The organism is Leisingera thetidis (assembly GCF_025857195.1).
Classification (GTDB): Bacteria; Pseudomonadota; Alphaproteobacteria; order Rhodobacterales; family Rhodobacteraceae; genus Leisingera; species Leisingera thetidis.
In genome coordinates this window covers 1,355,743-1,411,039 of sequence record NZ_CP109787.1, presented here as the reverse complement: position 1 = coordinate 1,411,039, position 55,297 = coordinate 1,355,743, and the positions used below count along the sequence as shown (strand labels likewise).

The window sequence follows — 55,297 nt, the reverse complement described above, 5'->3', positions numbered from 1 at the left end:
AGCGACGGCACCTCAGGCGCGGCAAAGTTGCCCAGCGTGGACGGATCCAGAGTGGCAATCGGCGCATCGCGCGCCACCAGAACCGGCACATCCAGCGCCTGCGGGCGGTAAAGCCGGTCCAGCGCCTCGGCCGCCGGGTCCTGCGCAGCGCCGGCATCCGCCAGCACCGCACCGCTGAGCGGGTCGAGATCCGCCAGCACCGCGGGGGTCTGGTCCACCGGCGCAAACTGCACCTGCTGCACCTCTTTCAGCACCGCCCAGCCGCCATAGGTGATGCCGCCGATCAGCGCCGCCAGTACCATCAGCGAGGCAACCGCCCGCGGTTCGATCTGGCTGAGGAAGCTGCTGGGGGCAGGAATGAAGGGCGTGCCGGGCGACGCGAAGGCATCACCGCCAAGCCCCTTTGCGGAGGCCTTCGGAGCGGCGCCTGCCGGGCTGCGGCTGGAGGCTTCGGCCGACATGCCATGCGCCACGGTAAAGCCGCTTTCTCTGCAGAAATCCTGGAATGCCTCCTCGGCGTTCATATTCAGATAGCGCGCATAAGACCGCACGTACCCGGCAATGAAGCCGGGCGTGTCAAAGGCCGAAGGATCGGAGTTTTCGATGGCAGCGATGTAAGATGCCTTGATCCGGAGCTCGCGCTGGACGTCGAGCAGCGATTTGCCCATTGTCGCCCGCTCGCCGCGCATCACGTCGCCAAGCTTCAGTTCGAAATCGTCAAAACCTTTCGGCTCTGCCGGTTCTCCATGGTCTTCTTGCTTGCGCTGGGTGAAGCGCCCGATCATGCCTGCCGTCCCATCAATGCCTGCCGCAATCGTTCCTGAGCGGTGAAAGAATCACGGATGCGACTCAAATCCACTCATTGATTGACAGCAGCGTAACACACTCAGTGTTAATTTACACTGATCAGTATGTTAACCGGCAAGTTCGGCACGATTCAGCGCACAATGCGACCACAATGCGTCCATCGCCTTGACCAGCGCATCGATTTCCTTGGGCCCGTGCACCGGCGACGGCGTGAAGCGCAGCCGCTCGGTGCCGCGCGGCACGGTGGGGAAGTTGATCGGCTGCACGTAGATGCCGTAATCCTCCAGCAGGTGGTCCGACAGCACCTTGGTGTGCACCGGATTGCCGACGATCACCGGCACGATGTGGCTGCCGTGGTCGATGATCGGCAGGCCCAGGCCCTTCAGCCGCAGTTTCAGAACCTTGGCCTGGTCCTGATGCTTGCCGCGCAGATCCTGCGCCCCCTTGAGGTAGGCCACCGAGGCCGCCGCCCCTGCCGCCACCGCAGGCGCCAGCGAGGTGGTGAAGATGAAGCCCGGCGCATAGGAGCGGATCGCATCGCACATCTTGGCCGAGGCCGCGATATAGCCGCCCATCACGCCATAAGCCTTGGCCAGGGTGCCGTTGATGATGTCGATCCGGTGCGCCAGCCGGTCGCGCTCGGTGACGCCGCCGCCGCGCGGGCCGTACATGCCGACCGCGTGCACCTCGTCGATATAGGTGAGCGCGCCGAACTCGTCCGCCAGGTCGCAGATCTCCGCGATGGGGCCGAAATCGCCGTCCATCGAATAGACCGATTCAAAGGCGATCAGCTTGGGCGCCTTGGGATCGTCCGCTTCCAAGAGTTCGCGCAGATGCGCCACGTCATTGTGGCGGAAGATGCGCTTGGCGCCGCCGTTGCGGCGCACGCCTTCGATCATCGAGGCATGGTTCAGCGCATCGGAATAGATGATCAGCCCCGGAAACAGCTTGGGCAGGGTGCTGAGCGTCGCGTCATTGGCGATATAGGCCGAGGTGAACAGCAGCGCCGCTTCCTTGCCGTGCAGGTCGGCCAGCTCGGCCTCCAGCTGCTTGTGGTACACCGTGGTGCCGGAGATGTTGCGGGTGCCGCCGGAGCCTGCGCCGGTCGAGTCGATCGCGTCATGCATCGCCTCCAGAACGACGGCATGCTGCCCCATGCCCAGATAGTCATTGCCGCACCAGACGGTGATGTTCTTCTCCGTGCCGTCGGGCCGGGTCCAGACCGCATGCGGGAACTGGCCTTTCTTGCGCTCGATATCGATGAAGGTCCGGTAGCGGCCTTCGTCGTGCAGGCTGGCAATTGCTGCGTCCAGTTTCGCGGTATAGTCCACCGGCATCTCCATAGCTGAGTGCGCGCTCATGGCACGCGGGCTGTGTAAAGGGCACGGGTCTTCTGACGATAAGGCCTCATTCACGTAGCGGAATGGTTACCTCAGGCGCCCCTTTTGATCAACTGCATACGCGCCTTGCAGGGTGCGCAACATTGATGCAGGTCAAATAAAACTTAAACAATGGCCGGGCAAGGACAGCCGCGGCCAACCTTTGGCCGTTTGCGTCGTATCTGCCGTCAGGAAAAGCAGCTCATGCGCAGGATCGGAAATTCCCGCTCCGGCCAAGCGGCAGCTGCCCTGCTTTCCAGCCGGACACAAACCGCCCCGCTTGACCTAGACACATTTCCAAACCGGCGCGTGCATCTTCCCGTCCAAGTTAAATTCCATCGTCACGAAATAGTTGATGCCGTCGTCGGAAAATCCTGCAACAGCTTCAATTGCCTTTTTCCGGTTCTTGAATTTGAAGAAGGCCCGGACTTTTCCGTTAACCGGAATTCTGAGCATCTTTTGCGGTGCGGCGCCGCCAATATGACCACCATGGCGGCTTACATTCAGGACCCTACCGCCCTTTGCCAAATATGCCTTGACGTAAGAAGGGTTGTAGAGACCATAGAGTTCTTTCGGCGCCCGGGCCTGCTTGCCGTCTATGAAATATTCCAAGCCGACTGCACCTGCAAAATCACATGTGATCTGCCGCGCAAATGCCTGGTCGGTACAGGTGAAAACGAAAGCCGCGGCCAGTAAACTCTTCAGCATATGAAATCCCTTGAATTGAATACCTATTTCCGTAGGGATCATGTCCAGGGCTTCTTGTAAAGGCCGCGCGCCCCGTTTCAAAACCTGGACAAGGATCCAATCCGCTCCCGGTTCAGGCCCGGTTCAGGAGAGCGGGGCCGCCTGGCCGGCCAACCGCGCAAGTCCGCCTTGGCCGATGCCGGTTCGATGCAACGATCCGAATACCCTTAACGGGACTTCGCTAAGCTGCCCCCTCTGGCCCCTCCCTGACCGCACTGCTAGGCTCCGCGGCAAATTGACCTTTACCCGGGCCCGCCCCGGAGATGCAGGAGAGCAAGAGATGGCACTGAAAGATGTTCTGGACCGGATCGACGCAGAGCTGGACGCCGCAACCGAAAGGCTGATGGAGCTTCTGCGGATCCAGTCGATTTCCACAGACCCGGCCTACAAGGCGGACTGCGGCAAGGCCGCCGACTGGCTGGTCGCCGACCTGAGCAGCATCGGCATCAAGGCGCACAAGCGCGAGACCCCCGGCCATCCGATGGTGGTGGGCCATGTGGGCGAGGAAAACACCGAAGCCCCGCATGTGCTGTTCTACGGCCATTATGATGTGCAGCCGGTGGACCCGCTGGAGCTGTGGAACACCCCGCCGTTTGAACCGCAGCTGGAGGACACCCCGAACGGCACCGTGATCCGCGGCCGCGGATCGTCGGACGACAAGGGCCAGCTGATGACCTTTGTCGAGGCCTGCCGCGCCTGGAAAGCGGTGAACGGCTCCCTGCCCTGCCGCATCACCTTCTTTTTCGAGGGCGAAGAGGAGAGCGGCTCACCCTCGCTGATTCCCTTCATGGAGGCCAACGCGGAGGAGCTGAAAGCGGATCTGGCGCTGATCTGCGACACCTCGATGGTGTCGCGCGGGGTGCCGTCGATCTCCTCGCAGCTGCGCGGCATGCTGAAGGACGAGTTCACCATCACCGGCCCGCGCATCGACCTGCACTCCGGCCACTACGGCGGCCCCGGCCTGAACCCCCTGCGGGTGCTGTCGGAAGTGGTCGCCTCCTTTTATGACAATGAGACCGGCCGTGTCGCCGTCGAAGGCTTCTATGAAGGCGTGCATGAGGTGCCCGAAGACCAGCTGCGCCAGTGGCAGAGCTGCGGCTTTGACGAGGGTGAATACCTGACCTCGGTCGGCTACAGCCGCCCGCACGGCGAAAGGGCCTATTCCGCGCTGGAGCAGCAGTGGGCCCGCCCGACGCTGGAGGTGAACGGCCTCTGGGGCGGCTACAACGGGGCCGGCTCCAAGACCGTGATCCCGTCGCAGGCGCATTGCAAGTTCACCTGCCGCCTGGTCGGCGACATGGACCCGGACGCGCTGCGCGCGAAGATCCGCAAACATGTGGAAGACCGCCTGCCGGTGGACGCTTCGGTGCGCTGGGACAACGATCTGGAAGGCTCCCGCGCCGCGGTGATGAACACGTCGCGGCCCGAGTTCGAGGCCGCACGCGGCGCATTGTCGGACGAATGGGAACGCGAGGCGGTGTTCTGCGGCATGGGCGGCTCGATCCCGATTGCCGGTTTCTTCAAGTCGATCCTGGACATGGACGCGATGCTGATCGGCTTTGCCAATGATGATGACGCGATCCATTCGCCGAACGAAAAATACGACCTGAAAAGCTTTCACAAGGGCATCCGCTCCTGGGCCCGCGTCCTGGACGCCATGTCCCGCAGGTGACCTCTGGCCGGGCGGCAGCTCTTCCGGGCGCTGCCTGCGCCAGCAGGTCCTGCAGTGAAACCGCGCCGGGACGCACTCCCGCCCGTCATCAGGCCTCTGAAGAGGCCGTCTTCCCGTTGGGCTTGGCGCCGCTGACGCGGCGCGCGCCGTGCCTTGGCACGGCGCCGGGCCCAAGTCTGCGAGCTGCATCTTTGATGCTGCGCGGCGGCGCGGGAGCTCCCCGCCAGGGATCTGCCCGCCAGGGATCTGCCCGCTCCAGAGGCTGCCTGCACCGGCCTGCGGCCGTTCTGCCTGCCGGCCGCGGATGGCTGGACCCCGGCTGCCCCGCTCCCCATTTTTTACCAGCATTTTATTCCCCGGCCGCAACCGGTTAAGACTTGATTATCGCCCCCTGCCGCACTCTGGCCGCAGCCCCTTGCAGATGGAGACAGCACATGCCGCAAAGCAGGTTCAAGCGCCCGCCAGGCTTCGAAGGCAATCAGACCGATCCGGAAGAAAGCTACCGGGCCGGCTATCAGCACAGCGGCCGCGTCATACTGCGGTTTCTGGAATCCAGCCCCGAACCGGACCTCGAGCGTCTCAGGAAATGGGTGGATGCCGAATTGACCGGCTGGCGCCACGACACGGAGGCGCAACCAACCCCGCCGGAGCTGTGACCCCCCGCCCGCCGCTTGCCGGGACCACTGCGCCTTGCCAGAAGCACTTCTGCCCGTCAGGCTGGCGCCATGACCGGAACACCGAGACAGATTCTGACTGACGGGCCCCTGCTGGCCTCTATCCTCGCCCTGGAAACCAAGGTCTGGGAAGCACTGGCAGCCGGCGATCCGGAGGCCGACGGCCGGATGCTGTCGGAGGATTTTCTCGGCGTCTACCCCAGCGGGTTTTCCGGCAAGGCCGGCCATTGCAGCCAGCTGGCGGACGGGCCGGTGATGGCGGAGTACCGTCTCAGCCAGGCGCGGCTGCGGGTCATTGCGGAGGGCGCCGTGCTGCTGAGCTACCGTGCGGACTACCGGCCAGCGAACAGCCGCAGCTGGAACAGGATGCTGATTTCCTCTCTCTGGGAGAAAGGCGCGGAAGGCTGGCTCAACACTTTCAGCCAGGACACGCCGGAAACCGGTGCCTGAGACCGGCAGCCGGACACGCAGGCGGATACCATGGCGGCAGGGACGGCAGGACGGCTGAAGATATGCTCCGGGAGAAAATGGCGCGGTTGACGGGGCTCGAACCCGCGACCCCCGGCGTGACAGGCCGGTACTCTAACCAGCTGAGCTACAACCGCGCATGCGCCTTTCGGCTTTGGTCCCCGTCCGGGGCGGACCCTGGAACGCCAGGGCGGCGGGCGAAAGTGGCGCGGTTGACGGGGCTCGAACCCGCGACCCCCGGCGTGACAGGCCGGTACTCTAACCAACTGAGCTACAACCGCATTTTCGCCTTGCGGCGGACCGTCTCCAGTCCAAGTCCCCTCCGGGGCGGATCCCGTTTCAGCCCCGGGACAGGGGCGCAGCAGTGGCGCGGTTGACGGGGCTCGAACCCGCGACCCCCGGCGTGACAGGCCGGTACTCTAACCAACTGAGCTACAACCGCCCGCTGCGCATCCAGCATCGCTGCTGAATGTTGGGCTGTAATATTCTCCACCCCCTGTACCGTCAAGCGGAGTTTTGGCATTTTCTGCACCCAAGGCGAAAAAAATTCCCGCACCACCCTAACCATACGGAATTTAGGGATTTTTTGCGCATTGACCGGCGCGGCCGCAGCTGCCCTTCGCCCAACAGTGCACAGGCCGCAGCAAATGCGGCCCCAGCACCACCCTTGCCGCAGCCGCGGTGCGCGCTCTTGTTAAAGCGATATGCCCGCTTCAACTGGAGGAGACCGCATGTTTTTCGTCTATACCGGATCCCCCCTTCAAACCGGCAACCTCGGCCTGGAAGGCGCGCTGAAGGCAACCCCCGCGTCCTTGCAGGACGAGTTCAGTTTTGCGCTTGACCTGGTTTGGGTGCTGCTGCCGCTTGCCGAACAGTTTGCCGCCCTGCAGACAGGGGTCATCGACATTGTCGTCTCCGAAACGCCGCGGCCCGACCTGGAAGGCTTCTTACAGTATGTGGCCGAAGATGACGGCGATCTCTTCCTGTTCGAGGATGCGTTTCCGGCCGCCACATCCGGAGACGATACGGTGCAGCTTGGGACGGCCGGATTCGACATCGAAATTGACGGGCTGCGCGGCAACGACAGGATTGTTGCGGGCAGCGGTGCCGATGATCTGCGCGGCTCCGGCGGCAATGACACGCTCCGGGCAAATGACGGAAGGGATTACCTTGGCGGGGGCTCCGGACGCGACACGCTGTCCGGCGGCGCAGGTGCCGACACCCTGAAGGGCGGCAACGGCGCTGACCGGCTTGCCGGCAACAACGGGGCTGACATTCTGCGCGGCGGCGGCGGCGCCGATCTTTTGATTGGCGGAAAAGGAAAAGACACCCTGAAGGGCGGCGCGGGGAACGACACCCTTCTCGGCGGAGGCGGAGACGACGTTTTCGTGTTCTCCGGCCGCTTCGGCGACGATGTAATCAACGGATTCGCGGCCGGCGGAGCTGACGGGCAAATCGACCTGAGCGGTGTTGACGGCATCCGCGGCCTTCGCGACCTGCGCCAGAACCACCTGTCGCAGCAAGGTGATGACGCGGTCATCCACGACGGCAGCAACAGCATCACCCTGTCCGGAACCGACATGGGCGCGCTGACGGCGGATGACTTCATTTTCTGAGCTTCAGCCACCCCTAAACAACCGCCGCAGCCAGCCGGGAGGCAGGTTCAAAGGCTCTGTGCTCGGGAAGGGATGGTGGGTCGTGAGAGGCTCGAACTCCCGACATCTTCGGTGTAAACGAAGCGCTCTACCAACTGAGCTAACGACCCGGTGAGCGGGGATTTAGCCAATGGCGCCGGGCAGCGCAAGAGCAAAAAGAAAGATTTCCCGCCCTGCCCTCCGGGTTACTCCAGAACGGTTTCCGTTCCGTTTTCCAGCACGTAGACACAGCCCTGCCCGTTCGGCAGAACTGCCATCCGCTCACGGGGCAGCCCGCAAATGATACCGCGCATCACCTGCCCCAGCAAACCATGCGCCACCACCACCGAAGGACCGGCCAGAGACCGCAGGAAATCGAGGATCCGGGCATGAAAACCGGCATAGCCCTCGCCGCCCGGCGCTTCGCAGAACAGATCCAGGTTGCAGGGGTTGGCGCCATGGATCTGCGGATACTGCTGTGCGACCTCGTCCAGCGTCATGCCCTGAAAATCTCCGGCAAAGGCCTCCGCCAGGCGGGCATCGGTCACAAAAGGCGCCCCGCCCAAAGCGATATCCGCAGTCTGCTGCGCCCGACCCAGCGGCGACACGAAACAGGCCGGGTTCTGCGCCATCACCGGCGCCATCAGCTGCGCCTGCTTGCGGGCGTGGTCAAGCCCCAGCGGTGTCAGCGGCGATTCCAGCTGTCCCTGAATGCGCCGCTCGGCGTTCCATTCGGTCTGCCCGTGCCGCAGCAGCCAGATCTTCGGAAATTGCATCGCATGCCCCCTGCTCGGTTTTACCGGCAAAGTGGTAACGGCAAGCCGCCGGCAACGGAACCCCGGAAAGTGCGGAAAAGAAAAAGGCGCTCAACCTTTGCAGGGAGCGCCTTTCAGAAGAATGGTGGGTGATAAGAGATTTGAACTCCTGACATCTTCGATGTGAACGAAGCGCTCTACCACTGAGCTAATCACCCGTGAGGCAGGCTTTTACCCGTCCGATGCGGCCTCCGCAAGAGGGTCCTTGGAAGAATTTCGGTCTTCTTCCGCAATTTCTGATGCCGCCCCTTTGGCCGCTTCGGGCCGGCGCAGCTTGCAGACAAATACCTTGCCGTTGCTGCGCTCCTGGCTGCGGTTGATCTTCAGCTTGCCGAACGGCTTGAGATTCAGCTCGCGCCCCTCTGCAATCGCCTCGCCCAGCAGCCCCAGAACCGCTTCCACAACCGGCTTGGCATCCTTTTTCTTGATGCCCGAGCGTTCCACCGCCTGCTCGACCAGCTCCTTCTTGCCCAGCTCGGGCGCCGCGACAACCGGGGCAGCCGCGGCAACAACCACCGGCTCCGGCGCGGCAGAGCCCCCGGCCGCAGGCGCGGCCTGCGGCAGCTTGCCGGCCGCGGTGCCCGTGACCGGCGGCGGCGCGGCATCCGGCCCGGCGGCTGCAGAAGCCGCGGCGGATTTGCCCGCCGAGGCGGTCAGCGTGCCCGGCTTGCGGGAGGAGGTCTTGCGCGTGCTGGTGTTGCGGGCGGATGCGCCGCCCTTGCTTGTTGCTCTTGCCATGTCATGCTCCATTGAGCTGTTTTCTGCCCTCTCCGCGGCCGGGGCTTCGGTTGGCTGCCGGCTGGAAAAAGCCTGTCCTGTGCCGCCAGCCTAGCACAGCTGGACCGCAGGCGTGAACCAATTAGCAGTCCGGCAGGGCATCGCGCCGGATCATCGTGCGCAGGGTGAAGCTGGAGCGGGTGTTGCGGATACCGGGCACCCGCATCAGCCGGTCCTCCAGGAACCGGTCGAAATCCGGCAGGTCCTCGGCCACCACCCGCAGCAGGATATCCCGCGTTCCGGTCATCAGATAGCACTCCATCACCTGGTCGAACCGGCGCACCGCGTTTTCAAAGGCGCTCAGCGCCTCCGCGGATTGTTTCTCCAGCTCGACCGCGACAAATATGGTGACCGGAAGCCCCAGCTTGGCCTGATCGACGCGGGCCGAATAGCCGCAGATCACGCCCCGCTCCTCCAGCAGGGCGACCCGGCGGGCGCAGGGCGTCGGCGACAGGCCGACCATGGCGGACAGGTCTGAAATCTTCAGGCGGCCATTGCGCTGAAGCGCGGCGACAATCTTGCGGTCAATCGAATCCATGGAGGTTTCCCGTGCTTTTGGCGGCCTTGTTGGAGAATACCACCAAACTTCACAAGTCCGGCATGGATTTTTGGTGAAAACCCGCGCCGCCGCCCCAGTATTATCGGGGCGATTTGAGGAGGAGCGATCCAGATGACAGTGACTGCCGTCGCATCAGGCACCCATGAGGAAATCTACCGGGTCGAGGAGCCATCGGTTGGCCTCCTGGGCTTTATTGCCGTCCATTCCACCCGGCTGGGCCCGGCTGCCGGGGGGCTGCGGATGCGCCCTTACGCCAGCGAAGAGGACGCGCTGACCGACGTTCTGCGGCTGAGCGAAGGCATGACGTACAAAAATGCCGCCGCCGGGCTGGCACTGGGCGGCGGCAAGGCGGTGATCATCGGCGATCCGGCCACAAGCAAGACGCCTGAGCTGCTGCGCGCCTTCGGCCGCGCGATCGAAGGGCTGGACGGCCGCTACATCACCGCCGAGGACATGGGCATGAGCCCGGCGGACCTCGCCGTTCTGGCGGAGGAAACCCGGTTTGCGGCAGGCCTTCCCGACGGCGAATTCGCCAGCGGCGATCCCTCGCCCGTCACCGCACGCGGCATTTTCAACGCAATCCGGACCGCCCGCGCGCACAAGCATGGCAGCCGTGACCTCGGCGGCGTCACGATTGCCGTGCAGGGGCTGGGCCATGTCGGCTGGTATCTCTGCCAGTTCCTGAAAGAGGCCGGCGCCAAGCTGATCGTCACCGACATCGACGAGACCCGCGTGGAGCAGGCGATTGCCGCGTTCGGCGCCAGGGCGGTGCCGCTGGCCGGCATCTACGGCGCCGATGCAGACATCTTTGCGCCCTGCGCCATCGGCGGCATCCTGAACGCCCGCACCATCCCGCAGCTGAAGGCGGACATTGTCGCAGGCGGCGCCAACAACCAGCTGGCCACTGCAGCGGACGCCGCCGCGCTGCACGCACGCGGCATTCTCTACGCGCCGGACTTCGTCGCCAATGGCGGCGGCATCATCAACGTGGCGACCGAAATCCTGCGGATCAAGGACCGCGAAGGCTTTGTTGCCGAGAAGCTGAAGGCGCTCGACGAGACAATGGCGGCGATTCTGACCCAGGCCGAAGCTGCGGATGCCAGCCCGGCAGAAATGGCCATCGCCACGGTGCAAGCAAAAATGGCCCGGTCCAGCAAAGCCGCCTGACGCCGGCAGCCTGCTGATGCGGCCCCCGGGCCGCACCGCCCTGCGGCGCGCGCAGGCGGCGTCCGGTCCACGGAGCAGGCAGACTGCCCCGGCACGGGGCAGGCTGCGCGCCGGACCGGAAACCGGTCCGGCGCCACGCCCAACGGCCGCGGATGCGCCCCGGCGCATCCTGCGGCCGGCGGGAGCCCTGCCCGGCTCCGGAGCCGAAGCCCCCTGAACAGCATGCCCCGGCAAGAAGGGCCAGAACGGAAGAGACCACCTGAAAAGGGCGGCCCCGCGGGACCGCCCTTTCTTTTTTGCGGGATCTCCGGCCGGATCAGTGGGCTGTCGCCCCCGCCCCTTCGCCGGATCCCTTCAGGGCTGCCTTGGCCGCGGCTGCTTCCTCGGCCGCCTCATCCCATTCGATGGGTTCAGGCTTGGACACCAGCGCATGGTCCAGAACTTCCGACACATGCGAGACCGGGATGATTTCCAGCCCCTCTTTCACGTTGGCGGGAATGTCCGGCAGGTCCTTTTCATTCTCCTGCGGGATCAGCACCGTCTTGACGCCGCCGCGCAGCGCCGCCAGCAGTTTTTCCTTGAGCCCGCCGATTGCCAGCGCATTGCCGCGCAGGGTCACCTCGCCGGTCATGGCGATATCCTTGCGCACGGGGATGCCGGTCAGCACCGACACGATCGAGGTCACCATGGCAAGGCCGGCCGACGGCCCGTCCTTGGGCGTTGCCCCTTCCGGCACGTGCACGTGGATGTCCCAGTGGTCGAACTTCGGCGGCTTGATGCCCAGCTTCGGCGATACCGAACGGACATAGCTGGAGGCCGCCTCGATCGATTCCTTCATCACGTCGCCCAGCTTGCCGGTGGTCTTCATCCGGCCCTTGCCGGGCAGCCGCAGCGCCTCGATCGACAACAGTTCGCCGCCGACGGAGGTATAGGCAAGCCCGGTCACCACGCCGACCTGGTCTTCCTTCTCGGCCAGGCCGAAACGGAATTTCGGCACGCCCAGGAAATCATCGAGGTTCTCCGCCGTGACCGTCACGCTGTCGGCCTCTTTCTTGATGATCTTGGTCAGCGACTTGCGCGCCACCTTGGCGATCTCGCGCTCCAGGTTCCGCACGCCGGCCTCGCGGGTGTAGGTGCGGATCATCTCGGTCACCGCCTCCTCGGTCAGCTCGAACTCCTTGGCCTTCAGGCCGTGGTTCTTCACCTGCTTGGAAATCAGGTGCTGCTTGGCGATCTCGCGCTTTTCATCCTCGGTGTAGCCCGACAGCGGAATGATCTCCATCCGGTCCAAGAGCGGCCCCGGCATGTTGTAGCTGTTAGAGGTGGTCAGGAACATCACGTTCGACAGATCGTATTCCACCTCAAGGTAGTGGTCCATGAAGGTGTTGTTCTGTTCCGGATCCAGCACCTCCAGCATGGCGCTCGCCGGGTCGCCGCGGAAATCCTGGCCCATCTTGTCGATTTCATCGAGCAGGATCAGCGGGTTGGTGGTTTTCGCCTTCTTCAGCGCCTGGATGATCTTGCCCGGCATCGAACCGATGTAGGTGCGGCGGTGGCCGCGGATCTCGGACTCGTCGCGCACGCCGCCCAAGCTGATGCGGATGAACTCGCGCCCCGTCGCCTTGGCCACCGATTTGCCCAGCGAGGTCTTGCCCACGCCCGGCGGGCCGACGAGGCACAGGATCGGCCCCTTCAGCTTGACCGAACGCTGCTGCACCGCCAGGTACTCGACGATCCGCTCCTTGACCTTCTCAAGCCCGTAGTGATCCGCATCCAGGATCTCCTGCGCCTTGTTCAGGTCCTTCTTGACGCGCGACTTGGTGCCCCACGGGATCGACAGCATCCAGTCGAGATAGTTGCGCACCACGGTCGCCTCGGCCGACATCGGCGACATGTTCTTGAGCTTCTTCAGCTCGGCATCGGCCTTCTCGCGCGCCTCTTTCGACAGTTTGGTGGCGGCGATCTTCTCTTCCAGCTCGGCGATTTCGCCGGCGCCCTCTTCGCCGTCGCCCAGCTCCTTCTGAATGGCCTTCATCTGCTCATTCAGATAATATTCGCGCTGGGTCTTCTCCATCTGCGATTTGACGCGGGTCTTGATCTTCTTCTCGACCTGCAGCACCGACATCTCGCCCTGCATCAGGCCATAGACCTTCTCCAGCCGCTCGCTGACGCTCAGCGTCTCCAGCAGTTCCTGCTTGCGGTCGACCTCGATGCCCAGATGGCCGGCCACCAGGTCGGCCAGCTTGGCCGGCTCGGCGGTCTCGCCGACGGCAGACAGCGCCTCCTCGGGGATGTTCTTGCGCACCTTGGCATAGCGCTCGAACTCGTCGCCGACGGTGCGCACCAGCGCCTCGGTGGTGGTGACGTCGCCGGGCATCTCCGCCAGTTCTTCGGCTTTCGCCTCGAAGAAATTGTCGTTCTCCAGAAACTCGGTGATCTTCACCCGGCTCTGGCCCTCGACCAGCACCTTGACGGTGCCATCGGGCAGCTTCAGCAGCTGCAGCACATTGGCCAGCACGCCGACGGTATAGATGCTGTCGGTTTCAGGGTCGTCCTCGGAAGGGTCGATCTGGCTGGACAGCAGGATCTGCTTGTCATCCGCCATCACCTCTTCCAGGGCGCGCACCGATTTTTCCCGGCCCACGAACAGCGGCACGATCATGTGGGGAAACACCACGATGTCGCGCAGCGGCAGGACTGGGTAGGAGGAATTGAGTGGCTCTTGCATACTCGGTCCTTTGGTTTGGCAAGACGGCCCGCCCCGGTCTTCGGCAGCGTTGGCCCGTCTCCTCATTGGATGTCTTTATCTGGGGGGATGGTTAACAGTTTTCAACCAGCCCGCCGCAAGGTCGGGACCCACCTTGCCCGCTGCGGGCCCGGACCACAAGGGCGCAAATAGGGAAAGGGTGAGCAAAGAACTAACGTTTGCCCGGCGGTCCGCCGGGCGGCCGGGCAGGACGGCGGTCAGCGGCGCCACAGCGTCACCAGGCCGCGCTCCAGCCGGCCCGCTGCGCCGGTTTCGCGGTAGATCCCGCTGATCCGGGACTGGTCGATCAGATACAGACGGTATTCCTGCCGCAGCACGTCTCCGGTTCCGGTGTCCGGGCTGGCTTGCATGTTCAGCCGCAGCAGCTGCTCCGGGCCGCAGGGCAAGGGGCCCAGCGCGATCTCGTCCAGAAAAACCTCGGCGCTGTCCGGCAGATCGCCGCGGCCTACGCTTGCGGCCCTCAGCCCTGTGCCCGGCTCCGGCGGCGCCCGGTCCTGGACCGCCACCGGCAGGAATCCCAGAACCGGCGAATCCGCCACCAGCCGGCCGTTCCTGAAATCCAGCGAAACCACATCGCCGGTGCGCTGCGGCAGCGGCAGCATTTCAACACGCCCTGCGGCGGCGAGCCCCATTTCGCCCGGCCCCTTGCGCATGATCCAGCGCCCGCGCAGCGCGCTGGACTTGCCCTTGAGCAGCTCCTCCAGGGTGAGTGCACAGCCGTCCAGCCGCGGCGCCTTGAAAAAAGACGAGGCTTCAGCCAGCGATCCCGGCGCACCGCCGCTTTGCGCGGTCTGCGCCTGCACGGCCGAACAGCCGCCGAGCATGGCCGCAACAGCAGCCGCACGCATCCAGGTCATTGCCATCCCCTCCGCTTTTTCGCGCCAGCATAGCAGAGAGGATCTTCACAACTGATGAACGGAACAGGCGGCTACAGCGGCTCGATATCGCCCTGCGCGCGGGTGCTGTGGAAATCCTGCTGCCAGGCCTCAAACGTGCCCGCCGCAATCGCCTCCCGCATGCCGCCCATGATGTCCTGGAAATAATGCAGGTTGTGCCAGGTCAGCAGCATCCCCGAGATCATCTCGTTGGAGCGGAACACATGGTGCAGATAGGCGCGGGAGTAGTTCGCGCAGGCCGGGCAGCCGCAGGCCTCGTCCAGCGGCCGCGGGTCGTCCTGGTGGCGGGCGTTCTTGATGTTCACCACGCCGTGACGGGTGAACGCCTGGCCGGTGCGGCCCGAGCGCGACGGCAGCACGCAGTCCATCATGTCGATGCCGCGGGCAACGGCGCCGACGATGTCGTCGGGCTTGCCCACCCCCATCAGATAGCGCGGCTTGTCCTCGGGCAGGAAACCGGGAGCGTAGTCGAGGCAGCCGAACATCGCCTCCTGCCCCTCGCCCACCGCAAGGCCGCCGACGGCGTAGCCCTCGAACCCGATTGCCTTCAGCGCTTCCGCCGATTCCTCGCGCAGGTCCGGCTCGAGCCCGCCCTGCATGATGCCGAACAGCGCATGCCCCGGCCGGTCGCCGAAGGCCGCGCGCGACCGCTCCGCCCAGCGCATCGACAGCCGCATCGATTCAGCGATCCGGTCCCGGTCCGCAGGCAGCGCCGGGCATTCGTCAAAGCACATCACGATGTCCGAACCCAAAAGCCGCTGGATCTCCATCGAGCGTTCCGGCGTCAGCTCGTGCTTGGAGCCGTCGATGTGGCTCTTGAAGGTGACGCCCTTCTCGGTCAGCTTGCGCAGGCCCGCCAGCGACATCACCTGAAAGCCGCCGGAATCGGTCAGGATCGGGCGCTCCCAGTTCATGAACCTGTGCAAGCCCCCCAAACGGTCGATGCGCTCGGCGCTGGGGCGCAGCATCAGGTGGTAGGTATTGCCCAGCAGGATATCGGCCCCCGTGGCGCGCACGCTTTCCGGCATCATCGCCTTGACCGTTGCGGCAGTGCCAACCGGCATGAAGGCAGGCGTGCGGATCTCGCCGCGCGGCGTATTGATGACACCTGTGCGCGCTTTGCCGTCCGTTGCCTTCAGTTCAAAGTTGAAAAGCTCTGCCATCTCGTATTCCTGCCGTTACCATGACACCGGCACACCGGTGATTCCCCCTAATGCCAAGGAGCCCCGCGCATGTCCACACAAGACCAGGCGCCGAAACTGAAACTCGGGTGGGAGGAGTGGGTCAGCCTGCCTGACCTCGGCCTGCCCGCGCTGCGCGCCAAAGTGGACACCGGCGCCCGCACCTCCGCCCTGCATGCAACCGAGATCGAGACCTTCGGGCCGGCCAATGCGCCCAAGGTGCGGTTCATGGTGCACCCGATCCCCGGCCAGTACGATCTGGAAATCCCCTGCTCGGCGCTGATCACCGACCGGCGCGAGGTCACCTCCTCCAACGGCGAAAGCGAGCTGCGCTTCGTGATCCGCACGCCGCTGCAGGTGGACGGCCAGAGCTGGCCGGTGGAGATCACCCTCACCGACCGGCGCGGCATGGCCAAGCACATGCTGCTGGGCCGCCAGGCGCTGACCGAAAACGTCACCGTGGTGCCGGGCGAGCGCATGTGCCAGCCGGAACTGGACTATTCCGTCTACGCCTCTGCCGCCATCCGCAAGGCGGCGCCGAACCGCGCCCTGCGCATCGCCGTGCTCAGCCGCGAGGACAATTATTCCACCCGCCGCCTGGTCGAGGAGGGCGAGAAGCGCGGTCATACGGTGGAGGTGATCAACACCACCCGCTGCTACATGGCGATCAACGCGCTGGCGCCGGAAATCCACTATGACGGCAACCGCCTGCCCCGCTATGACGCGGTGATCCCCCGGATCGGCGCCTCGGTCACCCAGTACGGCACCGCGCTGCTGCGCCAGTTCGAGACCCTGGGCACCTATTGCGTCAACGGCAGCGCCGGCATCACCGCCAGCCGCGACAAGCTGCACGCGCACCAGATGCTGGCGCGGCAGAAGATCGGCATGCCGTCGACCGCCTTTGCCGCCTCGCCCAAGGATACCGCCAACCTGATCGGCATCGCCGGCGGCGCGCCGCTGATCGTCAAGCTGCTGGAAAGCACCCAGGGCAAGGGCGTGGTGCTGGCCGAAACCAAGAAGGCCGCCGAAAGCGTCATCACCGCCTTCCGCGGCCTGCAGGCCAACTTCCTGGTGCAGCAGTTCGTCAAGGAGGCCGCGGGCGAGGACATCCGCTGCTTCGTGGTCGGCGCGCGGGTGGTCGCGGCGATGAAGCGTTCCGGCGCCGAGGGCGATTTCCGCTCCAACCTGCATCTCGGCGGCAGCGCCGAGGCGGTGCGCATCACCAAGGAGGAGCGCAGCACCGCGGTGCGCGCCGCCAAGGCCTTCCACCTCAATGTCGCGGGCGTCGACCTGCTGCGCTCGGACACCGGCCCCAAGGTGCTCGAGGTCAACTCCTCGCCCGGGCTGGAGGGCATCGAGAAAACCTCCGACAAGAATATCGCGGCGCTGATCTATGCCGAGATCGAAAACCACGTGCGCCCGACCCCGCTGCGCCGCAAGCTTGCAAAAACCCGGTCTGCCGCGGACAGCGGCAGCGACACTTGACCTGCCGCTGCGCACCGCCGATCCTTTGGTCAGGGCTTTGATACAGAAAGAACATTCATGAACGAAGACGACATTCTCGATCTGCTGTCCGGCAACCTGCTCTACCTGCTCGGGGCGGTGCTGCTGATCATCGTGGCGCTCAAGGGCATCCGCATCGTGCCGCAATCGGAGAAATACGTGGTCGAACGCTTCGGCCGCCTGCACTCGGTGCTGGGCCCGGGCATCAATTTCATCGTGCCCTTCCTCGATGTTGCGCGCCACAAGATCTCGATCCTCGAGCGCCAGCTGCCCAACGCCAGCCAGGACGCGATCACCAAGGACAACGTGCTGGTGCAGATCGACACCTCGGTGTTCTACCGCATCCTGGAGCCGGAAAAGACCGTCTACCGGATCCGCGACGTCGATGGCGCCATCGCCACCACCGTGGCCGGCATCGTGCGCGCCGAGATCGGCAAGATGGACCTGGACGAGGTGCAGGCCAACCGGTCGCAGCTGATCGGCCAGATCCAGGCCAGCGTCGAGACCGCGGTGGATGACTGGGGCATCGAGGTGACCCGCGCCGAGATCCTCGACGTGAACCTGGACCAGGCCACCCGCGACGCGATGCTGCAGCAGTTGAACGCCGAACGCGCCCGCCGCGCCGAGGTGACCAAGGCCGAGGGCCAGAAACGCGCGGTCGAATTGCAGGCCGACGCAGAGCTGTATGCCGCCGAACAGGCCGCCAAGGCGCGCCGCGTCCAGGCCCAGGCCGAAGCCTATGCAACCGGGGTGGTGGCCAAGGCGATCCGTGAATACGGCATCGAGGCGGCGCAGTACCAGGTGGCGCTGAAACAGGTCGAGGCGCTGAATGCGCTTGGCAACGGCGACGGCAAGCAGACCATTGTGGTGCCCGCCCACGCGCTGGAGGCCTTTGGCGATGCTTTCAAGCTGCTGAAGGGGGGCAAGTGATGGCGGGCCAGTTCTGGACGCTCTGGTGGGTCTGGGGCGCCGCGGCGCTGGTGCTCGGCATCCTCGAGGTGCTGGCGCCCGGGTTTGTCTTCCTCGGCTTTGCCATCGGCGCCGCCACCGTGGGACTGCTGCTGGCGCTGACCGGCGCCAGCTGGGGCCTGCCGCTGCTGCTGCTGGTCTTCGCCGCCCTGTCGCTCGCCGCCTGGCTGATCCTGCGCCGCGTCTTTGCCATGCCCGAAGGCCAGGTGAAGACCTTCGATCACGACATCAACGACTGAGCCAGCCCCGCTGCCGGGGCGGCAGGATGGCAGGCGGCGGCGCGGCGGAGCCGCCGCAGGCTCAGAACCGGAACCCGACCCCGGCCAGCAGCCCGTGGGTCACCGCATCATGGCGGAAGAACCCGGCGGTGCCGGGGGCACCCTCGCGGTAGTCCACCCCCAGCCCGCGGTACATCACATAGACCGAGGCCCGCTGCCAGCGGTCATAGACCAGCCCTCCCATGGCCGACCAGCTCTGTTCCGAGCCCGCGCCGAACCCGCCGATATCCCCTTCCAGCAGAATGCTGAACTCGGGCGACAGGCGGCGCTGCCAGCGCAGGCCGGCAATCGGATCGGTCCAGCCGGCGCCGCGCCGCAGGGCACCGCCGGGCAGTCCGGCCGTCACATCCACGTCCCAGTGGCGCAGCCCGCCGAACAGCTCGAACCGGTCCTGCCCGCGGCCGAAGCTGTAGGTCACCACCGCCTCCGCCACGTTCTGGTCGAACCCCGCCGTCAGCGGCCCGGCCGAGCTGGTGGCGCTGCTGTCGGAATCCAGCACCGAATACCGCAGCCGGAAGCCCAGGCCGCCCGCGTGCCTGCCCTCGAACTGCAGCATCCCGCCGGCCTGCAGCTGGTTCCAGACATCGCCCGCGTCGATCGACACATCGCCCCCGGCCCGGCCCAGCTCGGTGGAGCTGTCCACCGACGGCGCCAGCACAAACGGCGTCAGCTGCCATTCCCATGCGCCTTCGGCACAGGCTCCCGCAGCCCCCGACAGACCCGCAGCCAGCGCCAGCAGGGCGCGTGCAGCTGCTTGATGGGGCACAGACGGATTTGGCATGGTTCCTCCCCGTTCCTGCAGCCCCCCGCGGCACGGGCGGTCATCCGCGCCGGCCCGCTGCGTCCTGCAGCCAAAACAAAAACTTCCTGGGGGACCACAATTTAGCGCGGGAATCCGCTCAAATCAAATACTCACGAAGAAGTGATTAACAGAAGATTTCCACCGCTGGCCCCGCCGCCTCTGGACGCCGGGCCGCATATTCCCTATATAAACCGTCGGATAATCACACCGGGATCCCCATGACAAACCCTTCCGAACCGCTTGAAGGCGCACCGCTGATCGCGCCCTCCTCCGTCAGCCACCCGCTGTACGAGGCCGTGACAGATGCCTGCCGCACCGTCTATGACCCGGAAATCCCGGTGAATATTTACGAGCTGGGGCTGATCTACACCATCGATATCAATGACGAAAACGACGTGAAGATCATCATGACCCTGACCGCGCCGGGCTGTCCGGTGGCGGGCGAGATGCCGGGCTGGCTGGTCGATGCCATCTCGCCGGTGCCGGGGGTGAAAAGCGTTGATGTGGAACTCACCTGGGAGCCGCCCTGGGGCATGGAGATGATGTCCGACGAAGCGCGGCTCGAGCTTGGCTTCATGTAAGCCGCCGCACCCGGGCGGCGCCTGCCGCCGCTTTTCCGTGCCGTCCCGCCCTTGAGGCTTGTGCCCTGCGCGCCTAGATTGAAGGCAACGCGCGAATATTGGAGATCCGGATGTTTGGAATTCCCGGCAAACAGGCTGTGACGATGACGCCCAAGGCGGCGGCGCAGATTGCCAGGCTGATGCAGAAGGACGGCCATGCCGGCCTGCGCATCGGCGTCAAGAAAGGCGGCTGCGCAGGCATGGAATACACCATGGAATACGTCGAAGACCCCTCGCCCAACGACGAGGTGGTGGAACAGGACGGCGCCCGCATCCTGATCGCGCCGATGGCGCAGATGTTCCTGTTCGGCACCGAAATCGACTATGAGGTGACGCTGCTGGAAAGCGGCTTCAAGTTCAACAACCCCAATGTCGCCGAGGCCTGCGGCTGCGGCGAGTCGATCAGCTTCAAGGAACAGCCCGGCTCCTGAGCGGGCCACGGCCAGGGCGTGCAGCGGGCGGGGTCTTCCCCGCCCCTTTTGCGTTTCCGGCGCGCGCCAAGCGAATTGCGCCGCCCGCGCGCCGGTGCTACCAGTCACGCCCAAACAAAGGATCGGAGGCACCCCCATGCGGCGGAAACTGGCAGCAGGCAACTGGAAGATGAACGGCACCGGCGAAAGCCTGGCGGAACTGGCAGCCCTTGCCGAACGCCATCCCGGCCCGGCCGCGGACATCCTGATCTGCCCGCCCGCCACCCTGCTGTGGCGCGCCGCCGCCGCCGTTCAGGGCAGCGCTGTCGCCATCGGCGGCCAGGACTGCCACGCAGCGGCCTCCGGCGCCCATACCGGCGACCTCAGCGCTGCGATGCTGAAAGAGGCCGGCGCCAGCGCGGTGATCCTCGGCCACTCCGAACGCCGCGCCGACCACGGCGAGACTGACGCGCAGGTCTGCGCCAAGGCCGAAGCCGCCATTGCCGGAGGACTGACTGCCGTGATCTGCATCGGCGAAACCCTGGCGCAGCGCGAAGCGGGCGACACGCTGGCGGTTGCCGGCGCCCAGCTGGCGGGATCCGTCCCGGCAGCGGCCACTGGCGCCAGCACGGTCATCGCCTATGAACCGGTCTGGGCCATCGGCACCGGCAAGGTGCCGACGCTGGACCAGATCGCCGAGGTGCACGATTTCCTGCGCGCCGAACTCACCGCCCGGTTCGGGGCCGAAACCGCCGGCAGCATCCGCCTGCTCTACGGCGGCTCGGTCAAGCCGTCCAACGCCGCGGAGATATTCGCCGTCTCCAACGTCGACGGCGCGCTTGTCGGCGGCGCCAGCCTCAAGGCCGCGGATTTCTCCCCGATCATCTCCGCGCTGGAAACCAGCTGAACGGCGCGCTGCGGCGCGGGCTTCGGATTTGAGTATTTTCAGGAAAGATGAAGCCAATCAGTTTTCTTCTTTGCCTAAGTACTCCGGGGTGAATTGGCCAAGGGCCAAGAGGGGCAGCGCCCCTTTCCGAACTCAAGCCTGCGGGGCAGCGCCCCTGCCCTGAAACGAAAAGCGCCCCGGTTTCCCGGGGCGTTAATTTTTTTTCCAAACCGCCTAGTTGGTTATGATCTCCGGCCCCATCACCGCGTTGGGCAGCACGGTGGACAGCCACGGCACATAGGTGATCAGGATCAGGAACACGAACAGCACCGCCAGGAACGGCAGCGCCGCCCGCACCACCCCCATCATCGGCATCCCCGCCACGCCCGAGGTCACAAACAGGTTCAGGCCAACCGGCGGGGTGATCATGCCGATCTCCATGTTCACCACCATGATGATGCCCAGATGGATCGGGTCGATGCCCAGCTCGATGGCAATCGGGAACACCAGCGGCGCGACGATCACCAGCAGGCCCGACGGTTCCATGAACTGGCCGCCGATCAGCAGGATCACGTTCACGATCACCAGGAACATCACCGGGCCGAAGCCTGCAGACAGCATTGCATTGGCAATCTGCTGCGGCACCTGCTCGTCGGTCAGAACATGCTTCAGGATCAGCGCATTGGCGATCACGAACAGCAGTGTCACCGTCAGCTTGCCCGCCTCGAACAGCGTGTGCTTGGTATCGCTGTGCAAGAAGGCCGTGATCAGCGCATAAGGCTTGCGCAGCAGCGGCGTCTTTGCCTCGCCTTCGCGGTTCGACAGCGGCCCCATGTCCTTGTAGACAAAGCAGGCGATGAAGAAGGCATAGACCGCCGCCACCGCTGCCGCTTCGGTCGGGGTGAAGATGCCGCCGTAGATGCCGCCCAGAATGATCACGATCAGGAACAGGCCCCAGCCGGCATCGCGGGCCGACTCGAAGATCTCGCCCCAGCCCTTCCACTCGCCCTTGGGCAGGTTCTTGACCTTGGCCATCACATAGATGGTGACCATCAGCATCAGCCCCGCCATCAGGCCCGGGATGACACCGGCCAGGAACATCCGCCCCACCGACACTTCGACCGCCGCCGCATAGACCACCATCACGATCGACGGCGGGATCAGGATGCCCAGGGTGCCCGCGTTGCAGATCACCCCGGCCGCAAACTCCTTGGTGTAGCCCACCTGCCGCATGCCAGCGATCACGATGGAGCCGATCGCCACCACGGTGGCCGGCGAGGAGCCGGACAGCGCGGCAAACAGCATGCAGGCAAACACGCCCGCAATCGCCAGACCGCCCGGCAGATGGCCGACACAGGCGATGGAAAACCGGATGATCCGCCGCGCCACGCCGCCCGTGGTCATGAAGCTGGAGGCGAGGATAAAGAACGGGATCGCCAGCAGCGTGAAATGCCCCTCGAAGGCTTCAAACAGCGTGCCTGCCACGCTCGCCAGCGAGCTGTCGGAATAGATCAGCAGGAAGATGGTGGAGCTCAGCCCCAGCGACACCGCAATCGGCACCCCGATCAGCAAGAGGCCGATCACCATCGCAAAGAGAATGACAACTTCCATCAGTCCTGCTCCCCGCGCTTGGCCTGCACTTCCGCAATTTCGTCTTCAACTTCATGGCTGGCGACCAGCCGGTCGGCCTCGCCGCGGGCAATCTGCACCGCCGCCTGGGCAAAGCGGAACACCAGCAGCAGCATCGACACCGGCAGCACCACATAAGGCACCACTTTCGGCAGTTTCTCGTAGGAGTCGCCGTAATTGATCAGGTCTTCCAGAAACTTGAAGGCCCCCACCATCGGCACGTCCTGCACCTCATAGAAGCTCTGCGAGCGCGCCTTGAAATCCAGCCCGGTCGGGAACCAGCGCCCCGAGGTGGGCGGCAGATCGGCAAACACCGCCCAGTAGTCATAGGCGCCTTTCAGCAAAAGCAGCGAAAACACCAGGCAGCAGGCCACGGCAAACAGGCCCACTGCCCGCCGTGCGCCGGGCGCCAGCATGTTGACGATGGCATCGACGCCCAGATGCGCATGGGCCTTGACCGCATAGGACGCGCCCAGCAGCACCAGCCAGGCAAACAGGAACACAGTCAGCTCCAGCGCCCATAGAATGTTGGAATTGAACACAAACCGCGCAATCACATTGGCGAATGTAATCGCCGTCATCAGCCCCAGCAGGAGCGCGATCAGGGTTTCTTCGAGTGCGTTGATAAGCCCGCTCGGGCCGGTTCTGGACCCCGCCATGGCTGCCTCCCAAATTTTGCGGAAAAAGGGTGCAGGCGGCGGATCCCCGCACCGCCTGCGCTCGGGCGGCCCCGTTGCGGGCCTCCCGGAAAGGGCCTGTGTTACAGGCCTGCGTTGATGGCTTGCGCCGCGTCGATCTTCTCCTGGCCGACGTCGCCTGCGAATTTCTCCCAGACCGGCTTCATCGCCTCGACCCAGGCCGCGCGCTGCTCGGGCGTCAGCTCGCGCACCACGCCGCCGGCATTGATGATCGCCTGCTTGGCCTCGCCGTTCACCTTGGTGGATTCGGCGTTGCGCACCGCGGTCACCTCATTGAGGATGGTCAGGAACTGGTCGCGCACCTCCGGCTCCAGGCTGTCCAGCCAGTCGACGGAGGTCACCACCAGGTAATCCAGCGCGCCGTGGTTGGTCTCGGTAACGCCGTCCTGCACCTCAAAGAACTTCTTGCCGTAGATGTTGGACCAGGTGTTCTCCTGGCCGTCCACAACCCCCTGCTGCAGCGCGCCGTAGACCTCCGAGAACGCCATCTTCTGCGGGCTGCCGCCGATCGCTTCCATCTGCGCCACCAGCACGTCCGAGGACTGCACCCGGAACTTCAGCCCGTTGGCGTCCGACGGTTCCAGCAGCGGCTTGTTGGCCGACATCTGCTTCATGCCGTTGTGCCAGTAGGCCAGCCCCTGCAGGCCGCGGCGCTGCATGCTGTCGAGCATCGCCTGGCCGGTTTCCGAGCCCTGGAACGCATCCACCGCCTCGATGTTCTTGAACATGAACGGCAGGTCGAACAGGCGGAACTGCTTGGTGAACTTCTCGAATTTCGACAAGGACGGCGCCGCCAGCTGCACGTCGCCCTGCAGCATCGCTTCCAGCACCTTGTTGTCATTGTACAGCGTGGAGTTCGGATAGACTTCCAGGCACATGGTGCCGTTCATCTCCTCGTTCACGCGCTTTTCCAAAAGTGCGGCCGCAATCCCCTTGGGGTGCTTGTCGGTGTTGGTGACGTGGCTGAACTTCACCACGATTTCGCCATCATCGCAGGCCGCGCTTGCGGCGCCTGCGGTGACAGCCAGTGCCAGTGCGGTGGCGGCAGTTGCCAGGAATTTCATGGTCTTTTCCTCCCAGAAAAATCATCCGTAAATCCGATGTTGCATTCAGCGCATGGCTGAAGCCTGCTCAAAGCATCCCAAGTTGCGGAAAACCGCTCAACAATTGATTCGGGACTCACCGGACACCTGAATTTTCCGCATTTTTGCATAGACTTACCGACCGTCCCAACCGCGTGCAGGCCGCGCGGTCCGGAATCTGTGCGAAATCCCGCACAGGGCGCTTCCGGCTTTGTGCGGAAATCCGCACAAATGTTAGCGCCCGACAGGCCCAACAGGGAATCGCCCCTTTCTTCTGGCTGGAAATTTCCCCGTCCCACCGCCCGTCAGGCGGCTATGCCGCCGAGAGGGGAGGCATCCGGCCTCTCCGCAAACGCCGTCCGCCGGGGTGTTGCGGTCCCGGCGCACGCCCCGCTTGCCGCTCCTTAACCCCGCCCTGCGATACTGCTTCCCGTCGCGACACCAGGTGCGGACTGACACCCCGCACCGCCAGGAGACCACAGGGCCCCCCAGACCACCTCCTCATCGGGTGCAGGGGCGTCCCGCACCGAAGGCTTCAGCGGACATGGGATTAAAACCCCGTCCTCCCTCCGCCCATGGCCCCCTCCGGGGTTCCCGGCGGCGCCGCCTCCTTTACTGCCCCGGCCGCAGCGCCGGACCAGACGAATTGCAATGCCCCCGGCCCGGCGCCCTCAGCGGCGGTAATCCTCGGGCCGGACGCCATAGCGGGCCAGCTTGTCATAAAACGTCTTGCGCGGCAGCTTCAGGGCTTCGGCGGCCGCAGCCGCGCGCCCGTTGGCGCGGCCCAGCGCCGCAATCAGCAGCGAGCGCTCCACCTGCGCCATCTGCTCGGCCAGCCCCAGCCCCGCCGCAGCGGCGGCTTCCTCCGGCATGCCCAGCACAAACCGCATCGCCGCCGACATCAGCGAGCGCGCATTGCCCGGCCAGTCCTGCGCCATCAGCGCCGCCAGATGCTCCTGGCCGATCTTTGGCGCCGCAATCCCTGCCTGCTCCGCGGCCTGCGCCACGTAATGGCGGAACAGCACCGGAATATCGCCGGGGCGCTCCGCCAGCGACGGGATCCGCACCCGCATCACGTCCAGCCGGTAGAACAGATCCGGGCTGAACCCGCCCGCCGCCACCTTCTCCGCCAGAGCAGCGCTTGACCCGGCGATGATCCGCACGCCGCTGCCCTGTTCCAGATGCGCCAGCAGCGCATATTGCGCCGCTTCCGGCAGCGCCTGCACCTCGTCCAGAAACAGCGACCCGCCCGCCGCCTCCTGGCACAGCTGCGCCACGGTCTCTGCCGCCAGCCCGGCCGCCGGGCGTTTCACAAACGGTCCCTGCCCTGCAGGCGACATCAGGTGGATGACCTCCGCCACCTTGGAAATGCCGCTGCCCGGCGCGCCGGTGACCAGCACCTCCGCCCCCGTCGGCGCCACCGCCCGCACCCGCTGCCGCATCTCCTCGGCCTGCGGCGAGGTGCCGAACAAGAGCCGCGAGGCCGGATCGCCGGTTTCCAGCTGCCGCTTCAGCCGCCGGTTCTCCAGCACCAGCGCGCGGGTTTTCAGCGCCCGCTCCAGCACCGGCAGGAAATCCCCCGCCGCGCAGGGTTTCTCCAGGAAATCGAACGCCCCCTGCGACATCGCCTTCACCGCCATCGGAATGTCGCCCTCGCCGGTCAGCAGCACCACCGGCAGTTCCTCGTCAACCCCGCGGGCATAGTCCAGCAGGTGGAACCCGTCGCGCCCCGGCATCCGGATGTCCGACACGATGATCCCGCCGAACGCCGGGGTGATGTGATCCTTGGCCGCCACAAACGACCCGCAGACCACCGCCTCCAGCTCGTTCAGCTCCAGCGTCTGCGCCAGCGCCTCGCGCACCGCCGCATCGTCATCCACCAACAGCACCTTGCGGGTCATGCGGCATCATCCTTCTGTCCGGTTTCACGCCACGGCTCCAGCTCGACGGTGAACACCGCGCCGCCGCCGGTATTGGTGCCGCGGATATTGCCGCCAAAGCTCTGCACCAGGCCATAGGAAATCGACAGCCCCAGCCCCATGCCCTCGGAGCTGCCCACCGCCTTGGTCGAATAGAACGGGTCGAACATCTTCTCCGGCTCCTTGATGCCGGGGCCGCTGTCCTGCACCCGCACCTGCAGCCGCGCGCCGGTCCCGATGGAGACCGCAATCCTCTTCTCCGCCTGCCCCTGCATCGCATCGGCGGCATTGTTGATCAGGTTCACGAACACCTGCGTCAGCCGCACCTCGCCGCCCCAGGCATAGACCGGGTCGCGGTAGGCCTGCGCGTCCCAGCCCAGCGCCACCTGGTCCGCCTTCAGCCGCGGCGCGGTCAGCTCGGCGGCGGCAGTGATCACCTGCACCAGATCGACCCGGCCCATCGGCTCGCTCTCGTTGCGGGCGAATGCGCGCAGGTTCTTGATGATCCGCGCCATCCGCGCCGCCATGTCGGCAATCCGCCCCAGGTTTTCGCCGGTGCGCTCCGCCTTGCCGCGCGCCAAAAAAGCGGCGCCGTTCTCGGCATACTGCTGGATTGCCATCAGCGGCTGGTTCAGCTCATGGCTGATGCCCGCCGACATCTGCCCCAGCGCCGACAGCTTGCCCGCCTGCACCAGCTCCTGCTGCGCCCGTTTGAGGGCCGCCTCGGCCTCCATCCGCTCCCCCACCTCGCGGCGCAGCTGCGTGTTGGCCGCCGACAGGTCGCGGGTACGCTGCGCCACCCGGCTTTCCAGCACCGCATTGGCCTCGGCCAGGGTGCGGCGGCGCTCCATCACAAAGAACAGAATGGCGCCGAACGCCAGGCACACCGCCGCAAGTGCTGCCGCCTGCAGCAGCGCAATCCGCCGGGCCGGCGCCACATCCACCAGGATCTCCCCGGTCATGCCGATCACCGGCAGCCCCACCGTCAGGTGCAAGGCCCGCTGCGGCAGATACGGGCTGCCCTGCAGCGACCAGATCTCATGCCCCGCATGCATCCGCCTGGCCGTGACCCGCGGCACACCATCCGCCTGCGGCTGCCGCCAGAACAGCAGCTCCGAGCGGTTGGCGATGAACACCTCGCCGGATTCATCGGTGAAGAACACCGCCGGCAGCGAGCCGCGCCAGGTCTGCTCCACATCGGCGACATCGGCCACCACCACCAATGCGCCGCGCACCCGCCCGTCGGCCGCAAAGGCCGGCGCCGCATAGAAATAGGCGCGTTTGCCGTCCGGCTGCAGCACCCCGTGGCCGGTGCCCAGCGCCCCCTGCATCGCCCGGATGAAATAGCCCTCCCGTGCCACGCTGGCGCCGGTCACCCCTCCGGCGGCGGCCACCACGCGGCCGCCGGGGCCGGCAAAGAACACATCCAGCGCCGCGGTCTTGTCCGCCACCGAGCGCAGCAGCTCAGCCGCCTGCGCCCGTGCCGCAGGGGCAGAGAGATCCGCCAGCGCCGGGTGCTCCACGGTCAGCACCGCCAGCTCCTGATAGACCTGCAGCTGGGTGCTGACCCGGTCCGACGCCAGCGCCAGATCCGCCGCGCTGCGCTCGGCCAGGCTGTCCAGCGCCTGGCGGTAGCCATAGGACCAGACCGCCAGCGCCAGCGCCGCCACCGCCAGCAGGAACCCGGCCGGCAGGCTCCAGCGAAGATAGTTTTGTGTTTTCATGACGGCACGTTATCAGCCGCCCCCTTGCATTGGCCAGCCATGCCGGCAAAATCCTGTGGATGAAAATCTTGACCCAATCCCCCACCGATCCGGCCTTTGTGCAGGATCCCTATCCGTTCTATGCCGCCGCCCGGGCGCAGGGCCAGCTGCACCATTGGCAGGACTTCGGCATGGCGGCCGCCTTCGGCCATTCCGCCGTGCACATGCTGCTGCGCGACCGCCGCTTCGGCCGCGAGGTGCCGGAAGAGCTGCGCAAACCCGGCCCCGCCCATCTCGCCCCGTTCCTGGCGGCGGAGGCGCATTCGATGCTGGAAGCCGAGCCGCCCCGCCACACCCGCCTGCGCCGGCTGGTGCTGCGCGCCTTCACCTCGCGCGCGATCGCGGCGCTGGAGCCGGGCCTCCGGGAGCTGTGCCACCAGCTGATCGATGCCTTCCCGCAGCAGCCCTTTGACCTGCTCGACGCCTATTGCACCCAGGTGCCGGTGATCACCATCTGCCGCCTGCTGGGGGTGCCCGAGGCGATGGCGCCGCAGCTTTTGGACTGGTCGCACAGGATGGTGGCGATGTACCAGGCGGCGCGCACCGAAGAGACCGAACATGCCGCGGCACAGGCCGCGCAGGCGTTCACGGATTTCCTGCGCGGTTACATCGACGAGCGCCGCAGCGATCCCCGCGACGACCTGATCACAAGGCTGATCGCGGCGGAGGAGGAAGGCGACACGCTCTCGACGGATGAGCTGGTCGGCACCTGCATCCTCTTGCTGAATGCCGGCCACGAGGCCACCGTGCATTCGCTCGGCAACGGGGTGAAGACGATGCTGCAGCAGGGCTGGCAGCCGGAATGGCTGGCCCCCGGCGGCATCGACCGGCTGGTGGAGGAAATCCTGCGCTATGATCCGCCGCTGCACATGTTCACCCGCTACGCCTACGAGGAGGCCGAGGTGTTCGGCCATACCTTCCAGCGCGGCGACCAGGTGGCCTTGCTGCTGGCAGCTGCCAACCGCGACCCGTCGGCGCTGGAGGACGCGGACAGGTTCGATCCCGCCCGCCCCGCAAAGGTGAACAAGAGCTTCGGCGGCGGCCTGCATTTCTGCGTCGGCGCGCCGCTGGCGCGGCTGGAGATGCAGATTGCCCTGCCCGTCCTGTTCGCGCGCTGCCCGGACCTGGCACTGGCGGCGGCGCCGGAGTATTCCAACACCTACCACTTCCATGGCCTGACCCGGCTGCTGGCGGCCCGCAACTGAAGCCGGGGGCGCTCCCGCCCGCGCGGCAGGGATCACAGATCCCCTGGCGCGGTTGGGCCCGGCGCCGCTGACGCGGCGCGGCGCTCCACCCTTTCTTCTTTGGCAAAATACTCCGGGGGTGAGGCGCATCAGCGCCGAGGGGGCAGCGCCCCCCGCCGCACTTTCCGGGAGGCTACGCCAGTGCTGCCGGGACCCCGGCCAGGCCGGGACTGTTCAGCAGCCACTCCCGGAAGGCGGCGACTTTGGGGTCATGCCATTTCTGCCGTTCGCCGATCAGCGCATAGGCGCCGTCCGGAGTTCCGCAGACCATGTCCGGGAACGGAAGCACCAGGTCGCCGCGGGCCAGTTCCTCCTGGCACAGCACCAGATCCGCCATCACCACGCCGGCCCCCATCACCGCCGCGCGGGTGGCCATGTCGAGGTTCGGGAAAGCCTCCCCGCCGGCAGGGTCCGCCTGCTCCACCCCGAAATGCTGCACCCAGGTTGCCCAGTCCTCGCGGCGCGGGCTTTCATGCAGCAGCCGCTGGCCCGCCAGCGCCGCCGGGCCCTCCGCCAAGGCCGGCAGCAGCGACGGGGCGCAGGCCGGGGACAGGATCATTTCGAACAGCGGCTGCACCTCGATGTCCGGCGGCCGCCCAGGACGGTTCTGAAGGGCAATGCCAAGATCGTATTCAGCCCTCTCGAAGCCCTTGCCGCCGTAGAAGCTGGTTGTCAGCCGCACCTTGATCTCCGGATGCGCGGCGCGGAACTGCTCCAGCTGCGGCAGCAACCAGCGGATCGACAGCGTCGGCGGGCAGATCACCCGCAGCTCCGAGGCGTCCGCCGCGATCTGCTCGACCTCGCGCAGCACCCTCGCAAAGGCATCCGTCAGCACCGGGCAGAGCCGCTGCCCCGCCGCCGTCAGCGCCACCCCGCGCGCGTGCCGGTGGAACAGCGGCACACCGATGTGGTCCTCCAGGATCTTCACCTGGCGGCTGACGGCGCCGCGCGTCACGAACAGCTCCTCCGCGGCAGCGATGAAGCCCTGATGGCGGGCAGCGGCCTCGAAGGCGCGCAGGGCATTGAGCGGCGGCAGGCGCATGGCATCTCCATGGGTCAGTTTTCCTGATCCATGGTGCAGATTAACTGGTTTGCGCGCAAGCCCCCGAAGGCCGTATCCCTTGGCCCTGGAATGGAGGAAAAGCTATGATGGCATACCTTGCCAAAGCGGACGCGCAACATCCTGTGCCACCCGCCCGCCGCGCCGCACGGTGGATCGCGGGCCTTTTCATGTCGAAAAAAGCTGAGCCTCACTCACCTGCGGGACAGGCAACCGTACAGGTGCCGCGCGCTGAGTTGGAGCGGCTGGCCGGGACATCTCCGCATCTGCTGGCCGATATCGGCATCACACAGACCGCCACCGCCGGGGACACATCCCCCTGGCGGCTGAAAGACGGGCGGCACCTGCTGCTGCGCCCGCCCCTGTGACAGCTGGCATGGCTGGCAGGACACCGGTCCTGCCAGCTGATGCAGCGCGGCGCGCGGCGCTTAACCACCCAGCGGCAGCATCGTTGTCGACTTGATCTCCTCCATCGACAGAAGCGCCGTCACGTTGTGCACCTTCACCTCCGAGATCAGCGCCTGATAGAACACGTCATAGGCGCGCGCGTTCTGCACCCGCACCTTGAGGATATAGTCGATGTCGCCCGCCAGCCGGTGCGCCTCCTGCACCTCGGGGCGGTCGCGCAGCGCCTGCAGGAACTTGGCCTGCCACTCCGCCTCATGCTCCGAGGTGCGGATCAGCACAAAGAAGCAGGCCTCGAATCCCAGCGCCTCGGGGTCCAGCAGCACCGTCTGCTGGCCGATCACCCCGGCCTCCTTCAGCTTGCGGATCCGATTCCACACCGGGGTCTTGGAGGAGCCCACCCGGCGGGCGATTTCGTCCAGCGACTGGCTGGCGTCGCGCTGCAGTTCCGCCAGAATTTTCCGGTCCGTGCCGTCGATCCGCACCGTCATTCCTGTTTTCTCCTATTGTGAGGACCAATCGGCCCGGCATCCTGCCTCAGTAAAACCAACGTTCTTATTTGAGCACCCATATAGCGCAATACCGGGAATATTTCCTATATCTACCCTCAAGTCAAACACACCGCAGAGGGAACAGGAATGTCCGCACCATCGACACATGCTGCCAATGCCACCGCTCACGTCCGCGGCAGCATGGACTGTCTGGTTGCGGGCCAGGTTGCCTTTGCGGGTTCCGGCCCCGGCGACCCCGGCCTGCTGACCCTGAAGGTCCTGCGCGCGCTGCAGGAGGCCGACGTGATCCTGTATGACCGTCTGGTCAGTGCAGAGATCATGGCGCTGGCCGGTGCGCAAGCGGTGCTGGAGAATGTCGGCAAGGAAGGCTTCGGCCCGCAGGTCAGCCAGGACGAGATCTGCGCCCGGCTGGTGGCCCACGCCCGGGCCGGCAGGAAGGTGCTGCGGCTCAAGGCCGGCGATCCCACCCTGTTTGCCCGCCTGGACGAGGAGCTGACCGCCTGCGAAGCGGCCGGCATCGCCAGCCAGATCATCCCCGGCATCACCGCCGCATCGGCGGCGGCCGCGGGCATCGGCCAGAGCCTGACCCAGCGCGGCCGCAACTCTTCGGTGCGGTTCCTGACCGGCCATGACATGCAGGGCTTTGCCGATCACGACTGGGCAGCCCTTGCGCGCCCCGGCGCGGTTGCCGCCATCTACATGGGCAAGAAATCCGCCCGCTTCGTGCAGGGCCGCCTGATCATGCACGGGGCCGACCGCGCCACCCCGGTCACCCTTGTCGAAAACGCCTCCCGCCCCGAACAGCGGGTGCTGGAAACCACGCTTGACCGCCTGCCTGCCGACCTTGATGCGGCCGGCCTCAGCGGCCCCGCCCTTACCTTCCTGGGTCTTGCACCGCGCAAAGCGGCCGCCGCCCTGAACGATCTCAAGACGGAGCTTGCATAATGCCTCGCGCCTTTACGCCCAAAGTCATCACCGCCAACGACCTGCTGGAAGGCGACGTGATCTATTTCACCGCCCAGGACACCTGGACCCGCGAGCTGTCGGAGGCCGAGCTGATCACCGATGAGGCCGAAGCCCAGCTGCGCCTGATCGAGGCGGAGAAGCAGAACATCAAGATCGTCGGCGCCTATCTGGCCGACGCCAAGGCCGGCCCGAACGGGCCCGAGCCGACCCACTTCCGCGAGGAATTCCGCCGCACCGGCCCCTCGAACTACTTCCACGGCAAACAGGAGGCCGAAGCCAATGTATAAGTACAACGAATTCGACGAAGCCTTCCTGGCCGAGCGCAACGCCCAGTTCCGCGCCCAGGTCGAGCGCCGCATCGACGGCTCCCTCACCGAGGACGAGTTCAAGCCGCTGCGCCTGATGAACGGCGTCTACCTGCAGCTGCACGCCTACATGCTGCGGGTTGCGATCCCCTATGGCACCCTGAACTCCGGCCAGATGCGCACCCTGGCGCTGCTGGCCGAGAAGTGGGACAAGGGCTATGGCCATTTCACCACCCGCCAGAACATCCAGTACAACTGGCCCCGCTTGCGCGACCTGCCGGACATGCTGGACGCGCTGGGTGAAGTTGGCCTGCACGCCATCCAGACCTCGGGCAATACCATCCGCAACACCACCGCCGACCATTTCGCCGGTGCCGCCGCGGATGAGCTGACCGATCCCCGCCCCTATGCCGAGCTGATCCGCCAGTGGTCCACCGACCACCCGGAATTCCAGTTCCTGGGCCGCAAGTTCAAGATCGCCATCACCGGCAGCGGCTCTGACCGCGCCGTGATCAAGGCCCATGACGTGGGCCTGCAGGTGGTGGAACAGGACGGCAAGACGGGCTTCAAGGTTATCGTCGGCGGCGGGTTGGGCCGCACCCCGATGATCGGCCAGGTGCTGCGCGAGTTCCTGCCGCAGGCGGATCTGCTGCCCTATCTGGAGTCGGTTCTGACCGTCTACAACGTGCTGGGACGGCGCGACAACAAGTACAAGGCGCGCATCAAGATCACCGTCTCCGAGAACGGCATCGACACCTACCGCGCGATGACCGAGGAAGCCTTCATGGCGATCCGCGGCCAGTATGACGGCACCGACCAAGAGCTGCTGGAAGAGATCAAGACGCATTTTGCGGCGCCGGAGTTCCGTTCCGGTTCGACCGAGGCCTTTGACGCGGCCTACGCAAACGACCCGGTGTTCCGCGCCTGGGCCGACACCAACCTGCACCCGCACCGCAAGGGCGACCACGCGATCGTCACCATTTCGGTCAAGGCGCATGGGGCTACTCCCGGCGACGCCACCGGCGAACAGATGCGGGTGATGGCGGATCTGGGCGAACAATATGCCTATGACGAGCTGCGCATCAGCCACCAGCAGAACGTGATCCTGCCGCATGTCCACAAGAACGACCTGCCCGCGATCCACGCCAAGCTGAAACAGCACGGGCTGGCCACCGCCAACGTCGGCCTGATCTCGGACATCATCGCCTGCCCCGGCATGGACTACTGCGCGCTGGCAACCGCCCGCTCGATCCCGGTGGCGCAGGAGATCGCAACCCGCTTTGACGAACTGAAGATGGAGCACGACATCGGCCATCTGCAGATCAAGATCTCGGGCTGCATCAACGCCTGCGGCCATCACCACGTCGGCCACATCGGCATTCTGGGCCTCGACCGCGCAGGGGTGGAGAACTACCAGATCACCCTGGGCGGCGACGCCACCGAGACGGCTGCCATCGGCACCCGCACCGGTCCCGGCTTTGCCTATGACGAGATCGTGCCTGCGGTGGAGCGCATCGTCGAGGTCTACATGGCGCAGCGTGAAAGCGCCGAAGAGACCTTCCTCGAGACTTACCGCCGGATCGGCATGGAGCCGTTCAAGGCCGCGCTCTATCCCGAGGCCCAGAAAAAGGTCGCCTGACCCATGTTCGACACAGCCGGAAAACAGCCCGCCGGGGGGGCCAGCCCCGCCCGCGACCGGGAGCTGGCCGCCAAGGCGGAGGCGCTGAACGCGCGCTTCCGCCACCATTCGGCCACCTCGGTGATGGAGGGCGCATTACGGGACGCGGGGCACATCGCCCTGGTCTCCTCTTTCGGCGCGGAATCCGTGGTTCTGCTGCACATGGCCGCGATCATCGACCCGATGACGCCGGTTCTGTTCGTGGACACCGAACTGCTGTTCACCGAAACCCTGCTGTACCAGCAGGAGGTGAGCGAGCGGCTGGGCCTGCGCAACGTGCGCATCATCCGCGCCGATGACATCGCCGAAAAGGACCCCTACGGGGCCTTGCGGTTCAGCGACAAGGACGCCTGCTGCACCCTGCGGAAAACCGTGCCGCTGCAAAAGGCGCTGGACGGCTACGACGGCTGGATCACCGGCCGCAAGCGGTTCCAGTCCGGCACCCGCGCCGCGCTCGACTTCTTCGAGGTCGAGGACGGCACCGGGCGGCTCAAGATCAACCCGCTGGCCCACTGGGCGCCCGAGGACGTGCGCGCCTACATGGATGAAAACCGCCTGCCCCGCCACCCGCTGGTGGCCAAGGGATATCCGTCGATCGGCTGCGCCCCCTGCACCAGCCCGGTCAAGGAAGGCGAAGACCCCCGGGCCGGCCGCTGGCGCGGGGAAAACAAGGAAGAATGCGGCATCCACGTGGTGGATGGCAAATTCGTGCGCACAGGAGCGTGAGTGAGATGACTGTTATCGTGACCGACACCGGCTTTGCTGCCGATGACTGGACCGGCGGCTTTGACGGCGCCAACGTGCTGGAGCTGGCCTCGGACGCCAGTCTGAACGACGTGGCGCTGGACGGCGTGGAGCTGGTGCGGGTACACTTCCCCAGCTTTGCCGACGGCCGCGGCTTCACCCTCGCCCGGCAGCTGCGGCTGAAGGGCTACGATGGCCGCCTGCGCGCCTTTGGCCATGTGATCGCCGACCAGTACGCGATGGCCCGCCGCTCCGGCTTTGACGAGGTGGAGCTGAGCGATGATCTCGCCGCCCGCCAGCCCGAGAACCAGTGGCTGGCCCGCGCCAACTGGCAGGACCACAGCTACCAGGCCCGCCTGCGCGGCAGCACCGCTGCCCGCTGAGCCGGCCCTCCCGAACCCGGGAAAGCCTCTGCAGGACCGGTTCCGTTGCGTCGCGCGCGGGGCCGGTTGCGCAAAACAAGGGGTTTTCCTGACCTGTATCAAAGACTAATCAGAGGTGCCGGCTTCTCCTCCGGCAGAGCAACCGATGAATGAGATGACGCCCGTGACCGATATTGCGACCGACACCGCACCCAACGCAGCGCCCGCCAAGGCCGTGCCGGCCCTGCCCGACGCGCAGACCGTGACGCATGTGAAGCACTGGACCGACCGGCTGTTCTCCTTCCGGGTGACCCGGCCCGCCAGCTTGCGCTTCCGCTCGGGCGAGTTCGTGATGATCGGCCTGATGAACGACCCGGACCCCAAGACCGGCAAGCAGAAGCCGCTGTTGCGCGCCTATTCCATCGCCTCGCCCAGCTGGGACGAGGAAATGGAATTCTACTCGATCAAGGTGCAGGACGGCCCGCTGACCTCGCGCCTGCAGCACATCCAGGAAGGCGACGAGATCATCCTGCGCCCCAAGCCCGTCGGCACCCTGGTGCATGACGCGCTGCTGCCCGGCAAGCGGATCTGGTTCTTTGCCACCGGCACCGGCTTTGCCCCCTTTGCCTCGCTCCTGCGCGAGCCGCAGACCTATCAGGACTACGACGAGGTGATCATCACCCACACCTGCCGCGAGGCGGGCGAGCTGACCTATGGCCGCGAACTGATCGAGAGCCTCAAGGACGACGAGCTGCTGAACGAGGTGATCGGCGAAGGCTTCTGGAAGAAGATCAAGTACTACCCGACCACCACCCGCGAGGAGAGCGCCAAGATGGGCCGGATCACCGACCTGATGCGCTCCGGCGAGGCGTTTGCCGATCTCGGCGTGCCGCCGCTGAACCCGGAAAGCGACCGCGCGATGATCTGCGGCAACCTGGCCTTCAACCTCGAGCTCAAGGACCTGTTCGAGAACACCTACGGGCTTGAGGAGGGCGCCAACTCCAAACCGGCGCATTTCGTGGTGGAAAAGGCCTTCCTGGACTGATCCGGCACCGGGTCGGCTCGGGCGGCTGCCCAGATTTTAACACTGTTTTGACGGGAGGCCGCCGCCTCCCGTTTATCATTTGTTGGGGATGATTCTGTATTCCGGAAGCTGAAATCCAGAACGGAGCAGCAGCAAATGCAGAATGAATCGGCCACCGGGCAGCCGCCCGTCTTCATGTCCGTCAGAACCGAATCGGGCAAGGCACGCGTCAAGGCCGCGGTTGCAGGCTTTCAGGCCCGGCCCGGCCAGGTCCAGCCCTCGATCCCCGACAAGATTGCCAGCATCAAGGCGCGTTACGATGCGCGCGCCATCGCCCCCGGCGACATTGACGAGATGTTCGATGCGCTGGTGCAGGCGGGCCATCCGGTGACGGCCCCGATGCTGCTGCTGAACTCGATGGGCCGGAAATTCCGCAGCCATCTGGCCGGCATCACCGGCAGCGACTATGACGGCGCCAGACCGCTCGACCTGGTCGGCGTGGCGCAGCTGCAGATCCAGCGCGCCCGCAAGCAGGGCGGCAGCAGCGCCGGGTGGGAGACGTTTCTCGCCTTCCTGGCACCGCAGCCGCAGACCAGCGGCCAGGCTCCCCTCGACCACATGGCCCGGGTCGCCCAGCAGGCGCAGGTACGGCCCCACTGATCAGCCGCACCGGCGGCGGCACGGGGGCCGGGCGCCGGTGCTCCGCTTGCCGTTGCGGCCCGGTCAGTTGCTGCCGGCAGCGCTTTCCGTGTCCGCGGCGCCGGCCTGCTCCGGCGCTTGCCCGGTTGTGCCGGTCGTGCCGGTTGCGCTGCCTTGGGCTTCCGGCGCGGCGCCGGCCGCCTCAGACGCGGCACCGGCCGCGTCCCGCACCGCATCGGCCGCGGCCTCAGCCGCCCCCTGCGCCGCCTCGACAGCATCCCCTGCCGCCGCGGCAGCGGCTTCTGCCGCTTCGCTCACCGTGTCCTGCACCGCATCAACCGCGGCACCGGCAGCCTCGGCCCCGGACTCGAGGGCGCCCTCCACCGCCCCGGCGGCATCGTCCACCGCCTGCCCGGCCGGCGCTGCGCTGTCCTCGGCCGTTTCCGGCACCGTGCTGCTTTGGCTGTCCTGCACCTGCGGCACCTCCGGCGCGGCGTCCTGCGGTGCCGGGCCTGTCAGCAGCACATAGCCGCCCACGGCGGCAGCCCCCAGGGCAATCAGGATCAAGAACTGTTTCATAATGCACTCCTTCATTGGCCGGCCGCCTTCGGCCAGGCTGCGCCATCCGCGGCGCCTGCCCTGCCACATGGCGCCGGACGCAGTGCCGCTCAAGGGGAAAGTTGCCGGCAGGCGCGTCACGGGCGGGCGCCTGCCGCCGCCGGTGCCGGAACCGGCGGAGCCCCGCCGCACGCCTGTGTTTTCAGCCGGTTGCCGGGGCCGCCCGCCCTCCGCCCCGGGCCGCATTTGCGCCGGTTTAAAGGGCCATTTGCAATATGCGGCCTTGAATTACGGCTTTCCTGCCGCCATACCGCCCATAAGTCTTGAATCACATGCGCGGGGGCAGTAGCGTTCCCGCACTTTTTGCAATGACAGAAGGATCGCAGTCATAGCCCGCAGACCTCATAACGCGCCGCCGCAACGTGACACCGGCCCGCGCGTCAACGAAAAAATCCGCGCCTCCGAAATCCGCCTGATCGGTGCCGATGGCGAAAACGTCGGTGTCGTGCATCCGGCGAAAGCGATGGACATGGCCGCCGAAGCCGGACTCGATCTGGTTGAAATCTCGCCCAATGCCAACCCTCCCGTGTGCAAGATCATGGACTTCGGCAAGTTCAAATACGAACAGCAGAAGCGCGAAAGCGAGGCCCGCAAGAAGCAGAAGATCATCGAGGTCAAAGAGGTCAAGTTCCGTCCCAACACGGACACGCATGACTATGACGTGAAGATGCGCAACGTCTACAAGTTCCTGGAAAACGGCGACAAGGTGAAAGTCACCCTGCGCTTCCGGGGCCGCGAGATGGCGCACCAGAACCTCGGGCGCGAGCTGCTGGAACGGGTCGCGGAAGACACCAAGGATCTCGGCAAGGTCGAAAACATGCCGAAGATGGAAGGCCGCCAGATGATCATGATGATCGGCCCGCTGGCGAAGAAATAAGCCGCGCCGCCATTGGCGCACCAGGGATCAGCCCCGCTGGCATTGCCGCGGGGCTCTTCTTTTGCCCGCCGCCGTTGCGGTTAGCGCTGAATTAACGCCTTCGGTTTAAACCGGTCATGTCCCCAATCAAGGCAGAGGCATGACGAGTTTAACCGACGTTCAGAACACCGCATTCATGGCCATCGGCCCCAGCCGCATCGCTGCGCTTTCACTGCTGGCGCTGGCCCAGGACCAGCGCGGGCAGGACCAGGGCGGGCAGGACGGCAGCGACCCCCAGACGGTGCTGGACTTGTCGGTGCAGCGCATTGCCGCCGCCCACGCCATGCTCGGCGAGGGGCTGGACGGGCTGCTGCACGCCAGCGGCTACAGCCTGCCGCCGGACCTCGCCGCGCGGCGCCAGGCCTGCCTGGAGATGCTGTCCCCGCTGCACCGCGCGCTGTCGCAGACGGACGCAGGCCCGCTGGACAGCCTCCGCAGGATCCCGGATCTCGCGGGGCTTTGCCTGTACCGGCTGGAGCCCGCTGTCTCCGGCTTCCTCAAGCAGATGGTGCAGATCCTGCACGAGGCACAGCAGGACCGCGACAGCACGCGGGAAAAGGGGATGCGGGAAACCATTGCCAGCGCCGAAGACGTGGGCCGCAACATCAAGTTCATTTCCTTCAATGCCTCGATAGAAGCGGCCCGGATCGGCGACATGGGCAAGGGATTTGCAGTGATCGCAACCGAAATCCGCGAGCTTTCCGGCAAGACGCAGACCCTGCTGGAAGAAATATCCGGCTACCTGCGGCACTAGCGTCAGGCCGGGCAGGCACCGGTATCCGGATGCCTGCTGCGCCGGGGCCGTCAGGCCGCCGCGGCCACGGCCCGTTTGGCCATCACCGCCACCAGGTGGGCGCGGTACTCTCTGCTGCCGTGCAGGTCGGCCATCATGCCGGCGGCATCCGCGCTGAGGCTGTCCAGCGCCTCCGGGGCAAAGCGGGCATCCAGCGCCGCCTCGGCCTCGCGCCAGCGGAACACGCCCTCTTCCGAGGCACCGGTCACCGCCACCCGCACGCCCGCGGCGTATTGCGCCACGAACACCCCCACCAGCGCAAACCGCGAGGCCGGCTGCAGGAACTTCTGGTAGTTCGCCTTTTGCGGCACCGGGAAGCGCACCGCGGTGATGATCTCGCCCTCTTCCAGCGCGGTTTCGAACAGGCCGCGGAAATAGTCATCGGCGGTGATCTCGCGGCGGCTGGTGACGATGGTGGCGCCGCTGCCCAGCGCCGCCGCCGGATAGCAGGCGGCCGGGTCATTGTTGGCCAAAGAGCCGCCGATGGTGCCGCGGTTCCTGACCGCCGGGTCGCCGATATGGCTGGCCAGATCCGCCAGCGCCGGATAGGCATCCGCCGCGGCCTCCGCCACCGCCGCATGGGTCACCGCGCCGCCGATGGTCAGCATGCCGCCATTGTCGCTCAGCTCCTTCAGCTGCGGAATGCCGGTCAGGGAGACCAGTTTCGACGGCATCGCCAGCCGCTGCTTCAGCGCCGGGATCAGCGTCTGGCCGCCGCCCAGCGCCTGCGCGTCCTCATCCGCCAGCGCCGCAACCGCTTCACCGATGGTCGCGGGTTTCTCGAACTCGAATTCATACATCTTGTCGTCCTTCCCAAAGAGCAAGAGGCCGCAACCTCTTCTTTCTGGTTGAAAATACTCCGGGGGTGCGGGGGCAGCGCCCCCCCCACTCCGGCTCAGCCATTCATCGCCGCCCAGACCCGCGACGGGCTCAGCGGCATGTCGATATGGGTCACGTCTTTGCCCGCCGATTGCAGCGCGTCCACCACCGCGTTGACCACTGCCGGCGGCGAGCCGATGGCGCCGGCCTCGCCGCAGCCCTTCACCCCCAGCGGGTTGTGGGTGCAGGGGGTCTGGCAGGAATGATCGACCCGGTAGAACGGCACGTCATCAGCCCGCGGCATCGCGTAATCCATGTAGGAGGCCGACAACAGCTGCCCATCTTCGTCATAGGCAGCATTCTCCAGCAGCGCCTGGCCGATGCCCTGCCCCAGCCCGCCATGCACCTGCCCGTCGACGATCATCGGGTTGATGATATTGCCGAAGTCATCCGCAGCCGCAAAGCGCTCGATGGTGACCTTGCCGGTGTCCGGGTCCACCTCCACCTCGCAGGCATAGGCGCCGGCCGGATAGGTGAAGTTGGCCGGGTCGTAGAACGCGGTCTCCTCCAGCCCCGGTTCCAGCTCCTCCAGCGGGTAATTGTGCGGCACGTAAGCCGTCAGGGTGACATCGCCCCAGGCCACCGACTTGTCGGTGCCCGCAACGGTGAACTGGCCGTCCTTCAGCTCGATGTCGGCGTCCGAGGCCTCCATCAGGTGCGCCGCGATCTTCTTGGCCTTGGCGATGATCTTCTCGGTTGCCCGCACCATGGCGGAGCCGCAGACCGCGATCGAGCGTGAGCCGTAGGTGCCCATCCCGAACGGCACCCGCCCGGTGTCGCCATGCACGATATCGACCATGCTTTCGTCGATGCCGATCATCTCTGCCACCACCTGCGGGAAGGAGGTTTCATGCCCCTGCCCGTGGCTGTGCGCGCCGACAAAGACGCTGATGGTGCCGGTGGCGTTCACCCGCACCGTGGCGGCATCGTACAGGCCCGCACGCGCGCCCAGCATGCCGACGATATTCGACGGAGCAATGCCGCAGGCCTCGATGTAGCAGTTCACACCAAAGCCGCGCAGCTTGCCGTTCTTTTCGCTTTCCGCCCGCCGCGCGGCAAAGCCGGCCACGTCGGCGACTTCCTCCAGCTTGTCCATGGTGGCGACGTAATCGCCGGTGTCATAGGTCAGCGCCACCGGGGTTTCATAGGGAAACTCGGTGATGAAGTTCTGCCGCCTGAGCGCAATCGGGTCGGCGCCCAGCTCGCGCGCGGCCTTGTCGATGACGCGCTCCAGCTGATAGGTCGCCTCGGGCCGGCCCGCGCCGCGGTAGGCATCGACCGGCACCGTGTTGGTGAACACGGTCTTCACGTTCACCTGCACCACCGGCGTCTTGTAGTTGCCCGCCATCAGCGTGCCGTGCAGGTAGCTGGGCACCGAGGTGGAGAAGGTCGACAGATACGCCCCCATGTTGGCCATCGTATTGGTGCGCAGCGCGGTGAAGTTGTTGTGGCTGTCCAGCGCCAGCTCGATCCTGGTCACATGGTCGCGCCCGTGCGCGTCGGAGATGAACGCCTCCGACCGGGTCGAGGTCCATTTCACCGCCCGCCCGCAGGCCTTGGCGGCATGGGTGCAGAACGCCTCCTCGGCATAGTGGAAGATCTTGGAGCCGAAGCCGCCGCCCACATCGGGCGCCACCACGCGGACCTTGTGCTCGGGCAGGCCCAGCACAAAGGCGCACATCAGCAGGCGGATCACATGCGGGTTCTGGCTGGTGGTGTGCAGCGTGTATTCATCGGTGCCGCGGCTGTATTCACCGATCGCCACGCGCGGCTCCATCGGGTTGGCGACCAGCCGGTTGTTGACCAGCTCCAGCGTGGTCACATGCGCGGCGCTGTCAAAGGCCGCCTGCACCGCCTCGTCGTCCGGGTTGCCGAACACCCAGTCATAACAGAGGTTTGAGGTCAGATCCTCATGCACCTTGGGGCTGTCCTCGGCGAGTGCTGCGGCCATGTTCACCACCGCGGGCTTGTCGCTGAGGTCCAGCTCGATGGCTTCCGCCGCGTCGCGGGCCTGCTCCACGCTGTCGGCCACCACCGCCGCCACGATCTCGCCCACGTGGCGGATGGTGCCATCGGCGATGATCGGGTGGCGCGGCTCCTGCTGCGGGTTGCCGTGGCGGTCGGTCACGCCCCAGCCGCAGGGGATGCCGCCGACCTCGGCGAAATCGGCGCCGGTGAAGATCCTGACCACGCCGGGCATTGCCTCGGCTGCACTGGTGCCGATGGAATTGATGGTGGCATGGGCCACATCCGCGCGCAGGAAATGCACATAGGCCTGGCCGTGCACGTTGATGTCGTCGGTATAATTGCCGGCGCCGGTGAGGAACCGCACGTCCTCGCGCCGCTTGGGGCTGGCACCGATGCCGCCGCCGTTGGGATTGTCCTTGGGCATGTCTGAAGTCTCCTCCCTGGAGGGTGCTGCCGCAGCGCACCTCTTGGTCTGCACTCCTTGTTCAGCTCAGGCCGCGGTCCGGCCTGGGGTCGTCGCGCTTCACTCGGCCGCGATGGCGGACACATCCTGGCCCGAAGCCGCCATGATCGCCTTGACGATATTGTGGTAGCCGGTACAGCGGCACAGGTTGCCCTCGAGATAGTCGCGGACCTCCGCCTCGGTGGGCTTGGGGTTGTCCTTCAGCAGCGCCGCCGCAGACATCACCATGCCCGGCGTGCAGAAGCCGCATTGCAGCCCGTGGTGGTCCTGGAACGCCTGCTGGATCGTGTTCAGAGAGCCGTCGGCGTTGGCCTGGCCTTCGATGGTGGCGACGTCCGCCCCCTCGGCCTCCAGCGCCAGCATGGTGCAGGATTTCACCGCCTTGCCGTCCACATGCACCACGCAGGCACCGCATTGGCTGGTGTCGCAGCCGATGTGGGTGCCGGTGAGGCCCAGCTTCTCGCGCAGGAATGCCGACAGCAGCGTGCGCCCTTCGACATCGCCGCTGGCAGCCTTGCCATTCACGGTCATGGAGACCTTGGCCATAGTACCCTCCCTTTAGCTTGTTCTTGTCTGGCTGAGGGGAGTTAAGCACGGGGTGAGCGATGTGCGAAGTGTTTTCCGGGCGGTGCCGGGGGTAAAATTCGCGTCAGCATGGCTTACCTATGGTTGTGACCTTGCGTCACAAATCCCGCGCTGCGCCGCGGCATCAGCCTTCCGCATCGCGGCGCGGCATCGGGCGGGTGGGAATCTCCTTCAGGAGGCCGCCAACGCCCATCGCGGCGATGTCCCGGGCCGAGACGGGAATGCCGCAGATCACCCGCTCCAGCACCCAGTCGGCGCCGTTCAGCGCCGGAGAGCGGGCGCAGCCCGGCAGGCCGATCACCGGCTTGCCGTGGAACGTGCCCAGAAACAGCAGGTTGCCGGGATCGACCGGCATCCCGAAACGCGTCACCGTGCCGCCTGCACTGCGCAGCGCCTGCGGCGCCACGTCATGGCTGTCAGAGGTGGCGGAGCCGGTCAGCACCAGCAGCAGCTGCCCCGGCGCGTTAGCAATGGCCTCCGCCAGCTCTGCCTCCCGGTGCGGCACCACCGTGCGCTCCGACAGGCTGAGGCCCATCCGGTGCAAGCGGCCCGCCATCGCGGCGCGGCCCTTGTCCGGCGGGGTGTCTTCCGTGACCGCCGTTTCGATCAGCGTGGCAGAGGAGAACACCGGCGGCAGCACCCGCATCGCATCAGCGGCCCCGTCGCTGGCGCGGCGGATGGCGTCGGCGGGCACGCCATAGGAGATGATCTTGATTGTCGCCAGCATGCCCCTTGCATCGGCCCGGTGGAAGTCCGGCACGGTGGCGACGGTGATCATCGGATCCACCGCGTTGACGGCCTCCAGCTTGTCCCGGTCCAGCCGCACCAGCCCGGCGCGGTCTGCATAGAGGTTCACCCGCCCGGTGCCTGCGCCGGAAATGCGGATGCCCTGCGCGGCCGGGTCCGGCACCAGTGCGTGTGCAAGGGCTTCGGCGGCGGCGTCCTCGTGCATGTCGGCGGGGTCGAGCCGGGCCACGGTCAGGGTTTCATGGCCAGCGGCGGCGAGGTCTTCGATATCCTTGGCATTCAGCACCGTGCCCTTGGCAATCTTGCGGCTGGCGCCCTGCAGGGAATGGGCGAGGATGGCGCCTTCGGCGTCCTTCAGGGGGACGGGGCCGAACCTCATGGCTGTTTGCCGCGCAGCACGGCGGTCATCTCGGCCAGGATCGAGACCGCGATTTCCGCCGGTCCCGTCGCGCCGATGTCAAGGCCGATGGGGCCATGGATGCGGGCGATCCGGGCTTCGCTGAAGCCGGCCTGCTGCAGCCGCGCCACACGGGCGGCATGGGTCTTTTTCGAGCCCAGCGCGCCGATGTAGAAGACGTCGGCCTGCAACGCGGCCTGCAGCGCCGGGTCGTCCAGTTTCGGATCATGCGTCAGCAGCACCAGTGCGGTGCGGCTGTCCAGCCCGAGCTTCTCCACCGCCTCGTCCGGCCAGTCATCCAGCAGGACCTCGCCGGGGAAACGCTCCGGCGCGGCAAAGGCCGCCCGCGGGTCGATGATTGCCACGTCGTAGCCGGCAACCCGGGCCATCGGCACCAGCGCCTGGGTGATGTGCACCGCGCCGACGCAGACCAGCCGCAGCGGCGGGTTGTGGACGGCCACAAATGTCTCGCCGTCCGCCTCCAGCCCGGAGCGGTCCATGCGCATGCGGTCGGGGTATGCATTGCGCAGCAGGTGCCGCGCGCCGGTGGCGAGGTTCATCTCATAAGCCACGGGCGCGCGGTCTGCGCGGGCCTGCACCAGTTCCGCCAGCAGGTCCGCGGGCAGCGCGCTGCCGACCGGCTCCACCAGCACCTTGATGGTGCCGCCGCAGGCGAGGCCGACGGCAAAGGCGTCCGCGTCGCTGACGCCGAATTCCAGCAGCCGGTGCCGGCCGTCCTGCAGCGCCTCCAGCGCTTCGGCCACCACCGCGCCCTCGACGCAGCCGCCGGAGACCGAGCCTTCGATCTGCCCCTCGCCGGACACCGCCAGCTGCGATCCGCTGCGGCGCGGGGCGGAGCCCCAGGTCTGCACCACGGTCGCAAGCGCCGCACCGGTGCCGGCGCGGTGCCAGGCAAGCGCGGTTTCGGGGGCGTGTTCGAACGGGGTCTTGGTTTGCATCGGCGGGCCTCCCAGCCCATGTTTCTTTTGTCCGGAGGGTGTTTGCAGTCAAAATCGGCACTTAGGCCCGGGATTGCAAGCCGCGGCCGCTGGAACCCCGCTAGAGCAGTGCCATCAGCCGCGCCTTCTCGCCCGCGTCGGAGGGGCTGGAGATCACCCGCGCCAGCTCTTCCAGCGAGGCGATGGAATGGCCGGCCCGGAAGCTGTCGGCATAGGGCAGCATGGCGCGGATGCCGGTGGCCCGGGGGGCAAAGCCGTCCCAGCGCAGCAAGGGGTTCACCCAGATCAGGCGGCGCGCCGACAGCTGCAGCCGCTGCATCTCGCGCGCCAGCGCCTGCGGGTCGCCGCGGTCGAGCCCGTCGGTGATCAAGAGCACCACCGCGCCCTGCCCCGTCACCCGGCGCGACCAGTCGCGGTTGAAGGCATGCAGGCAGTCGCCGATGCGGGTGCCGCCCTCCCAGTCCTGCGCCTCGGCGCCGGCCGCCGCCAGCGCCGCATCCGCGTCGCGCTGCGCCAGGTGGCGGGTGATGTTGGTGAGGCGGGTGCCGAAGGTGAAGCCGTGCACCCTGGCCCAGCCCGCGCCCCTGGCATTGGCGGCGGCGTGCAGGAAATGCAGGATGACGCGGCTGTACTGGCTCATCGAGCCGGAGATGTCGCAGAGCACCACCAGGCTGGGCCAGCGGAGGCGGCGTTTGGCGAGGGCCATTTGCTGCAGGTCGCCGCCCTGACGCGCGGCGTTGCGCAGGGTGCGGCGCCAGTCCGCCCGGCGGCCGCGCGGCGCGGCGGCCAGGCGGCGCGACAGGATCGGAGCGACCGGCAGTTCCAGCTGCGCCAGGATGCGCTTGGCAGCGGCGGTCTCGGCGGTGCTCATCTGTTCGAAATCGAGCGTCCGCAGCCGCTCCTGCTCCGACATGGTGCGGGCGGACTCGATTTCGATCCCGCTGCCCTCTTCGCCGCTGTCCCCGGCGGCGTCCTGCTGCTGCGCGCCGTCCAGCAGCGCCTCGGCGGCGCGCCGTTCGGCCGGTTGGGCGGCGCGTTCCTGCTGCACGCCGCGTACCGCGGGCAGCATCGCCGCCATCATGTGCTCCAAGTAGCGCGGATCGCGCCAGAACAGGCGGAACACCTGCGCGAACACCTGCCGGTGCTCGGGCTTGCTGACAAAACAGGCGTGCAGGGCCCAGTAGAAATCGGCGCGGCTGGTGAAGCCCGCCGCCGCCGCCGCCTCCACCGCGCCCAGCACCCGCCCCGGCCCGGCCGGCAGGCCCGCCTTGCGCAGGGCGCGGGCGAAGTGGGTGATGTTGCGGACCAGCTTGGGATTGTCCGGCAGGGAAAGCGGCGGATAATCAGGCACTACCGTTCATGGGGGCGCTGCCCCCAAACCCCCGGAGTATTTCCGCAAAGAAGAAGCATCACGCCGCATCGAGATTCGCACGGGCCTGATCCAGCAGGCGCTTGGCCTCGGAGCCGTGCAGGCGGGCGATGTCGTCCTGGTATTTCAGCACCGCGCCCAGGGTGTCGGAGATCACCTCGGGGCTGAGCGCGATGACGTCGAGGGCCAGCAGGCAGTTGGCCCAGTCGATGGTCTCGGCCACCCCCGGCTTCTTGAACAGATCCTCGGTGCGCAGGGTTTGCACAAAGGCGACGATCTCGCGGCTGAGCCGGGCGCCGGCCTCCGGCGCGCGAGCCTGGAGGATCTCGATTTCCCGCTCGAAGTCCGGGTAGTCGACCCAGTGGTAGAGGCAGCGGCGCTTGAGCGCGTCATGCACCTCGCGGGTGCGGTTGGAGGTGAGCACCACGATGGGCGGCTCGGGGGCGCGGATGGTGCCGAGTTCCGGGATCGTCACCTGGAAATCGGAGAGCGCCTCCAGCAGGAAGGCCTCGAACGGCTCGTCGGTGCGGTCCAGCTCGTCGATCAGCAGCACCGGGGCGCCGCGGTGGTCCGGGCGCATCGCCTGCAGCAGCGGGCGCTCGACAAGGTATTCGTCCGAGAACAGCTCGGCCTGCAGCTCCGCGCGGCCGGCGCCGCCCGCCGCTTCGGCGGTGCGGATGGCGACCATCTGGGCGGCAAAGTTCCATTCATAGACGGCGCTGGCGGCGTCCAGCCCCTCGTAGCACTGCAGCCGGATCAGGCGGCGGTTCAGCCCCGCCGCCAGCGCCTTGGCGATTTCGGTCTTGCCGGTGCCGGCCTCGCCCTCGAGAAACAGCGGGCGGCCCAGCTTCAGCGACAGGAACACCACCGTGGCCAGTGCCCGACCGCAGACATAGCCCTGCGCCGAGAGCATCTGCTGCACCTGTTCGATTGATAGCGCCTGCGCCATGGCGGGCCTCCCTGTTGCCGGGATCAACAGGGCATGCCGGCGGCGTGCGGTCAACCCGCAGCTGCCGCAACGCTGCGTTTGCAGCGGCCGGCAAGGGGGGAGTTGTATAACCCGGCCCGTCAGGTAAAACTCCCGGCCAGGGAGGCGGCGCCGCGGACGGGGGCCGCGAAGGCAGAGAACCGGATCATGCAAAACGCGCCGCACAATCAGGATGGCCTGCGCCGACGGGCCGGCGGGCGCCAGGGCTGATGCGCGTTCTGGCGGTCCTCTGCGTGCGCAACGAAGGCGCCTTTCTGCTGGAATGGCTGGCCCATCACCGGGCTGTGGGGTTCACGGATTTCCTTGTCTTTTCAAACGACTGCCAGGACGGAACGGCCAGGATGCTGGACCGGCTGCAGGAGATGGGGCAGCTGACGCACCTGCGCAACGAGGGGCCTTACGACAAGGGCGGCATCCAGTTCACCGCGCTGAAACAGGCCGACCGGCATCCGCTGATGAAGGCGGCCGACTGGGTGCTGGTGCTGGATATCGACGAGTTTGTCTGCATCAAGACCGGCGATGGCACCGTGGCGGACCTGCTGGCAGCGCTGCCGCAGGCGGATGCGGTGACGCTGACCTGGCGGCTGTTCGGCAATGCCGGCATCGTGCGCTATGAGGATGCGCCGGTCACCGCGCAGTTCACCCGTTGCGCGCCGGAGGTGATCCACTGGCCGTGGCGGGCGGTGATGTTCAAGACGCTGTACCGCAATGACGGCACCTACCGCAAATGCGGCGTCCACCGGCCGCGGGATGCGCGCGGCGCGGCGCAGCTGGAGCGCTTCCGCTGGTTCGACTGCGAGGGGCGCGAGCTGGGCGGGGCGTTCCGGACGCAGCGGCTGTTTTCCGATTACGGCCGCCCCAACCACCGGCTGGCGCAGCTGAACCATTACCCGCTGGGGGCGATGGAGAGCTATGTGCTGAAGGCCGACCGCGGCCGCGCCAACCGGCAGGCGGCGATGGGCATGGATTACTGGGTGGAGCGGAATTACTGCGGCGCCTCGGATATCTCGATCGCCCGTTACGGCGCGGCGCGGTCGGCACTGCAGGCGGAACTGGCGGCGGACCCCAGGCTGGCCCGGCTGCATGGCGCCGCGGCGGCCTGGCGCCATGACCGGTTTGCCGCGCTGATGCAGCAGGAGCCGTGCCGGGCCCTGTTCGCGCGGCTGCTGATGACGCCGCCGTCGCGGACGGTGAGCCCGGCGGCGGCGGAGCTGCTGCGCGGATTCGCAGCCCGGGACCCGGCGGAGCAGCCGCCGCCGCAGGATGGCCGCTGAGCCCTGCCCGCCCCCCGGCGAAACGCCGCCGAATGGACGCCGCAGGGCCGCATTGGGGCATGAGTTCTTCCAAATTTGGCCTTATTTCTCACCTAACTGTAAACGCAAACAGCGGGCCCGGACCTTACTTTGGGGGGCATAGAGGACAGCAGGCATGCAGGACGGACTTGAAAATCTGGATGAAGACCTTTCCGGGCTGAAGCCCGACCAATGGAAGGCCCGGATGGCGGCCCTGGCCGAGGCGCAGGGCATGTACCAGCCGCTCGGCGACCGCCATTTCGCGACCTTCATCGACCAGGGCAACACGCTGCTGGTGACCTTCGAGACCATCCAGGGCATCCACAACCTGTCCGACCAGGCGCAGCCCTTGGGGTTCGACCTGGTGAAGAACCTGGGCTGGTCGCATATGTGCGTGGTGTCGGACGGCGACACCTGGTTCCGCGACGGCCGCATCTACGGCTTTTTCGACCAGCTGATCGACGACGGCTTTTTCGACGAGTTCGACAATGTGATCTTTTACGGCGCGGGCCCCTGCGGCTATGCGGCGGCGGCCTATTCGGTGGCGGCCCCCGGCGCCGTGGTGGTGGCGGTGCAGCCGCAGGCCACCCTGGACCCGCGGATGACCGAATGGGACGACCGCTTTGCCGAGATGCGGCGGCTGTCGTTCACCGACCGCTACGGCTATGCGCCGGACATGCTGGATGCCGCCGAGCAGGCCTATGTGATCTATGACCCGCAGGAGCGGCTGGATGCCATGCATGCGGCGCTGTTTGCCCGCAAGAACGTCACCCGGCTGCGCGCGCCGCATATGGGCGACGCGGTGCAGACCCGGCTGATCGAAATGGAGATGCTGTATCATATCCTGTCGCTGGCCGGCAGCCGCAAGCTGAGCGCCGGCGCCTTCCACAAGCTGTTCCGCAGCCGCCGCAACAACTCCTATTTCCTGCGCAACCTGCTGGGGCGGCTGGAGCGGGACGACCGGGCCTACCTGATGGCGCTGCTGTGCCGCAACGTGACCGAACGGATGCGGGCGCCGCGGTTCCGCCGCCGCCTGCAGGAGATGGAAAAGCGCGCCGAAGACGGCGAGTTCACCTTTCCGCCCAAGCGCTGAGCAGCCCCCGGCTTTGCGCGGGGGCCGCCGCGCATACAGCCGCTTCTTTTCCGCCCGCTGCTGTGCTAACGCGGGCGCATGACCGAGACGCTGACCATCCCCCGCCCCGACGACTGGCATCTGCATCTGCGCGATGGCGCCATGCTGGAAGCCGTGCTGCCCGAAACCGCCCGCCATTTCGGCCGCGCCATCATCATGCCGAACCTGGTGCCGCCGGTGGTGACCGGCGCCCAGGCCGCCGCCTACCGCGACCGGATCCTGGCCGCCCTGCCCGAGGGCATGGCGTTCGAGCCCTTGATGACGCTGTACCTGACCGAGGACACCGACCCGGCAGATGTGGCCGCTGCCCATGCCAGCGGCCTGGTCAAGGCGGTGAAGCTCTACCCCGCCGGGGCCACCACCAACTCGGCCTCGGGCGTCAGCGACTTCAACAATGTCCGTGCGGTGCTGGAGAAGATGGCCGAGATCGGCCTGCCGCTGTGCACCCACGGCGAGGTCACCGATCATGACATCGACATCTTCGACCGCGAGGCGGTGTTCATCGACCGGGTGCTGGACCCGATCCGCCGCGCAACCCCCGGACTGCGGGTGGTGATGGAGCATATCACCACCAGGAACGCCGCCGATTACGTGCGCTCGCAGGACAGGGATCTGGGCGCGACGATCACCACCCATCACCTGATCATCAACCGCAACCACATCCTGGTGGGCGGCATCAAGCCGCATTACTACTGCCTGCCGGTGGCCAAGCGCGAGGAGCACCGGCTGGCCCTGCGCGCGGCGGCCACCTCGGGCGATGCGCGGTTCTTCCTGGGTACCGATTCCGCGCCGCACACCGACCCCAACAAGGAAAGCGCCTGCGGCTGCGCGGGCTGTTTCACCGCCACCAACACCATGTCCCTGCTGGCGCATGTGTTCGAGGAAGAAGGCGCGCTGGACAAGCTGGCGGGCTTTGCCTCGGAACACGGCCCGGCGTTCTATGGCCTGCCGGTGAGCAGCGAACGGCTGACCCTGGCCAAGGGCGATGCGCCGGTGCAGTTCCCGAAGAAGATCGAGAGCGGCGACGGGCCTGTCACCGTATTTGATCCGGGGTTTGACGTCTACTGGCTTGCCGAATAGCAACACTTGTTAACCAACCATTAAGAAATCCCCCCTCGCCCCTTGCCGTGAATCAATGGCTCTTTGCAATCTCTGAGCCATTGATTTCGGCCAGAGGTTGCGTCTGGCCTTATACCAGTAGGGGACAAGTATATGACGACTTTTACATTCAGCGGTGCACGGGTTGATTTCGACGACAACGGGGATCCGGAGACCGTAAAAACAATCGAGGCGGCAATTACGGTTCCTGCCTCATCCGCAACATTCAGCTATTCGGTAACCGGTGATGACGAAGGGGTCGACATCATCGACATGAACGAAAACATCATTCAGCCGATACTGGATGGCATCAACCTCGACAACCCGAGCATAAACGTTCTGGCCGAGGAAACACTGATCACGCAAGTCAACTGGAAGAGCGGCGGCTCCAGCGTGATCCTGATCATCTCGCTGGAAACCGGACCCGATACCGACACCGAATTCTATTTCGTGCTGAACGGCAAGGCATTGCCAAAGGTTAAATCACCTGCGAACTGGGCTGCGGTTGATGCCGATATTGCCAGCCTCGGCACACCTACCGGTGCGTTCGCGCCCGGCCAGGCCATCGCTTGGTCCAGCATACCCGGCGCGTCCTCGACGGAAGAAGATGAATTCTGGGGCACCCCCGGCCGCGACAATTACAAGGGCGGCAAAGGGGATGACTATTTCATCAGCTCCAACGGGCGTGACACCTATGACGGCGGCGCAGGCGGCTATGACCAAGTGACCTTCGCCAACGATCCCGGCGGTGTGATCGCCAACCTGAAGACCGGCAAGGCCACCGACGGCTGGGGCAAGACCGACACGCTGAAAAGCATCGAAATGCTGCGCGGCTCGGCCCATGACGACAAGTTCACCGGCAACGGCAAGGCCAACTTCTTCCGCGGCCTGGAGGGTGACGACACGATAAACGGCGGCGACGGCCGCGACCAAGTGCGCTATGACCGTGACGAACGCTATGGCGGCAGCGACGGGGTCACCGTCAAGCTGAACAAGGGCTTTGCCATCGACGGTTTCGGCGACCGCGACACGCTGAAGAACATCGAGAACGTCCGTGGCTCCGAGTTGCGCGACGAGATCACCGGCGACAAGGGGCGTAACGATCTGGAAGGAGAAGGCGGCTACGACAAACTGTGGGGCTTTGGCGGCAAAGACACGATCTCTGGCGGCCGTGGCCGTGACACAATCGATGGCGGCAGCGGAGATGACGTACTCTCGGGCGACCAGGATGCCGACAGGTTCGTCTTCAACGATGGCTTTGGCAATGACGTCATCAACGACTTTCAGACCAAAGGCCGCAAAGAGAAAATCGATCTGGACGGTGTCAGCGCCATCAAGCACTTCCGCGATCTGAAGAACAACCACTTGTCGGAAAACGGGGACGGCGACGCGGTTATCAGCGATAACCGCGGCAATACCATCACTCTGGAAGATGTCTCGATTGCCGATCTGTCGGCTAACGATTTCATCTTCTGACGAACACGAACACCGCGCGGGCCGAATTGCGGTCCGCGCTTTGTCGCAAGCGGCCGCCGGGGCTTCAAACCGGTCCGCATCCGGTTTATGGACAGCAAAACCGCTGCCGCAAAGGATGACCCGATCATGATCCCCTCCTCCTATCCTTCCCCCGAAGAAATTGCCCGCCTGTCGGCCCGGATGCTGCTGGAAATCGGCGCGGTGAACTTCAATACCGAGACGCCCTATACGCTGGCGTCCGGCCTGCCCTCGCCCAGCTATATCGACTGCCGCAAGCTGATCTCGTTCCCGCGCATCCGCTCGACGCTGATGGATTTCATGGCCGTCACCGTGATGCGCAACGCCGGCTTTGAGGCGTTCGACAACATCGCCGGCGGCGAAACCGCGGGCATTCCCTTTGCCGCGCTGGTGGCCGAGCGGCTGGCGCTGCCGATGACCTATGTGCGCAAGAAGCCCAAGGGCTACGGCAGGAACGCCCGCATCGAAGGCGCGATGAGCGAGGGCGAGCGGGTGCTCTTGGTCGAGGATCTGACCACCGACGGCGGCTCGAAACTGTCGTTCGTGGATGCGATCCGCGAGACCGGCGCCAGCTGCGGTCACACCGCGGTGATCTTTTATTACGACATCTTCCCGGAAACCACCAAGACGCTGGGCGATCACGGGGTGGAGCTGCATTACCTGTGCACCTGGTGGGACGTTCTGGCCGAAGCCCGCGCGCAGGGCACCTTCAGCACAGAGACGCTGGATGAGGTGGAAACCTTCCTGAAGGATCCGCGCGCCTGGCAGGAGGCGCATAAGAAGGGCTAGGGCCCGCGCCCGGCCGGCCGCTCCGGCGCCGGCCCTGCGGCCGCCACGAACGGGAGGTGCCTGGCCGCATCTCCCGTTTGCCGTTCCGGCGCCTGTCAGACCGCGGCATCCTTCGGCTTGGTCAGATCCGGCGTGGCGGTCAGGCTGAGCTTGGCGTCGGTGTGCGGCAGGTTGCCATTCTTCAGCTCTGCGGTCACAGGAGTGCTGCCGAGCTTTGCCAGCTCCTTGGCAAATTCGAGCAACACGCCGGCTTGCCAATCGGCGCTCTGCGGAAACGCCTCGGACTGGTGCTTCTCCAGCACCTCCGAATAAGGCTTCAGTGTCGTCCCGCCGCCGCCGGGCGGCTGCCAGTTCAGATATTTCGACACCTGCTCCAGATTCTCCCCCAGAATTGGCAGGATCGACAGGGCCCGGCGGAAGCGGTTCTCGTCAAAGTTGAATGTGGTGGCAATCAAATCCCCTGCCCTCTCGCCGTAACGCTGCAGGCGTTCGATCTCGGCCGCCGGCATATCGAGGTTCAGCCCGCCCTGCCGCTGGTCCAGGTAGATCGTGGCGACGCGTTCGGCAAACCCGGTCAGGTCGCTCTGCAGACGGTCCTGCCAGTCCTTTGCGCTGTAGAACATGTACAGAAGAAAGCTGAAGACGCCATCGATCCGCACCGAGGGGTATTCCAGCACATTGCGCTTCGCATCCGTAAACCGCACGCGGTTGCTGACGTCGGCAGGATCTTCAGGATCCGCACCGTGGCGGTGCTTGTCATAGGTGCCGAGCGAAATGGCAAAGGTGGGGCGGCGCGGCAGCCAGGCGTCAAACATGTGGACCGGCAGATTCGAGGAGATCCCGCCATCGGAAAACAGGCAGCGGACCCACTCCTGCACCTCGCTGTCATACCGCCACAGCGGCACCGCCTGGATAAGCCCGGGAAAGCTCATCGACATGCGGGTCACCAGGATCACCGGGATGTCTTTCCAGTCAGGCAGCGGCAGAAAGGTTTCCATCCTGCCGCCGATGGAGATCCGCTTTGGCGTTCCGGCGCTTTTTTCCACCATCCAGCGCACCACGCGCGGCGGGATGACGCGTTTCAGGTCCTCCTCCCGGAAATAGTAATGTTCCGGCACCTTCAGCGGCATCTGAAACGGGCGCTGCGAGGTCAGATCGGTGGTGACGGAGGACAGAACGATGCCCTTGCCATGCAGATCGCCGGCCGTCAGCGGCGTCTCCGGGGCGGTGCCGCCGGGCCAATTGCCGGCAATCCTGTCGATCTCATCGGCGAGCCAGTCGATCACCGCCTGTTCCTTGTTCTGGCCTTGGGTGGTGCCGGGCAGGACCCCGTAATCGTGGGCCTTGAACGCCGCTTCTATGCTGCGCAGAACGTTCAGCGCCGTCTGGACCGCAAACACCCCGGCCCCGGCTACGGCCGCGGCGCCGGCAAGCGCCCCGCTTCCCAAGGCCAGGGCGCCGAGCACGCCGCCGCCGAAGACCAGACCGCCATTGCGCATCGCGGCCGGTTCCGCCTGCCTGCGGTATGGCTTGAGCAGCCGGTGGCAGTCCCGGAGGGTCCGGAACCTGGCCCGGACCCCGCGGCCCAGGCCGCCCTGCTCCAGATATCTGATCCCGATGTGGAAAACCGGGGCCAAAGCAGGAGACGGCTGCAGCATCGCCCTCATATTCGTTGCAAGATGCGTGTCGACGGCGTCGAGCGCCTGGTAGCCTTTGCCGCCGCCGCCCTGCTGCCGCCGGTATTCGGCGGCAGCTGCCAGCGCCGCCGC

Annotated in this window: 53 protein-coding genes and 5 tRNA genes (2 of these 58 running past the window's edge); 27 read left to right on the top strand and 31 right to left on the bottom strand. The window is 66.1% G+C overall.

The features are described from left to right. The 3 genes from OKQ63_RS06770 to OKQ63_RS06760 form a co-directional block, all read right to left on the bottom strand. Nucleotides 1–785 carry the 5' portion of a helix-turn-helix domain-containing protein gene (locus OKQ63_RS06770; RefSeq protein ID WP_264213185.1) on the bottom strand. Its footprint begins 424 nt before the window's first position, so only the first 785 of its 1,209 coding nucleotides appear in the window; it begins with the start codon at nt 783–785; its stop codon lies off the left edge, out of view. Between the two features lie 129 nt (nt 786–914). Continuing rightward, nucleotides 915–2,138, bottom strand: a complete 1,224-nt coding sequence (gene hemA / locus OKQ63_RS06765; RefSeq protein ID WP_286672692.1) for a 5-aminolevulinate synthase — start codon at nt 2,136–2,138, stop codon at nt 915–917. Between the two features lie 333 nt (nt 2,139–2,471). Beyond that, nucleotides 2,472–2,936 carry a hypothetical protein gene (locus tag OKQ63_RS06760; protein WP_264213184.1) on the bottom strand — a complete coding sequence of 155 codons (465 nt, stop codon included), beginning with the start codon at nt 2,934–2,936 and terminating at the stop codon, nt 2,472–2,474. 277 nt (nt 2,937–3,213) lie between these two features. On the opposite strand from OKQ63_RS06760, the gene OKQ63_RS06755 reads away from it, so the two are divergent. The 3 genes from OKQ63_RS06755 (at nt 3,214) to OKQ63_RS06745 (ending at nt 5,729) form a co-directional block, all read left to right on the top strand. Then, nucleotides 3,214–4,605 carry a M20/M25/M40 family metallo-hydrolase gene (locus OKQ63_RS06755; RefSeq protein WP_264213183.1) on the top strand — a complete coding sequence of 464 codons (1,392 nt, stop codon included), beginning with the start codon at nt 3,214–3,216 and terminating at the stop codon, nt 4,603–4,605. A 434-nt stretch (nt 4,606–5,039) separates the two neighbouring features. Continuing rightward, entirely contained in the window at nt 5,040–5,261 is a 222-nt protein-coding gene (locus OKQ63_RS06750; RefSeq protein ID WP_264213182.1) for a hypothetical protein, read from the top strand. Between the two features lie 69 nt (nt 5,262–5,330). Next, nucleotides 5,331–5,729 (top strand): nuclear transport factor 2 family protein, encoded by a 399-nt coding sequence (locus OKQ63_RS06745; RefSeq protein WP_264213181.1) that lies wholly within the window; start codon nt 5,331–5,333, stop codon nt 5,727–5,729. 78 nt (nt 5,730–5,807) lie between these two features. Here OKQ63_RS06745 and OKQ63_RS06740 read toward each other — a convergent pair. From OKQ63_RS06740 to OKQ63_RS06730, 3 genes are all read right to left on the bottom strand, one after another. Beyond that, nucleotides 5,808–5,884 (bottom strand) — tRNA-Asp (locus OKQ63_RS06740). 67 nt (nt 5,885–5,951) lie between these two features. Then, a tRNA-Asp gene (locus OKQ63_RS06735) sits at nt 5,952–6,028 on the bottom strand. Between the two features lie 84 nt (nt 6,029–6,112). Then, a tRNA-Asp gene (locus OKQ63_RS06730) sits at nt 6,113–6,189 on the bottom strand. A gap of 289 nt (nt 6,190–6,478) precedes the next feature. On the opposite strand from OKQ63_RS06730, the gene OKQ63_RS06725 reads away from it, so the two are divergent. Further along, nucleotides 6,479–7,363 carry a calcium-binding protein gene (locus tag OKQ63_RS06725; RefSeq protein WP_264213180.1) on the top strand — a complete coding sequence of 295 codons (885 nt, stop codon included), beginning with the start codon at nt 6,479–6,481 and terminating at the stop codon, nt 7,361–7,363. 73 nt (nt 7,364–7,436) lie between these two features. Here OKQ63_RS06725 and OKQ63_RS06720 read toward each other — a convergent pair. The 5 genes from OKQ63_RS06720 to OKQ63_RS06700 all read right to left on the bottom strand — a co-directional run bounded on the left by OKQ63_RS06720 (nt 7,437) and on the right by OKQ63_RS06700 (nt 9,511). Then, a tRNA-Val gene (locus OKQ63_RS06720) sits at nt 7,437–7,512 on the bottom strand. A gap of 75 nt (nt 7,513–7,587) precedes the next feature. Then, a complete protein-coding gene (locus OKQ63_RS06715; protein ID WP_264213179.1) occupies nt 7,588–8,157 on the bottom strand; it encodes a histidine phosphatase family protein in 570 nt (189 codons plus the stop codon). 122 nt (nt 8,158–8,279) lie between these two features. Continuing rightward, nucleotides 8,280–8,354, bottom strand: a tRNA-Val gene (locus tag OKQ63_RS06710). A gap of 13 nt (nt 8,355–8,367) precedes the next feature. Then, a complete protein-coding gene (locus tag OKQ63_RS06705) occupies nt 8,368–8,934 on the bottom strand; it encodes an HU family DNA-binding protein (RefSeq protein WP_264213178.1) in 567 nt (188 codons plus the stop codon). Nucleotides 8,935–9,055: 121 nt separating this feature from the next. Next, nucleotides 9,056–9,511 (bottom strand): Lrp/AsnC family transcriptional regulator, encoded by a 456-nt coding sequence (locus OKQ63_RS06700; protein WP_264213177.1) that lies wholly within the window; start codon nt 9,509–9,511, stop codon nt 9,056–9,058. Between the two features lie 132 nt (nt 9,512–9,643). Here OKQ63_RS06700 and OKQ63_RS06695 point away from each other — a divergent pair, with 132 nt between their 5' ends. Beyond that, entirely contained in the window at nt 9,644–10,699 is a 1,056-nt protein-coding gene (locus OKQ63_RS06695) for a Leu/Phe/Val dehydrogenase (RefSeq protein WP_264213176.1), read from the top strand. A gap of 316 nt (nt 10,700–11,015) precedes the next feature. On the opposite strand, the gene lon is transcribed toward OKQ63_RS06695, so the two are convergent. From lon to tgt, 3 genes are all read right to left on the bottom strand, one after another. Then, nucleotides 11,016–13,427 (bottom strand): endopeptidase La, encoded by a 2,412-nt coding sequence (gene lon, locus OKQ63_RS06690; protein ID WP_264213175.1) that lies wholly within the window; start codon nt 13,425–13,427, stop codon nt 11,016–11,018. Between the two features lie 236 nt (nt 13,428–13,663). Continuing rightward, nucleotides 13,664–14,323, bottom strand: coding sequence for a hypothetical protein (locus tag OKQ63_RS06685; protein WP_264213174.1), 660 nt, complete (start codon nt 14,321–14,323; stop codon nt 13,664–13,666). A 71-nt stretch (nt 14,324–14,394) separates the two neighbouring features. Further along, complete coding sequence (tgt, locus tag OKQ63_RS06680) at nt 14,395–15,525, bottom strand: tRNA guanosine(34) transglycosylase Tgt (RefSeq protein ID WP_264213173.1); 1,131 nt, start codon at nt 15,523–15,525, stop codon at nt 14,395–14,397. A 69-nt stretch (nt 15,526–15,594) separates the two neighbouring features. Here tgt and rimK point away from each other — a divergent pair, with 69 nt between their 5' ends. The 3 genes from rimK to OKQ63_RS06665 are packed head-to-tail and all read left to right on the top strand — an operon-like array spanning nt 15,595 to nt 18,254. Beyond that, nucleotides 15,595–17,028, top strand: a complete 1,434-nt coding sequence (gene rimK, locus OKQ63_RS06675) for a 30S ribosomal protein S6--L-glutamate ligase (RefSeq protein ID WP_264213172.1) — start codon at nt 15,595–15,597, stop codon at nt 17,026–17,028. 57 nt (nt 17,029–17,085) lie between these two features. Beyond that, nucleotides 17,086–17,976 (top strand): SPFH domain-containing protein, encoded by an 891-nt coding sequence (locus OKQ63_RS06670; RefSeq protein ID WP_264213171.1) that lies wholly within the window; start codon nt 17,086–17,088, stop codon nt 17,974–17,976. Then, nucleotides 17,976–18,254, top strand: a complete 279-nt coding sequence (locus OKQ63_RS06665; protein ID WP_264213170.1) for an NfeD family protein — start codon at nt 17,976–17,978, stop codon at nt 18,252–18,254. The genes OKQ63_RS06670 and OKQ63_RS06665 overlap by 1 nt, the downstream gene beginning before the upstream one ends. Before the next feature lie 61 nt (nt 18,255–18,315). On the opposite strand, the gene OKQ63_RS06660 is transcribed toward OKQ63_RS06665, so the two are convergent. After that, complete coding sequence (locus OKQ63_RS06660) at nt 18,316–19,074, bottom strand: hypothetical protein (RefSeq protein WP_264213169.1); 759 nt, start codon at nt 19,072–19,074, stop codon at nt 18,316–18,318. A 239-nt stretch (nt 19,075–19,313) separates the two neighbouring features. Between OKQ63_RS06660 and OKQ63_RS06655 the strand changes: the two genes are divergently transcribed. From OKQ63_RS06655 to tpiA, 3 genes are all read left to right on the top strand, one after another. Then, a complete protein-coding gene (locus tag OKQ63_RS06655; RefSeq protein ID WP_264213168.1) occupies nt 19,314–19,676 on the top strand; it encodes an SUF system Fe-S cluster assembly protein in 363 nt (120 codons plus the stop codon). A 110-nt stretch (nt 19,677–19,786) separates the two neighbouring features. Then, nucleotides 19,787–20,146 carry a HesB/IscA family protein gene (locus OKQ63_RS06650; RefSeq protein ID WP_264213167.1) on the top strand — a complete coding sequence of 120 codons (360 nt, stop codon included), beginning with the start codon at nt 19,787–19,789 and terminating at the stop codon, nt 20,144–20,146. 136 nt (nt 20,147–20,282) lie between these two features. Next, nucleotides 20,283–21,032, top strand: coding sequence for a triose-phosphate isomerase (gene tpiA / locus OKQ63_RS06645; RefSeq protein WP_264213166.1), 750 nt, complete (start codon nt 20,283–20,285; stop codon nt 21,030–21,032). A 213-nt stretch (nt 21,033–21,245) separates the two neighbouring features. Here tpiA and OKQ63_RS06640 read toward each other — a convergent pair whose 3' ends face one another. The 5 genes from OKQ63_RS06640 to OKQ63_RS06620 form a co-directional block, all read right to left on the bottom strand. Further along, a complete protein-coding gene (locus OKQ63_RS06640; protein ID WP_264213165.1) occupies nt 21,246–22,622 on the bottom strand; it encodes a TRAP transporter large permease in 1,377 nt (458 codons plus the stop codon). Continuing rightward, nucleotides 22,622–23,299, bottom strand: a complete 678-nt coding sequence (locus OKQ63_RS06635) for a TRAP transporter small permease (RefSeq protein ID WP_264213164.1) — start codon at nt 23,297–23,299, stop codon at nt 22,622–22,624. The genes OKQ63_RS06640 and OKQ63_RS06635 overlap by 1 nt, the downstream gene beginning before the upstream one ends. 101 nt (nt 23,300–23,400) lie before the next feature. Then, nucleotides 23,401–24,402, bottom strand: a complete 1,002-nt coding sequence (locus OKQ63_RS06630) for a DctP family TRAP transporter solute-binding subunit (RefSeq protein WP_264213163.1) — start codon at nt 24,400–24,402, stop codon at nt 23,401–23,403. 689 nt (nt 24,403–25,091) lie between these two features. Continuing rightward, nucleotides 25,092–26,321, bottom strand: a complete 1,230-nt coding sequence (locus OKQ63_RS06625; RefSeq protein ID WP_264213162.1) for a sigma-54-dependent transcriptional regulator — start codon at nt 26,319–26,321, stop codon at nt 25,092–25,094. After that, nucleotides 26,318–28,063, bottom strand: a complete 1,746-nt coding sequence (locus tag OKQ63_RS06620; protein ID WP_264213161.1) for a sensor histidine kinase — start codon at nt 28,061–28,063, stop codon at nt 26,318–26,320. Before OKQ63_RS06620 ends, OKQ63_RS06625 begins: the two co-directional genes overlap by 4 nt. A 59-nt stretch (nt 28,064–28,122) precedes the next feature. Here OKQ63_RS06620 and OKQ63_RS06615 point away from each other — a divergent pair, with 59 nt between their 5' ends. Then, the gene (locus OKQ63_RS06615) at nt 28,123–29,307 is read left to right on the top strand and encodes a cytochrome P450 (protein ID WP_264213160.1); all 1,185 of its coding nucleotides are present in this window, start codon (nt 28,123–28,125) and stop codon (nt 29,305–29,307) included. A 172-nt stretch (nt 29,308–29,479) separates the two neighbouring features. On the opposite strand, the gene OKQ63_RS06610 is transcribed toward OKQ63_RS06615, so the two are convergent. Further along, nucleotides 29,480–30,388, bottom strand: coding sequence for a LysR substrate-binding domain-containing protein (locus OKQ63_RS06610; protein WP_264213159.1), 909 nt, complete (start codon nt 30,386–30,388; stop codon nt 29,480–29,482). 239 nt (nt 30,389–30,627) lie between these two features. Here OKQ63_RS06610 and OKQ63_RS06605 point away from each other — a divergent pair, with 239 nt between their 5' ends. Beyond that, the gene (locus OKQ63_RS06605; protein WP_264213158.1) at nt 30,628–30,774 is read left to right on the top strand and encodes a hypothetical protein; all 147 of its coding nucleotides are present in this window, start codon (nt 30,628–30,630) and stop codon (nt 30,772–30,774) included. Nucleotides 30,775–30,834: 60 nt separating this feature from the next. Here the strand turns inward: OKQ63_RS06605 and OKQ63_RS06600 are convergent, their stop codons facing one another. Beyond that, nucleotides 30,835–31,302 carry an Lrp/AsnC family transcriptional regulator gene (locus OKQ63_RS06600; RefSeq protein WP_264213157.1) on the bottom strand — a complete coding sequence of 156 codons (468 nt, stop codon included), beginning with the start codon at nt 31,300–31,302 and terminating at the stop codon, nt 30,835–30,837. A 201-nt stretch (nt 31,303–31,503) separates the two neighbouring features. On the opposite strand from OKQ63_RS06600, the gene cobA reads away from it, so the two are divergent. From cobA to OKQ63_RS06565, 7 genes are all read left to right on the top strand, one after another. Continuing rightward, nucleotides 31,504–32,268, top strand: a complete 765-nt coding sequence (cobA, locus tag OKQ63_RS06595; protein WP_264213891.1) for a uroporphyrinogen-III C-methyltransferase — start codon at nt 31,504–31,506, stop codon at nt 32,266–32,268. Beyond that, nucleotides 32,268–32,576 carry a DUF2849 domain-containing protein gene (locus OKQ63_RS06590; protein ID WP_264213156.1) on the top strand — a complete coding sequence of 103 codons (309 nt, stop codon included), beginning with the start codon at nt 32,268–32,270 and terminating at the stop codon, nt 32,574–32,576. The genes cobA and OKQ63_RS06590 overlap by 1 nt, the downstream gene beginning before the upstream one ends. Further along, nucleotides 32,569–34,233, top strand: coding sequence for a nitrite/sulfite reductase (locus OKQ63_RS06585; protein WP_264213155.1), 1,665 nt, complete (start codon nt 32,569–32,571; stop codon nt 34,231–34,233). The genes OKQ63_RS06590 and OKQ63_RS06585 overlap by 8 nt, the downstream gene beginning before the upstream one ends. A 3-nt stretch (nt 34,234–34,236) precedes the next feature. Further along, nucleotides 34,237–34,998, top strand: a complete 762-nt coding sequence (locus OKQ63_RS06580; RefSeq protein WP_264213154.1) for a phosphoadenylyl-sulfate reductase — start codon at nt 34,237–34,239, stop codon at nt 34,996–34,998. Nucleotides 34,999–35,003: 5 nt separating this feature from the next. Continuing rightward, nucleotides 35,004–35,399, top strand: coding sequence for a DUF934 domain-containing protein (locus OKQ63_RS06575; protein WP_264213153.1), 396 nt, complete (start codon nt 35,004–35,006; stop codon nt 35,397–35,399). A 145-nt stretch (nt 35,400–35,544) separates the two neighbouring features. Continuing rightward, entirely contained in the window at nt 35,545–36,423 is an 879-nt protein-coding gene (locus OKQ63_RS06570) for a ferredoxin--NADP reductase (protein WP_264213152.1), read from the top strand. A 135-nt stretch (nt 36,424–36,558) separates the two neighbouring features. Further along, entirely contained in the window at nt 36,559–37,062 is a 504-nt protein-coding gene (locus tag OKQ63_RS06565) for a hypothetical protein (protein ID WP_264213151.1), read from the top strand. 63 nt (nt 37,063–37,125) lie between these two features. Here OKQ63_RS06565 and OKQ63_RS06560 read toward each other — a convergent pair whose 3' ends face one another. Beyond that, complete coding sequence (locus tag OKQ63_RS06560) at nt 37,126–37,620, bottom strand: hypothetical protein (protein ID WP_264213150.1); 495 nt, start codon at nt 37,618–37,620, stop codon at nt 37,126–37,128. Nucleotides 37,621–37,978: 358 nt separating this feature from the next. Between OKQ63_RS06560 and infC the strand changes: the two genes are divergently transcribed. After that, nucleotides 37,979–38,536, top strand: coding sequence for a translation initiation factor IF-3 (infC, locus tag OKQ63_RS06555; RefSeq protein ID WP_434086056.1), 558 nt, complete (start codon nt 37,979–37,981; stop codon nt 38,534–38,536). A 139-nt stretch (nt 38,537–38,675) separates the two neighbouring features. Beyond that, nucleotides 38,676–39,329, top strand: coding sequence for a methyl-accepting chemotaxis protein (locus tag OKQ63_RS26040; protein ID WP_286672690.1), 654 nt, complete (start codon nt 38,676–38,678; stop codon nt 39,327–39,329). 50 nt (nt 39,330–39,379) lie between these two features. Here the strand turns inward: OKQ63_RS26040 and OKQ63_RS06545 are convergent, their stop codons facing one another. The 7 genes from OKQ63_RS06545 to OKQ63_RS06515 all read right to left on the bottom strand — a co-directional run bounded on the left by OKQ63_RS06545 (nt 39,380) and on the right by OKQ63_RS06515 (nt 47,684). Continuing rightward, nucleotides 39,380–40,168 carry an FAD binding domain-containing protein gene (locus OKQ63_RS06545; RefSeq protein ID WP_264213149.1) on the bottom strand — a complete coding sequence of 263 codons (789 nt, stop codon included), beginning with the start codon at nt 40,166–40,168 and terminating at the stop codon, nt 39,380–39,382. 95 nt (nt 40,169–40,263) lie between these two features. Continuing rightward, nucleotides 40,264–42,639 carry a xanthine dehydrogenase family protein molybdopterin-binding subunit gene (locus tag OKQ63_RS06540; RefSeq protein WP_264213148.1) on the bottom strand — a complete coding sequence of 792 codons (2,376 nt, stop codon included), beginning with the start codon at nt 42,637–42,639 and terminating at the stop codon, nt 40,264–40,266. Between the two features lie 99 nt (nt 42,640–42,738). After that, the gene (locus OKQ63_RS06535; protein ID WP_264213147.1) at nt 42,739–43,224 is read right to left on the bottom strand and encodes a (2Fe-2S)-binding protein; all 486 of its coding nucleotides are present in this window, start codon (nt 43,222–43,224) and stop codon (nt 42,739–42,741) included. Between the two features lie 163 nt (nt 43,225–43,387). Further along, the gene (locus tag OKQ63_RS06530) at nt 43,388–44,389 is read right to left on the bottom strand and encodes a molybdopterin-binding protein (protein WP_264213146.1); all 1,002 of its coding nucleotides are present in this window, start codon (nt 44,387–44,389) and stop codon (nt 43,388–43,390) included. Then, nucleotides 44,386–45,366 (bottom strand): XdhC family protein, encoded by a 981-nt coding sequence (locus OKQ63_RS06525; protein ID WP_264213145.1) that lies wholly within the window; start codon nt 45,364–45,366, stop codon nt 44,386–44,388. Before OKQ63_RS06525 ends, OKQ63_RS06530 begins: the two co-directional genes overlap by 4 nt. Before the next feature lie 100 nt (nt 45,367–45,466). Next, a complete protein-coding gene (locus OKQ63_RS06520) occupies nt 45,467–46,717 on the bottom strand; it encodes a vWA domain-containing protein (RefSeq protein WP_264213144.1) in 1,251 nt (416 codons plus the stop codon). A 58-nt stretch (nt 46,718–46,775) separates the two neighbouring features. Beyond that, nucleotides 46,776–47,684, bottom strand: a complete 909-nt coding sequence (locus OKQ63_RS06515) for an AAA family ATPase (protein WP_264213143.1) — start codon at nt 47,682–47,684, stop codon at nt 46,776–46,778. Between the two features lie 248 nt (nt 47,685–47,932). Here OKQ63_RS06515 and OKQ63_RS06510 point away from each other — a divergent pair, with 248 nt between their 5' ends. The 5 genes from OKQ63_RS06510 (at nt 47,933) to OKQ63_RS06490 (ending at nt 53,528) form a co-directional block, all read left to right on the top strand. Beyond that, entirely contained in the window at nt 47,933–48,997 is a 1,065-nt protein-coding gene (locus OKQ63_RS06510) for a glycosyltransferase family 2 protein (RefSeq protein WP_264213142.1), read from the top strand. Between the two features lie 154 nt (nt 48,998–49,151). Further along, entirely contained in the window at nt 49,152–50,108 is a 957-nt protein-coding gene (locus tag OKQ63_RS06505) for a phosphoadenosine phosphosulfate reductase (protein WP_264213141.1), read from the top strand. Between the two features lie 78 nt (nt 50,109–50,186). Continuing rightward, on the top strand, nt 50,187–51,227 hold the full coding sequence (gene pyrC / locus OKQ63_RS06500) for a dihydroorotase (protein WP_264213140.1): 1,041 nt from the start codon (nt 50,187–50,189) through the stop codon (nt 51,225–51,227). Nucleotides 51,228–51,359: 132 nt separating this feature from the next. Then, a complete protein-coding gene (locus tag OKQ63_RS06495; RefSeq protein WP_264213139.1) occupies nt 51,360–52,721 on the top strand; it encodes a calcium-binding protein in 1,362 nt (453 codons plus the stop codon). A 126-nt stretch (nt 52,722–52,847) separates the two neighbouring features. Further along, nucleotides 52,848–53,528, top strand: a complete 681-nt coding sequence (locus OKQ63_RS06490) for an orotate phosphoribosyltransferase (RefSeq protein ID WP_264213889.1) — start codon at nt 52,848–52,850, stop codon at nt 53,526–53,528. Between the two features lie 95 nt (nt 53,529–53,623). Here OKQ63_RS06490 and OKQ63_RS06485 read toward each other — a convergent pair whose 3' ends face one another. Beyond that, nucleotides 53,624–55,297: the 3' portion of a patatin-like phospholipase domain-containing protein gene (locus OKQ63_RS06485; protein ID WP_264213138.1), read on the bottom strand. 126 nt of this gene lie beyond the right edge of the window; the window shows 1,674 of its 1,800 coding nt (coding positions 127–1,800); its start codon lies off the right edge, out of view — the gene reads right to left on this strand; it ends in the stop codon at nt 53,624–53,626.

Coding starts and splice junctions, on each gene's coding strand:
- OKQ63_RS06610 (WP_264213159.1), bottom strand. CDS start 30,388: ATGCGCCTGCCGCCGCTCAATGCCCTGCGCGCCTTCGAGGCCGCTGCC.
- OKQ63_RS06575 (WP_264213153.1), top strand. CDS start 35,004: ATGACTGTTATCGTGACCGACACCGGCTTTGCTGCCGATGACTGGACC.
- OKQ63_RS26040 (WP_286672690.1), top strand. CDS start 38,676: ATGACGAGTTTAACCGACGTTCAGAACACCGCATTCATGGCCATCGGC.
- OKQ63_RS06755 (WP_264213183.1), top strand. CDS start 3,214: ATGGCACTGAAAGATGTTCTGGACCGGATCGACGCAGAGCTGGACGCC.
- OKQ63_RS06545 (WP_264213149.1), bottom strand. CDS start 40,168: ATGTATGAATTCGAGTTCGAGAAACCCGCGACCATCGGTGAAGCGGTT.
- OKQ63_RS06535 (WP_264213147.1), bottom strand. CDS start 43,224: ATGGCCAAGGTCTCCATGACCGTGAATGGCAAGGCTGCCAGCGGCGAT.
- OKQ63_RS06630 (WP_264213163.1), bottom strand. CDS start 24,402: ATGAAATTCCTGGCAACTGCCGCCACCGCACTGGCACTGGCTGTCACC.
- OKQ63_RS06715 (WP_264213179.1), bottom strand. CDS start 8,157: ATGCAATTTCCGAAGATCTGGCTGCTGCGGCACGGGCAGACCGAATGG.
- OKQ63_RS06540 (WP_264213148.1), bottom strand. CDS start 42,639: ATGCCCAAGGACAATCCCAACGGCGGCGGCATCGGTGCCAGCCCCAAG.
- OKQ63_RS06510 (WP_264213142.1), top strand. CDS start 47,933: ATGCGCGTTCTGGCGGTCCTCTGCGTGCGCAACGAAGGCGCCTTTCTG.
- OKQ63_RS06665 (WP_264213170.1), top strand. CDS start 17,976: ATGGCGGGCCAGTTCTGGACGCTCTGGTGGGTCTGGGGCGCCGCGGCG.
- OKQ63_RS06565 (WP_264213151.1), top strand. CDS start 36,559: ATGCAGAATGAATCGGCCACCGGGCAGCCGCCCGTCTTCATGTCCGTC.
- lon (WP_264213175.1), bottom strand. CDS start 13,427: ATGCAAGAGCCACTCAATTCCTCCTACCCAGTCCTGCCGCTGCGCGAC.
- OKQ63_RS06725 (WP_264213180.1), top strand. CDS start 6,479: ATGTTTTTCGTCTATACCGGATCCCCCCTTCAAACCGGCAACCTCGGC.
- OKQ63_RS06625 (WP_264213162.1), bottom strand. CDS start 26,321: ATGACCCGCAAGGTGCTGTTGGTGGATGACGATGCGGCGGTGCGCGAG.
- OKQ63_RS06560 (WP_264213150.1), bottom strand. CDS start 37,620: ATGAAACAGTTCTTGATCCTGATTGCCCTGGGGGCTGCCGCCGTGGGC.
- OKQ63_RS06515 (WP_264213143.1), bottom strand. CDS start 47,684: ATGGCGCAGGCGCTATCAATCGAACAGGTGCAGCAGATGCTCTCGGCG.
- OKQ63_RS06650 (WP_264213167.1), top strand. CDS start 19,787: ATGTTTGGAATTCCCGGCAAACAGGCTGTGACGATGACGCCCAAGGCG.
- OKQ63_RS06615 (WP_264213160.1), top strand. CDS start 28,123: ATGAAAATCTTGACCCAATCCCCCACCGATCCGGCCTTTGTGCAGGAT.
- OKQ63_RS06760 (WP_264213184.1), bottom strand. CDS start 2,936: ATGATCCCTACGGAAATAGGTATTCAATTCAAGGGATTTCATATGCTG.
- OKQ63_RS06640 (WP_264213165.1), bottom strand. CDS start 22,622: ATGGAAGTTGTCATTCTCTTTGCGATGGTGATCGGCCTCTTGCTGATC.
- pyrC (WP_264213140.1), top strand. CDS start 50,187: ATGACCGAGACGCTGACCATCCCCCGCCCCGACGACTGGCATCTGCAT.
- OKQ63_RS06585 (WP_264213155.1), top strand. CDS start 32,569: ATGTATAAGTACAACGAATTCGACGAAGCCTTCCTGGCCGAGCGCAAC.
- OKQ63_RS06745 (WP_264213181.1), top strand. CDS start 5,331: ATGACCGGAACACCGAGACAGATTCTGACTGACGGGCCCCTGCTGGCC.
- OKQ63_RS06635 (WP_264213164.1), bottom strand. CDS start 23,299: ATGGCGGGGTCCAGAACCGGCCCGAGCGGGCTTATCAACGCACTCGAA.
- tgt (WP_264213173.1), bottom strand. CDS start 15,525: ATGGCAGAGCTTTTCAACTTTGAACTGAAGGCAACGGACGGCAAAGCG.
- OKQ63_RS06495 (WP_264213139.1), top strand. CDS start 51,360: ATGACGACTTTTACATTCAGCGGTGCACGGGTTGATTTCGACGACAAC.
- rimK (WP_264213172.1), top strand. CDS start 15,595: ATGTCCACACAAGACCAGGCGCCGAAACTGAAACTCGGGTGGGAGGAG.
- OKQ63_RS06600 (WP_264213157.1), bottom strand. CDS start 31,302: ATGACGGTGCGGATCGACGGCACGGACCGGAAAATTCTGGCGGAACTG.
- OKQ63_RS06580 (WP_264213154.1), top strand. CDS start 34,237: ATGTTCGACACAGCCGGAAAACAGCCCGCCGGGGGGGCCAGCCCCGCC.
- cobA (WP_264213891.1), top strand. CDS start 31,504: ATGGACTGTCTGGTTGCGGGCCAGGTTGCCTTTGCGGGTTCCGGCCCC.
- OKQ63_RS06590 (WP_264213156.1), top strand. CDS start 32,268: ATGCCTCGCGCCTTTACGCCCAAAGTCATCACCGCCAACGACCTGCTG.
- OKQ63_RS06505 (WP_264213141.1), top strand. CDS start 49,152: ATGCAGGACGGACTTGAAAATCTGGATGAAGACCTTTCCGGGCTGAAG.
- OKQ63_RS06570 (WP_264213152.1), top strand. CDS start 35,545: ATGAATGAGATGACGCCCGTGACCGATATTGCGACCGACACCGCACCC.
- OKQ63_RS06705 (WP_264213178.1), bottom strand. CDS start 8,934: ATGGCAAGAGCAACAAGCAAGGGCGGCGCATCCGCCCGCAACACCAGC.
- OKQ63_RS06620 (WP_264213161.1), bottom strand. CDS start 28,063: ATGAAAACACAAAACTATCTTCGCTGGAGCCTGCCGGCCGGGTTCCTG.
- OKQ63_RS06700 (WP_264213177.1), bottom strand. CDS start 9,511: ATGGATTCGATTGACCGCAAGATTGTCGCCGCGCTTCAGCGCAATGGC.
- OKQ63_RS06670 (WP_264213171.1), top strand. CDS start 17,086: ATGAACGAAGACGACATTCTCGATCTGCTGTCCGGCAACCTGCTCTAC.
- tpiA (WP_264213166.1), top strand. CDS start 20,283: ATGCGGCGGAAACTGGCAGCAGGCAACTGGAAGATGAACGGCACCGGC.
- OKQ63_RS06695 (WP_264213176.1), top strand. CDS start 9,644: ATGACAGTGACTGCCGTCGCATCAGGCACCCATGAGGAAATCTACCGG.
- OKQ63_RS06660 (WP_264213169.1), bottom strand. CDS start 19,074: ATGCCAAATCCGTCTGTGCCCCATCAAGCAGCTGCACGCGCCCTGCTG.
- OKQ63_RS06525 (WP_264213145.1), bottom strand. CDS start 45,366: ATGCAAACCAAGACCCCGTTCGAACACGCCCCCGAAACCGCGCTTGCC.
- OKQ63_RS06490 (WP_264213889.1), top strand. CDS start 52,848: ATGATCCCCTCCTCCTATCCTTCCCCCGAAGAAATTGCCCGCCTGTCG.
- OKQ63_RS06750 (WP_264213182.1), top strand. CDS start 5,040: ATGCCGCAAAGCAGGTTCAAGCGCCCGCCAGGCTTCGAAGGCAATCAG.
- OKQ63_RS06655 (WP_264213168.1), top strand. CDS start 19,314: ATGACAAACCCTTCCGAACCGCTTGAAGGCGCACCGCTGATCGCGCCC.
- OKQ63_RS06685 (WP_264213174.1), bottom strand. CDS start 14,323: ATGACCTGGATGCGTGCGGCTGCTGTTGCGGCCATGCTCGGCGGCTGT.
- OKQ63_RS06530 (WP_264213146.1), bottom strand. CDS start 44,389: ATGAGGTTCGGCCCCGTCCCCCTGAAGGACGCCGAAGGCGCCATCCTC.